General features: G+C 71.0%; 51 protein-coding genes and 10 pseudogenes. 34 read left to right on the plus strand and 27 right to left on the minus strand.

Annotated features, from left to right (window positions below; all coding sequences use genetic code 11):
- Positions 1–205 precede the first annotated feature (205 nt).
- Together ACZ3TS_RS28225 and ACZ3TS_RS28230 are read left to right on the plus strand one after the other, a co-directional pair.
- Positions 206–811: a TetR/AcrR family transcriptional regulator gene (locus ACZ3TS_RS28225; RefSeq protein ID WP_467623292.1), complete on the plus strand. Its 606-nt coding sequence runs from the start codon at positions 206–208 to the stop codon at positions 809–811.
- Positions 778–936 (plus strand): annotated as a pseudogene (locus ACZ3TS_RS28230) (DUF2470 domain-containing protein); the annotation flags it as partial. The gene ACZ3TS_RS28225 and the pseudogene ACZ3TS_RS28230, both read left to right, overlap by 34 nt.
- Here the strand turns inward: ACZ3TS_RS28230 and ACZ3TS_RS28235 are convergent.
- From ACZ3TS_RS28235 to ACZ3TS_RS28255, 5 genes and pseudogenes are all read right to left on the minus strand, one after another.
- Entirely contained in the window at positions 904–2,118 is a 1,215-nt protein-coding gene (locus tag ACZ3TS_RS28235) for a lactonase family protein (RefSeq protein ID WP_467623295.1), read from the minus strand. The pseudogene ACZ3TS_RS28230 and the gene ACZ3TS_RS28235 overlap by 33 nt on opposite strands.
- 108 nt (positions 2,119–2,226) lie before the next feature.
- Positions 2,227–3,278, minus strand: a pseudogene (locus ACZ3TS_RS28240) (hypothetical protein).
- A gap of 34 nt (positions 3,279–3,312) precedes the next feature.
- Positions 3,313–4,590, minus strand: a complete 1,278-nt coding sequence (locus ACZ3TS_RS28245) for an FUSC family protein (protein WP_467623297.1) — start codon at positions 4,588–4,590, stop codon at positions 3,313–3,315.
- Positions 4,574–5,116: a CGNR zinc finger domain-containing protein gene (locus ACZ3TS_RS28250; RefSeq protein WP_467623300.1), complete on the minus strand. Its 543-nt coding sequence runs from the start codon at positions 5,114–5,116 to the stop codon at positions 4,574–4,576. Before ACZ3TS_RS28250 ends, ACZ3TS_RS28245 begins: the two co-directional genes overlap by 17 nt.
- 186 nt (positions 5,117–5,302) lie before the next feature.
- Positions 5,303–5,797 carry an FBP domain-containing protein gene (locus tag ACZ3TS_RS28255; RefSeq protein WP_467623302.1) on the minus strand — a complete coding sequence of 165 codons (495 nt, stop codon included), beginning with the start codon at positions 5,795–5,797 and terminating at the stop codon, positions 5,303–5,305.
- Positions 5,798–5,883: 86 nt separating this feature from the next.
- On the opposite strand from ACZ3TS_RS28255, the gene ACZ3TS_RS28260 reads away from it, so the two are divergent.
- Complete coding sequence (locus tag ACZ3TS_RS28260) at positions 5,884–6,903, plus strand: DUF3626 domain-containing protein (RefSeq protein WP_467623304.1); 1,020 nt, start codon at positions 5,884–5,886, stop codon at positions 6,901–6,903.
- Between the two features lie 46 nt (positions 6,904–6,949).
- Complete coding sequence (locus ACZ3TS_RS28265; RefSeq protein ID WP_467623307.1) at positions 6,950–7,462, plus strand: GNAT family N-acetyltransferase; 513 nt, start codon at positions 6,950–6,952, stop codon at positions 7,460–7,462.
- Positions 7,463–7,496: 34 nt separating this feature from the next.
- Here ACZ3TS_RS28265 and ACZ3TS_RS28270 read toward each other — a convergent pair whose 3' ends face one another.
- Positions 7,497–7,769, minus strand: coding sequence for a hypothetical protein (locus ACZ3TS_RS28270; RefSeq protein WP_467623310.1), 273 nt, complete (start codon positions 7,767–7,769; stop codon positions 7,497–7,499).
- Positions 7,770–8,259: 490 nt separating this feature from the next.
- Between ACZ3TS_RS28270 and ACZ3TS_RS28275 the strand changes: the two genes are divergently transcribed.
- Positions 8,260–9,549 carry an ROK family protein gene (locus ACZ3TS_RS28275; RefSeq protein ID WP_467623313.1) on the plus strand — a complete coding sequence of 430 codons (1,290 nt, stop codon included), beginning with the start codon at positions 8,260–8,262 and terminating at the stop codon, positions 9,547–9,549.
- Between the two features lie 275 nt (positions 9,550–9,824).
- Positions 9,825–10,076 (plus strand): hypothetical protein, encoded by a 252-nt coding sequence (locus tag ACZ3TS_RS28280; protein WP_467623316.1) that lies wholly within the window; start codon positions 9,825–9,827, stop codon positions 10,074–10,076.
- Positions 10,077–10,426: 350 nt separating this feature from the next.
- Here the strand turns inward: ACZ3TS_RS28280 and ACZ3TS_RS28285 are convergent, their stop codons facing one another.
- The 3 genes from ACZ3TS_RS28285 to ACZ3TS_RS28295 form a co-directional block, all read right to left on the minus strand.
- Entirely contained in the window at positions 10,427–11,395 is a 969-nt protein-coding gene (locus ACZ3TS_RS28285; protein ID WP_467623319.1) for an SDR family NAD(P)-dependent oxidoreductase, read from the minus strand.
- A gap of 455 nt (positions 11,396–11,850) precedes the next feature.
- Positions 11,851–12,513, minus strand: coding sequence for an HAD family hydrolase (locus ACZ3TS_RS28290; RefSeq protein ID WP_467623322.1), 663 nt, complete (start codon positions 12,511–12,513; stop codon positions 11,851–11,853).
- 37 nt (positions 12,514–12,550) lie between these two features.
- Positions 12,551–13,588 (minus strand): PHP domain-containing protein, encoded by a 1,038-nt coding sequence (locus ACZ3TS_RS28295; RefSeq protein WP_467623324.1) that lies wholly within the window; start codon positions 13,586–13,588, stop codon positions 12,551–12,553.
- A 180-nt stretch (positions 13,589–13,768) separates the two neighbouring features.
- Here ACZ3TS_RS28295 and ACZ3TS_RS28300 point away from each other — a divergent pair, with 180 nt between their 5' ends.
- The gene (locus ACZ3TS_RS28300; RefSeq protein WP_467623327.1) at positions 13,769–14,005 is read left to right on the plus strand and encodes a hypothetical protein; all 237 of its coding nucleotides are present in this window, start codon (positions 13,769–13,771) and stop codon (positions 14,003–14,005) included.
- Positions 14,006–14,171: 166 nt separating this feature from the next.
- Here the strand turns inward: ACZ3TS_RS28300 and ACZ3TS_RS28305 are convergent, their stop codons facing one another.
- The gene (locus tag ACZ3TS_RS28305) at positions 14,172–15,401 is read right to left on the minus strand and encodes a ricin-type beta-trefoil lectin domain protein (RefSeq protein WP_467623330.1); all 1,230 of its coding nucleotides are present in this window, start codon (positions 15,399–15,401) and stop codon (positions 14,172–14,174) included.
- Between the two features lie 206 nt (positions 15,402–15,607).
- Positions 15,608–16,147 carry a VanZ family protein gene (locus ACZ3TS_RS28310; RefSeq protein ID WP_467623333.1) on the minus strand — a complete coding sequence of 180 codons (540 nt, stop codon included), beginning with the start codon at positions 16,145–16,147 and terminating at the stop codon, positions 15,608–15,610.
- 253 nt (positions 16,148–16,400) lie between these two features.
- Between ACZ3TS_RS28310 and ACZ3TS_RS28315 the strand changes: the two genes are divergently transcribed.
- Genes ACZ3TS_RS28315 through ACZ3TS_RS28340 form a run of 6 tightly spaced genes read left to right on the plus strand, consistent with a single transcriptional unit; the run spans position 16,401 to position 20,132 of the window.
- Positions 16,401–16,583, plus strand: a complete 183-nt coding sequence (locus ACZ3TS_RS28315; protein ID WP_467623334.1) for a hypothetical protein — start codon at positions 16,401–16,403, stop codon at positions 16,581–16,583.
- Positions 16,580–17,032 carry an MrpF/PhaF family protein gene (locus tag ACZ3TS_RS28320; RefSeq protein ID WP_467623490.1) on the plus strand — a complete coding sequence of 151 codons (453 nt, stop codon included), beginning with the start codon at positions 16,580–16,582 and terminating at the stop codon, positions 17,030–17,032. The genes ACZ3TS_RS28315 and ACZ3TS_RS28320 overlap by 4 nt, the downstream gene beginning before the upstream one ends.
- Positions 17,025–17,288, plus strand: a complete 264-nt coding sequence (locus ACZ3TS_RS28325) for a Na(+)/H(+) antiporter subunit B (protein WP_467623337.1) — start codon at positions 17,025–17,027, stop codon at positions 17,286–17,288. The genes ACZ3TS_RS28320 and ACZ3TS_RS28325 overlap by 8 nt, the downstream gene beginning before the upstream one ends.
- Positions 17,285–18,028, plus strand: coding sequence for an MnhB domain-containing protein (locus ACZ3TS_RS28330; protein ID WP_467623339.1), 744 nt, complete (start codon positions 17,285–17,287; stop codon positions 18,026–18,028). Before ACZ3TS_RS28325 ends, ACZ3TS_RS28330 begins: the two co-directional genes overlap by 4 nt.
- Positions 18,025–18,372: a sodium:proton antiporter gene (locus tag ACZ3TS_RS28335; protein WP_467623341.1), complete on the plus strand. Its 348-nt coding sequence runs from the start codon at positions 18,025–18,027 to the stop codon at positions 18,370–18,372. Before ACZ3TS_RS28330 ends, ACZ3TS_RS28335 begins: the two co-directional genes overlap by 4 nt.
- On the plus strand, positions 18,372–20,132 hold the full coding sequence (locus tag ACZ3TS_RS28340) for a complex I subunit 5 family protein (protein WP_467623343.1): 1,761 nt from the start codon (positions 18,372–18,374) through the stop codon (positions 20,130–20,132). Before ACZ3TS_RS28335 ends, ACZ3TS_RS28340 begins: the two co-directional genes overlap by 1 nt.
- A 27-nt stretch (positions 20,133–20,159) precedes the next feature.
- Here ACZ3TS_RS28340 and ACZ3TS_RS28345 read toward each other — a convergent pair whose 3' ends face one another.
- The gene (locus tag ACZ3TS_RS28345) at positions 20,160–20,840 is read right to left on the minus strand and encodes a DUF4230 domain-containing protein (protein WP_467623345.1); all 681 of its coding nucleotides are present in this window, start codon (positions 20,838–20,840) and stop codon (positions 20,160–20,162) included.
- Positions 20,841–21,246: 406 nt separating this feature from the next.
- Here ACZ3TS_RS28345 and ACZ3TS_RS28350 point away from each other — a divergent pair, with 406 nt between their 5' ends.
- Together ACZ3TS_RS28350 and ACZ3TS_RS28355 are read left to right on the plus strand one after the other, a co-directional pair.
- Complete coding sequence (locus tag ACZ3TS_RS28350) at positions 21,247–22,200, plus strand: ribose-phosphate diphosphokinase (RefSeq protein WP_467623348.1); 954 nt, start codon at positions 21,247–21,249, stop codon at positions 22,198–22,200.
- A gap of 204 nt (positions 22,201–22,404) precedes the next feature.
- Positions 22,405–24,507 carry a DUF1996 domain-containing protein gene (locus ACZ3TS_RS28355; RefSeq protein ID WP_467623350.1) on the plus strand — a complete coding sequence of 701 codons (2,103 nt, stop codon included), beginning with the start codon at positions 22,405–22,407 and terminating at the stop codon, positions 24,505–24,507.
- A 108-nt stretch (positions 24,508–24,615) separates the two neighbouring features.
- Here the strand turns inward: ACZ3TS_RS28355 and ACZ3TS_RS28360 are convergent, their stop codons facing one another.
- On the minus strand, positions 24,616–25,002 hold the full coding sequence (locus tag ACZ3TS_RS28360; RefSeq protein WP_467623353.1) for an anti-sigma factor antagonist: 387 nt from the start codon (positions 25,000–25,002) through the stop codon (positions 24,616–24,618).
- 130 nt (positions 25,003–25,132) lie between these two features.
- On the minus strand, positions 25,133–25,561 hold the full coding sequence (locus ACZ3TS_RS28365; protein ID WP_467623357.1) for a MarR family winged helix-turn-helix transcriptional regulator: 429 nt from the start codon (positions 25,559–25,561) through the stop codon (positions 25,133–25,135).
- A gap of 11 nt (positions 25,562–25,572) precedes the next feature.
- Between ACZ3TS_RS28365 and ACZ3TS_RS28370 the strand changes: the two are divergent.
- Positions 25,573–26,410: pseudogene (locus ACZ3TS_RS28370) on the plus strand (aldehyde dehydrogenase family protein); the annotation flags it as partial.
- A gap of 53 nt (positions 26,411–26,463) precedes the next feature.
- Complete coding sequence (locus ACZ3TS_RS28375; RefSeq protein ID WP_467623360.1) at positions 26,464–27,570, plus strand: NAD(P)-dependent alcohol dehydrogenase; 1,107 nt, start codon at positions 26,464–26,466, stop codon at positions 27,568–27,570.
- Between the two features lie 7 nt (positions 27,571–27,577).
- Here ACZ3TS_RS28375 and ACZ3TS_RS28380 read toward each other — a convergent pair whose 3' ends face one another.
- Complete coding sequence (locus ACZ3TS_RS28380; protein ID WP_467623496.1) at positions 27,578–27,700, minus strand: hypothetical protein; 123 nt, start codon at positions 27,698–27,700, stop codon at positions 27,578–27,580.
- On the opposite strand from ACZ3TS_RS28380, the pseudogene ACZ3TS_RS28385 reads away from it, so the two are divergent.
- Positions 27,692–27,942 (plus strand): annotated as a pseudogene (locus ACZ3TS_RS28385) (helix-turn-helix domain-containing protein); the annotation flags it as partial. The gene ACZ3TS_RS28380 and the pseudogene ACZ3TS_RS28385 sit on opposite strands and share 9 nt — an antisense overlap.
- A 10-nt stretch (positions 27,943–27,952) precedes the next feature.
- Here ACZ3TS_RS28385 and ACZ3TS_RS28390 read toward each other — a convergent pair.
- Both ACZ3TS_RS28390 and ACZ3TS_RS28395 read right to left on the minus strand, forming a co-directional pair.
- A pseudogene (locus ACZ3TS_RS28390) lies at positions 27,953–28,464 on the minus strand (TetR/AcrR family transcriptional regulator).
- A 46-nt stretch (positions 28,465–28,510) separates the two neighbouring features.
- Positions 28,511–28,873 (minus strand): annotated as a pseudogene (locus ACZ3TS_RS28395) (DUF1304 domain-containing protein).
- A gap of 204 nt (positions 28,874–29,077) precedes the next feature.
- Here ACZ3TS_RS28395 and ACZ3TS_RS28400 point away from each other — a divergent pair.
- Positions 29,078–30,577, plus strand: coding sequence for a hypothetical protein (locus ACZ3TS_RS28400; protein WP_467623363.1), 1,500 nt, complete (start codon positions 29,078–29,080; stop codon positions 30,575–30,577).
- On the opposite strand, the gene ACZ3TS_RS28405 is transcribed toward ACZ3TS_RS28400, so the two are convergent.
- The gene (locus ACZ3TS_RS28405; RefSeq protein WP_467623366.1) at positions 30,574–30,807 is read right to left on the minus strand and encodes a hypothetical protein; all 234 of its coding nucleotides are present in this window, start codon (positions 30,805–30,807) and stop codon (positions 30,574–30,576) included. The genes ACZ3TS_RS28400 and ACZ3TS_RS28405 overlap by 4 nt on opposite strands.
- A 522-nt stretch (positions 30,808–31,329) precedes the next feature.
- Here ACZ3TS_RS28405 and ACZ3TS_RS28410 point away from each other — a divergent pair.
- The 3 genes from ACZ3TS_RS28410 (at position 31,330) to ACZ3TS_RS28420 (ending at position 33,037) form a co-directional block, all read left to right on the plus strand.
- Complete coding sequence (locus tag ACZ3TS_RS28410; protein WP_467623369.1) at positions 31,330–32,040, plus strand: TetR/AcrR family transcriptional regulator; 711 nt, start codon at positions 31,330–31,332, stop codon at positions 32,038–32,040.
- Positions 32,041–32,107: 67 nt separating this feature from the next.
- The gene (locus ACZ3TS_RS28415; RefSeq protein ID WP_467623372.1) at positions 32,108–32,569 is read left to right on the plus strand and encodes a pyridoxamine 5'-phosphate oxidase family protein; all 462 of its coding nucleotides are present in this window, start codon (positions 32,108–32,110) and stop codon (positions 32,567–32,569) included.
- A 75-nt stretch (positions 32,570–32,644) separates the two neighbouring features.
- A complete protein-coding gene (locus tag ACZ3TS_RS28420; protein WP_467623375.1) occupies positions 32,645–33,037 on the plus strand; it encodes a VOC family protein in 393 nt (130 codons plus the stop codon).
- Positions 33,038–33,177: 140 nt separating this feature from the next.
- Here the strand turns inward: ACZ3TS_RS28420 and ACZ3TS_RS28425 are convergent, their stop codons facing one another.
- Both ACZ3TS_RS28425 and ACZ3TS_RS28430 read right to left on the minus strand, forming a co-directional pair.
- The gene (locus ACZ3TS_RS28425; protein WP_467623378.1) at positions 33,178–33,489 is read right to left on the minus strand and encodes a DUF4235 domain-containing protein; all 312 of its coding nucleotides are present in this window, start codon (positions 33,487–33,489) and stop codon (positions 33,178–33,180) included.
- A gap of 47 nt (positions 33,490–33,536) precedes the next feature.
- On the minus strand, positions 33,537–34,547 hold the full coding sequence (locus ACZ3TS_RS28430; protein WP_467623381.1) for a glutathione S-transferase family protein: 1,011 nt from the start codon (positions 34,545–34,547) through the stop codon (positions 33,537–33,539).
- A gap of 152 nt (positions 34,548–34,699) precedes the next feature.
- Here ACZ3TS_RS28430 and ACZ3TS_RS28435 point away from each other — a divergent pair, with 152 nt between their 5' ends.
- On the plus strand, positions 34,700–35,728 hold the full coding sequence (locus ACZ3TS_RS28435; RefSeq protein ID WP_467623384.1) for a cation diffusion facilitator family transporter: 1,029 nt from the start codon (positions 34,700–34,702) through the stop codon (positions 35,726–35,728).
- A 98-nt stretch (positions 35,729–35,826) separates the two neighbouring features.
- On the opposite strand, the gene ACZ3TS_RS28440 is transcribed toward ACZ3TS_RS28435, so the two are convergent.
- Entirely contained in the window at positions 35,827–36,402 is a 576-nt protein-coding gene (locus tag ACZ3TS_RS28440) for a TetR/AcrR family transcriptional regulator (protein ID WP_467623387.1), read from the minus strand.
- 265 nt (positions 36,403–36,667) lie between these two features.
- On the opposite strand from ACZ3TS_RS28440, the gene ACZ3TS_RS28445 reads away from it, so the two are divergent.
- The gene (locus ACZ3TS_RS28445; protein ID WP_467623390.1) at positions 36,668–39,004 is read left to right on the plus strand and encodes a SpoIIE family protein phosphatase; all 2,337 of its coding nucleotides are present in this window, start codon (positions 36,668–36,670) and stop codon (positions 39,002–39,004) included.
- Between the two features lie 10 nt (positions 39,005–39,014).
- Positions 39,015–39,219 (plus strand): annotated as a pseudogene (locus ACZ3TS_RS28450) (hypothetical protein); the annotation flags it as partial.
- 59 nt (positions 39,220–39,278) lie between these two features.
- Here the strand turns inward: ACZ3TS_RS28450 and ACZ3TS_RS28455 are convergent.
- Together ACZ3TS_RS28455 and ACZ3TS_RS28460 are read right to left on the minus strand one after the other, a co-directional pair.
- A complete protein-coding gene (locus ACZ3TS_RS28455) occupies positions 39,279–39,725 on the minus strand; it encodes a nitroreductase family deazaflavin-dependent oxidoreductase (protein WP_467623393.1) in 447 nt (148 codons plus the stop codon).
- A gap of 199 nt (positions 39,726–39,924) precedes the next feature.
- Positions 39,925–40,557, minus strand: a complete 633-nt coding sequence (locus tag ACZ3TS_RS28460) for a LysE/ArgO family amino acid transporter (protein WP_467623493.1) — start codon at positions 40,555–40,557, stop codon at positions 39,925–39,927.
- A 336-nt stretch (positions 40,558–40,893) separates the two neighbouring features.
- On the opposite strand from ACZ3TS_RS28460, the gene ACZ3TS_RS28465 reads away from it, so the two are divergent.
- Positions 40,894–42,099: a cytochrome P450 gene (locus ACZ3TS_RS28465; RefSeq protein ID WP_467623396.1), complete on the plus strand. Its 1,206-nt coding sequence runs from the start codon at positions 40,894–40,896 to the stop codon at positions 42,097–42,099.
- 12 nt (positions 42,100–42,111) lie between these two features.
- Positions 42,112–42,324, plus strand: a complete 213-nt coding sequence (locus ACZ3TS_RS28470; RefSeq protein ID WP_467623399.1) for a ferredoxin — start codon at positions 42,112–42,114, stop codon at positions 42,322–42,324.
- Between the two features lie 33 nt (positions 42,325–42,357).
- On the opposite strand, the pseudogene ACZ3TS_RS28475 reads toward ACZ3TS_RS28470, so the two are convergent.
- Positions 42,358–42,897 (minus strand): annotated as a pseudogene (locus ACZ3TS_RS28475) (sigma factor-like helix-turn-helix DNA-binding protein); the annotation flags it as partial.
- On the opposite strand from ACZ3TS_RS28475, the gene ACZ3TS_RS28480 reads away from it, so the two are divergent.
- Positions 42,824–43,000 carry a hypothetical protein gene (locus ACZ3TS_RS28480; protein ID WP_467623401.1) on the plus strand — a complete coding sequence of 59 codons (177 nt, stop codon included), beginning with the start codon at positions 42,824–42,826 and terminating at the stop codon, positions 42,998–43,000. The pseudogene ACZ3TS_RS28475 and the gene ACZ3TS_RS28480 sit on opposite strands and share 74 nt — an antisense overlap.
- Here the strand turns inward: ACZ3TS_RS28480 and ACZ3TS_RS28485 are convergent.
- The gene (locus ACZ3TS_RS28485) at positions 42,991–43,545 is read right to left on the minus strand and encodes a TetR/AcrR family transcriptional regulator (RefSeq protein WP_467623404.1); all 555 of its coding nucleotides are present in this window, start codon (positions 43,543–43,545) and stop codon (positions 42,991–42,993) included. The genes ACZ3TS_RS28480 and ACZ3TS_RS28485 overlap by 10 nt on opposite strands.
- A 105-nt stretch (positions 43,546–43,650) precedes the next feature.
- Here ACZ3TS_RS28485 and ACZ3TS_RS28490 point away from each other — a divergent pair, with 105 nt between their 5' ends.
- From ACZ3TS_RS28490 to ACZ3TS_RS28510, 5 genes and pseudogenes are all read left to right on the plus strand, one after another.
- Complete coding sequence (locus ACZ3TS_RS28490) at positions 43,651–44,181, plus strand: flavoprotein (protein WP_467623407.1); 531 nt, start codon at positions 43,651–43,653, stop codon at positions 44,179–44,181.
- Between the two features lie 35 nt (positions 44,182–44,216).
- A complete protein-coding gene (locus tag ACZ3TS_RS28495; protein WP_467623410.1) occupies positions 44,217–45,101 on the plus strand; it encodes an alpha/beta fold hydrolase in 885 nt (294 codons plus the stop codon).
- Positions 45,102–45,131: 30 nt separating this feature from the next.
- Positions 45,132–45,667 (plus strand): annotated as a pseudogene (locus ACZ3TS_RS28500) (helix-turn-helix domain-containing protein); the annotation flags it as partial.
- A 351-nt stretch (positions 45,668–46,018) separates the two neighbouring features.
- Complete coding sequence (locus tag ACZ3TS_RS28505; protein ID WP_467623413.1) at positions 46,019–47,977, plus strand: ricin-type beta-trefoil lectin domain protein; 1,959 nt, start codon at positions 46,019–46,021, stop codon at positions 47,975–47,977.
- Positions 47,978–48,250: 273 nt separating this feature from the next.
- The gene (locus ACZ3TS_RS28510; RefSeq protein ID WP_467623416.1) at positions 48,251–51,343 is read left to right on the plus strand and encodes a glycoside hydrolase family 2 TIM barrel-domain containing protein; all 3,093 of its coding nucleotides are present in this window, start codon (positions 48,251–48,253) and stop codon (positions 51,341–51,343) included.
- On the opposite strand, the gene qcrB is transcribed toward ACZ3TS_RS28510, so the two are convergent.
- Positions 51,254–52,801, minus strand: coding sequence for a cytochrome bc1 complex cytochrome b subunit (qcrB, locus tag ACZ3TS_RS28515; RefSeq protein WP_467623419.1), 1,548 nt, complete (start codon positions 52,799–52,801; stop codon positions 51,254–51,256). The two genes, ACZ3TS_RS28510 and qcrB, sit on opposite strands and share 90 nt — an antisense overlap.
- The gene (sigJ, locus tag ACZ3TS_RS28520) at positions 52,798–53,754 is read right to left on the minus strand and encodes an RNA polymerase sigma factor SigJ (RefSeq protein ID WP_467623422.1); all 957 of its coding nucleotides are present in this window, start codon (positions 53,752–53,754) and stop codon (positions 52,798–52,800) included. Before sigJ ends, qcrB begins: the two co-directional genes overlap by 4 nt.
- 322 nt (positions 53,755–54,076) lie before the next feature.
- Between sigJ and ACZ3TS_RS28525 the strand changes: the two are divergent.
- Positions 54,077–54,209, plus strand: a pseudogene (locus tag ACZ3TS_RS28525) (toxin Doc); the annotation flags it as partial.
- Positions 54,210–54,497: the final 288 nt, after the last annotated feature.

Below are 54,497 nucleotides of genomic sequence, written 5' to 3' on the forward strand. Positions count from 1 at the left end.
GACGAACGTCCTCAACAGGGCCGGGCTGGCCCTCTGCGACGTGGCCTAGCCACCGACACAGGAAGCCCGCGCGTTTACGCGCGGGTGGAGTCACCTCCCTTGATGCAGCGACACGTCGAGCAGTCCCGCGTGCGTGTTGTACGTGGGTTCAATAGTTGGTTCAGTGTCGTCCCGCTGTTGAACCGGCGTCAAGTAAAGTGCCGACATGGCCGCCAACCAGCCGGAGCGCACACGCCGTCGGCTCAGCACCGAGGAGCGCAGGGAGCAGCTCCTCGCGGTCGGGGCGCGGCTGTTCTCGGAGAACCCGTACGACGACGTGTGGATCGAGCAGGTCGCCGAGATCGCCGGCGTCTCGCGTGGACTGCTGTACCACTACTTCCCCACCAAGCGGGACTTCTTCGCCGCGGTCGTGGAGCGGGAGAGCGGGCGGATGCTGCGGATGACGGCGGCCCTCCCCGGGGTTCCGCTGCGCGAGCAGCTCGTCGCGGGCCTCGACACCTTCCTGTCGTATGTCGAGGAACACGCGCACGGCTTCCGTGCCTTCCACCGCGCCGACGCGGCGGGGGACCAGGCCGTGCGGAAGGTCTACCAGCGGTCGCTGGCGGCCCAGGAGCGGCAGATCATGGCGGCGCTCGCGGGGGACCCCGAGTTCGGCCGGTCGCCGGACGAGCGGCCCGACCTGCGGATCGCCGTGCGCGGCTGGCTGGCCTTCACCACCGCTGTCTGTCTCGAATGGCTGCGGGGCGCCGACCTGTCCCGGGAGCAGGTGCGCGACCTGTGCGCCCGCGCGCTGTTGGGTGTCATCTCCTGACGTTCCACCAGCCCGCCGACGGCGTCGCACAGCTGACCGAACGCATGCACGTACTGCTCACGCAGGCCGCCCGGGCCGCCTGCCCCCGCGCCCTACAGCGGCAGCGCACAGACGGCGACCGGTGAGGCGAACGGCTCGCCCGTGAGCCGGAGTTCGCCGCTCGCGCGGTCGACGTGGAAGACGCTGACCGTGCCCGACCGCTGGTTCGCCGCGAACAACAGCCGGCCGTCCGGGGAGAACGCGATATGACGGGGGAAGTCCCCGCCCACCGGCACCGTGTCCAGCAGGCGCAGTCCGGCACCGCCCGCCTCGACCGCGTACCGGGTCAGACTGTTGTGGCCTCGGTTGGCGAGATACGCGTACGCCCCGTCCGCCGTCACCACGAACTGCGCCGGATAGCTCGTGACCTCACCGGTGCCCGTGGACTGCGGCTCGCCCGGGGTCAGGCACCCGCTCACCGGGTCGTAGGCGCAGACGACGGCCGTGTTGTCGACCTCGTTGGCCAGATAGGCGAAGCGGCCGCCCGGGTGGAACGTGAGATGGCGCGGGCCGGCTCCCGGCCGGGTGTGCGCCTGGGACACCTCGGTGAGCGTCCCCCCGGACGGGTCGAGGCGGTAGGTGTAGACGGTGTCCGTGCCCAGGTCCACGGCGAGCACGTGCCCGCCGTCGGGGCTCGTGATGAACTGGTGGGCGTGCGGCCCCTGCTGACCGGGACCGGGCGGCGGGCTGGAGTGCGTGACGAGATCGGTGCGCTCGCCGAGCGCACCCGAGGGCTCGACGGGATGCACGGCCACGCTGCCCGACAGGTAGTTGGCACTGAGCAGCCAGCGGCCGCTCGGGTGCACCGACAGATGACAGGGCCCCGCTCCGCCGGTGCTGCGGGTGCCGAGGATCTCGTGCCCGGGCAGACGTACGGCCGTCACTTGGCCGTCCCGCCGCTCGTCGACGGCGTAGAGCGTGTGTCCGTCCGGATGCACCGCGAGGTACGACGGGTCGGCCACCCCGGTCACCGTCCCGGTGCCGGTGATCCGGCCGGTCCCCGGGTCGTACGTCGCGAGGCCGATGCCCTGGCCGCCGCCCTCGGCGGAGGTGTACGTGCCGAGGTAGAGCGGGCGGGGACCAACGGGGCGGCCCGGCGGTGCGGCAGTTTCGGCCGGCTTCTCCTGCGGTCCGGCCGGCGGCTGGTGGGGAGCGACCGGTGCCGGGATCGTCGCGACCGCGGTGGCGGCCGTCGCGGCGCCGAGGAAACGGCGTCTGCTCCATCCGCCGCCGAGCGAACCCCGCGCCGGTACCGCACCCCTGTCCATCCCGCACCCCGAGAGTCGATGGCCTCAGCTGTGACAGCCACCATGGCGCCTACCGGTCTTCAAGTCCAAAACGAGCAACCTGCGTTGCGCAAAATGCAACGCACTCGATCACCAGTCGCCGTCCTCGACCGGCGTGCCCGGCGCGTCGCCGAGCGGCTTCACCTGGTGCGGGGAGGGCTGCTGCCACGGCTCGTGGTCGTCCCCGAGCCAGTCGCCGACCGGCTTGACCTGGCCGAGCGTATCCGTGGGCGCGAGGTCCTCGCCGTCCTGGTCGTAGTAGTCGAACCAGGGCAGGCCCGCCCGCGTGTACGCCGCACGGTCCACCGGAGACGGCGGGGGAGCCCCGCCTGTGATGTGGCGCCACTCCGGGGGCGTCACGAGATGCACGAACACCCGTCCGGCCGGCTCCTCGGCCCAGCTGCCGACCGGCCAGTCGTCCTCGTAGACCTCCTGCCGCATCGACCGCCGACGCCGAGCCCCATGGCGGGGGCGCTGTGAGGTGCGCCGCCCGGAGCGGCCATGGCGGGAGCCGCGGGCAGGGCGCCCGGGGAGGGCGGAGCCATACCGGAGGCTCCCGTTGCCGCCGACAGGGCGATCCCGGTCCCCCGGGTCCGCTCCCGCTTGCGCCGCTCCTCCGCCCGCCACCGGGCGAGCGGCCCCTCCTGGAGCGGGAAGGTCTGCAGCTGGACACCGCCCCACACCTCCTCGCCGGTGACCTGGCCCTCGACCGTGGCACCGAGACCGAGCGGCACCGCCACGAACTGGCGGACCGTCCCCTTGCCCGAATTGATCCCGTCGAGCCACGGCTGGCGAGGGAGCACCACGTAGTTCTGCGGATCCCGGCTGAGGCGAGGGCTCCAGGGCCTGCCGGAGACCGCGCAGACCTTGCCCACGCCCACCTGCAGCGCGGCCGGTTGCGACGCGCCGAAGCTCAGCCACATGGCCTCGCGCAGATACACGGGCAGCATCACGCCGCCGCGCCCCCGCCACTCGGCGGGCACCGTCTGCGCGTAGTCCTCGACCCGGCGGACGGGGAACTCGCCGAGGCCCGGTGGCAGCGGGTGCGTGCCCGTCTCCGGCAGCCGCAGCGTTCGCATGAAACGGACCTGTACGCCCCCCGGCAGCAGTAAAGAGTTCCCGTCGATCCGCGCCGCGCCCATGCGCCCGCCCCTTTCCCGTCCGAATCGTCCCTCCTCACTTGGAACGCCAGGGCGGGCCCGGACGGTTCCGGCCCGGGAGAAGACCGCGCAGCCGGTCGATGCGGGGGGTGCGCGCACGCTCCCACAGCCTCGTCAGGCGCGGGTTGCGCTCGCGCTGCTCCCGTGTGCCGCGGTCCAGTTCCTCCAGCAGGCGGCGGGTGCGGTGCTCCGTGTCCAGCTCGTCCAGGATGCGGTTGACCTCGGTCAGGACGGCACCGTGGAACTGCCACTGACGAGTGTCCCGCTGTACCTCCTCCAGCAGCAGCTGGGCCAGCTTGTCGCGGGTCGCGCCCGCCGTGATCAGCTCCTCGGCGAGCCGGGCCTCCGCGGACTCGGCGCTGCGGCTCACGTCGGTGGTGACCAGCACGGCGAAGCTGACCACGGCGTCGCCGACCTCCGACAGCAGCCGCTCCAGCGTCTGCCCGATCTCCGTCTCGAACAGCGGCTCGGGCTCCCGTTCCTTCGCCAGGTCGGCGAGGGTACGGGCGATCACCCGCAGGACCACCGTGACGATCTCCAGCGTGTCGAGACCGGTGCGCAACACGATGCGGTGGAGGAGACCCTCGCGGACCCTGGGGTTGAGTTTCAGACTGTCCTCGGCCTGCCGCAGTGCCGCGTCCACCAGCACGATCTCGTGGTCGAGCCGGCGTGCCTCGTAGAGTCGTGCGGTGGCCTGCGCGGCCGGAGTACGGCCCGCGGCCTCCTCCGCGATACGCAGCATCAACTGGCGCACGCGCCGCGCCAGCCCCTCGATGGACTCCCCGGCGGCGCTCACCCACACCGGGGGAGCGAAGAACAGGTTGGTACCGAGGCCCACCACCGCGCCGATCAGTGTCTCCAGGACCCGCGCCCAGGCCGTACTGCCCACCTGGGTCACCCCGAGGACCAGCATGGCGCTGATCGCCACCTCGGGCACATACTCGCTGACCCGTACGAGATGCCCGACGGCCAATGAGGCGAGAATGATCAGGGCCAGGCTCCACCAGGTCAGGCCGACCAGGATGCTGAAGCCGATGGCGATGACGACACCGGCCACCACGGAGTTCACCCGGCGCACACTGTTGGTGATCGTCGCGTAGAGCGTCACCTGGACGACCAGGAGGGCCGTCAGGGGCGCGGTGAGCGGGGCCGGCTCCGGACTCAGGTGAACAGCGACCACGTAGGCGATGGTCGCGGCGGCGGTCGAACGCACCGCCTGGACGACATCGGGATTCTGGCGCAACTTCACGATCCGGGCACTGGTCTTCGCCCAGGCATCACGTACATCTCGCATCCCTAAGGCCCTTCCCGCTCCACACAGGCAACGAACGTATCCGTGCATACGGAGACCGCGTACGCGCCTTGCCCGGGACAACCGCAGCCCCCGGGTGAGCCCCGGTCCGCTTCCACGACCACGTGGTCGCCCCGGTGGTCGACTCGGCCCGGCCGCGGGAGCGGTGGCCGGCGACCTTCGCGAGGTTGCCGCAGCGGTCCATCGAGCACCAGCGGCGACGGCGGGCCTGGGAGTCGTCCGGGAACAGCAGCGAGCAGTCGGGGTTCTCGCACCCCTTGATGACCCCTTCAGCAGGGGGCCGCCTGCCAGGAGAACGGCATCGACGAGGTGCTGCGACTGACGGACGGCGCGCGGCGCCTACGTGGTTCTCGACACCGTCGGCGGTTCTGCCTTCGCCCGCGGCCTTCGCGAGGTCGGACGCGGCTGAAGGGTCGTCGCCCTCGCCCACGTCGCCCTGGAGCCGAGCACGATCGACATGCGCGACGTCTCCATCCTCGGCTTCCAGCTCACCGACCTGCAGATCCACGGTTACGACCCGCGCCCGGACCTCCCTGAGCCGGCCGAGCGGGGGGCGGCGGGCACCTGTCGCGTACCCGTCGAGACGGTGTGCTTCCGCTGGAGCTGGCGCGCGAGGCCCACGAGCGCCTGGAGGGGCGGGACCACCGGGGCAAGACCGTGCTCGCCGCGGACGGCGACTGATCCACCGGAAGCGTCAGGCGTACAGCTTGTCGAGGAAGGAGGACAGGTTGCCCACCGTCCGGGCGATCTGCTCCTGCGTGCTGAGGGTCTCCTCGAAGCGGCCCCCGGCCTCGGGCACCTTCTTGCCGCGTACGTACAGGGAACACGCGAGATCGGTGCACATGTAGATACCCACCGAGTTGCCCTCCCGCCCCGCCGTGCCCGCCTTGCGAGCGGTCATCAGGCAGACGCCGTTGCCCGGGTGGGTGGTCAGACACAGCGAGCACATGCTCCGGTGCAGGAATCCACGCTGCGACGACGGAAAGCGCAGCGTGACACCGACGAGCCGGTCGGCGTGTTCGGTGACCAGATAACTGCGATCGAGTGCCCCGGGGTCGCGCCACCCCAGGAAGTCGAGGTCGTCCCAGGGGCGTTCACCGAGGTCGCGGGGGATCGACAGGCGCTTGGCCTCACCCTTCGAGCAGTTGACAAATGAGTTGCGGATCTCCTGTTCGGTGAGTGATCTCATGAGGAGTCCTCCTGGGGCCGGTACGAAACGAAACCTAGGAGCACTAGGTTTTTGGCTAAGCTATCCAGCCTCATCGGGGAGGGCCAATGGATTTCGCGCGCGACGGCGGAATGCACGTGGCGGCCGGGCATGCCCTGCGCCATGTCGCGCTCCGTTCCTCGGGCCCTGAGGTGAGCCGCAGCCTGCGGCTGACGCTGAACTTCCACCCCGACCGCCTCACGGACGGACGGCCGATCCTTCAGGCACTGGCCGAGGACGGCGCCTACCGGTCGCAGTTCGTCACCGGAACCAGCAACGGCGGTCTGACGGCACACCCGGGCGGCGACCGCTGGCGCTGGGAGAGCCGGATCTTCGGCGGGGCGTACGACAGCGCCCCCGCCCACGAGCGACCGGTGTACGGCGCGCTCAACTTCCGCCGTCAAGTCGTCGGCGCGGCACCGCGGTTCGGCTCCTCCCACTTCCGGCTCACCGCCGCCGCGCTGGAGAGGGCCACGTTCTGCTACCCGGACAGCGCGGCCGAGCCCTCCCACTTCGGGGTGGCCGCCGGAATGAACCTCATCGAACTGGCAGAGGCCGACCACCAGGACGCTCTCAACGACTACATCGAGGCCCAGGTGCACGGCCCCGTCCTCCTGAAGCGGGACATGGAGGCGCTGGTCCTGGACGCGAGCTACCGCGGCACACCGGTCGAGGCTGCCGCCCGCCGACTGCCGTGCCCGGTCGAATGGCACCCCGGTTACCGGCTCTCCGTCGCCGTTTTGCGCCGCCACACGGACTACCGCGGTGCGGAATACGTCGAGTTGGGCGCACGCATCGCGGAGAACGGACACCTCGACCCGCGGATCATCGGTGATGCCGCGCGCACGGGGCGGTACGACATACAGGACCTGAAGATGGTGTGGCACTGCCTGGCACGCTTCGGGGCGCCGGAAGGCGCCGGGACGGCGTGGGGCGCGGGGTCGGCGCAGGCGCCACGGACGGCGGAGTCCGTGGGCGGTGGAGTCGGAAGCGTTACCGACGGCGGACCGGGCCTGCCCGTGCCGTCGGCTCAGCGGTCGGCCGCTTCCGGCGGCAGCACGCCGGGAGCAAGCACGCGCAGGGCATAGGCGCGCGGCCCGGTCGTTGACGGACCCCCGCTCTAGGGTGGGCGCCATGGACACCACGGACGCACGGCAGGTGAGGCTGGAACCCTGGGCGGAAGGCGACTTCTGGTTGCTGCAAAGGACCAACAGCGCCGATATGACCGAGCACTTGGGCGGTCCCGAGACCGAGGAACAGCTCCTGGCACGCCACCGGCGCTATCTCGCCCCGGATGCCGGGCAGATGTACCGGGTCACGCTGGCGGAAACCGGCGAGACGGTGGGCTCCACGGGCTTCTGGGAGCGGGCATGGCGGGACACGACGGTGTGGGAGGCCGGGTGGGGCGTGCTCCCCGAATTCCAGGGACGAAGCCTCGCCGCGCAGGCCGCCCGGGCGGTCGCCGAAGCGGCCAGAACCATCCGGAAGCACCGGTACGTGCACGCGTTTCCCAGCGTGGACAACGGTGCGTCGAACGCGGTCTGCCGGAAGGCCGGATTCGAGCTGCTCGGACCGGTCGCGGTCGAGTACCCCAAGGGGCACTGGATCAGGTCCAACGACTGGCGGATGGACCTCGGCGGTCTGTGACGGAACGGCGCGCCGGGGAACCGGCCGACTACGGTCACTGGGCCGGTTCCTCCGCCCGTGCCCTCACCTCGGCCTCGACCTCGGTCCGCGGCCTGCCGTGCTCCTTCGCGTACTCGGTGATCTCGATCTGAAGGTCGCGGTCGAGGTCCCGCCAGGCGCGCAGGGCGGTCTCGTACAGGTCGGCCTGCTGCTTGGTCCATGTAGTGGCAGTGGGCGGGCCGTATTTCTCGCGCAGCTCGTCGGCCCTCGCCTCCGCATCGTTCGCCGCGCGCTGCATCTCCACGAGTTCTTCAAAGGTCGTCGCCACGGCCGGATATTAGGCGGATGTGCGGGGGGCCGGTTCCACGACCCGCTCGACAGGCGGGGAGATCGACCGGTCGGCCCTGCGGCGAGGGCTTTCGCGGCCATCCGGCGCCCGCGGGACCCTGCGGGCGCTGCACGGTGAGCGCACGCCGGGCGAGGACTCCCAGCGGTGGCTGAACGAGCGGATCGCGCAGGACCATTACGTCGACGACGTCTCCGCGGCGGGATCTCGTGGTCCGCCAGGAAAGGGAGTACGTCGCCAAGGGTTTACCTGGCAGAGTGGGACGTCCGGGTGCGCGAGGCGGCTGCGCCGCGACTCGAAGCCCCCTCGGCGGACTCGCCGGAGGCCCTGTCCGCACCCGCACTCTCCACCCGCACCGAGCACGGCCCGTACTCATGTCTTAAATTAGGGTCTGATTTAAGACTAAGAGGAACGCGCGTCAGGCGGTGGCGCAGCGGTATCGTGCAGGTCGGGCAGGGTCGGAAGGAGCCACATGGCGGGGCGGAACGGGCGCACGGTGCGCGACCTGCGCCGGGGAAATCGCGCCGAGGTGCTGCAGCGGCTGTACTTCGACGGCCCGATGAGCCGCTTCGAGCTGGGCCCGGCGACCGGTCTGAGCTCCGGTTCCATCAGCAACGTGGTCGCCGAGCTGGTTGCCGACGGGCTGGTGGAGGAGGCCGGCAGTGTGGACTCCGACGGCGGTCGGCCGCGCACCCTGCTGCGGGTCGCGCCCACCAGCGGCCACATGATCGGTGTCGACGTGGGCGAGACCCGCGTCCGCGTCGAGCTGTTCGACCTGACCCTCACGGAACTCGCCCGCACCGAACGCCCGCTGGAGCACCAGCGATACGACGTCGAGGTGGTCGTCGGTCACATCCGCGACGGCATCGCGGAAGTCCTGGCCGCGGCGGACATCTCCGCGGAACGGCTTCTCGGCGTGGGCATCGGCGTCCCCGGCATAGTGGCCCGCACGCCGGACCGGGGCGCCGTCGTGCACGGCCAGACCATCGGCTGGGATGCCGTCCCGGTCGAATCCCTGCTCCGTTCCACGTGCCGGCTTCCGGACTCCGTGCCCTACTTCATCGACAACGGAGCCCGGACCCTCGGCCAGGCCGAGATGTGGTTCGGCGCCGGACGCGGCGCCACCAGCGCGGTCGTGATCCTCTTCGGTTCCGGCGTCGGTGCCTGCCTCGTCACCGAGGAGGTGGGCAGCGGCCGGGCCGTGGAGTGGGGCCACCTGACCGTACGGGTCAGGGGGCGTCGGTGCCGCTGCGGCGCGCTCGGCTGCCTGGAGGCGTACGCGGGGGCGGAGGCCCTCCTCGACCGCTGGCGCGAGCAGGGTGGGCTGCCGCCTGAGGACGTCGACGAGGAGACCGCTCTGACGGCACTGCTGGCCGCGGCCTACCCCCCGGAGGCTACCGACGCCGACCCCGTCGCGCTCGCCGTGCTGGAGGAGACCGCCGAGTACCTGGGCGCGGGCTTGTCGGACCTGATCAACCTCTTCCAGCCCGAGCGGATCCTGATCGGCGGCTGGGCGGGTCTTCAGCTCGGCTCCCGGTTCCTGCCCGCGGTGCGCCGGTACGCGACGTCGTACGCCCTGCGCTATCCGGCCGAGCGGGTCTCCATCGACCTCGGCAGGCTCGGTCCGGACGCCGTGACGGTCGGCGCGGCGATCCTGCCGCTCGCCGACTTCTTCGCCCGCGGCGGTCGGCGCGCGGAGCCTGCGAGTGAGGGACGGCCACCGGCATGGCGGACCGCGCTGGAGGACCGGGCGCCGCGCTGATCGGCGGCACGCTCCGCCTGGAGCGCGTACCATCCTGTGCCGCGGCCGACGGCACAGGACCGACCAGACCGGCGCCTTCGCTGAAGCGGAGTGCTGCCCAAGCTGCGCGCCGGTTCCTGGGGTGTATCCCCGCTGAGACCCACCGGCGAGCGCACCGCTGGTCACCTGGCGCCACCGGGTTTCGGCGTTGCACCCCGCGGTACTCGCCGCGTCGCCCGAAAGCGGCCCGCCTCGGTTCGCAGGCCTCTTTCCCCGGCCAGGAAATGGAGTACGCCGTGACCGATCACCGGCAGGGGGGTCCCGGCGAGAACGCCGACCCCGTACCCCGGGACATGCCGGACCAGCAGGCCCGCGAGGGCGAGGACCCGTGGGACGCCCGCCCCGCACGGGATGCCGCCGACGACACCGAGGACGAACACGCCACCGATGTCCCCGACACGGACGAGGCGGGCACGGGACGACAGGGCACCCCGCACTCGGGTGCGGTCCACCCCGAACACCCCGTACCGGACGAGCCCACCGACTGACTCCGCACAGGGTCTGCCCGTGGCCGGCCGGCGAATGTACCCCTTCGACACGCCCGGCGCGACGACCCACGGGGCTGGACAGGCTGACCCGGTGGGATGGTCCTTGGGAGTGCGCGTGAGGCCGGCGGACGCCGACCCGTGCGTACGCATGCCCGTCCGCGGCGCGACGCCGACCCGTGAGTACGTATGCCCGTCCGCCCCGTGCCGGCGCTCCGTGGCCCGAAGGCGGTGGCCCGGTGACGGACTTCGAGGCGCTCGACGCGCTGCTGGCCGGTGCCCGGCAGGAGGTCCCCCTGTCGGTCGCCGAGGAACGGCGCGCGTTGCGCGAGGAGTTGAACCTGTCCGGCGCCTCAGGACCGGGACGCGAACGCGTCGACGCCGGTGAGCTCGGCGGACACCGCCCACAGGCGCGCCGCCTGCTCCGGGTCGATCGCCCAGTCCTTGACCCCGCCGCGCTCGCCGTCCGCGGGAGCCGGTTCCGCGATGTCGCAGTCCTCGCAGTACGCCCCGCCCATGCCCGCGAGCTGCGGAGAGGTCGCGGCCCACACCTGCGTGGCCGCGCCCTGCTCGGGCGTCTTGAAGGCATCGGGGTCCACGAGAGCGCCGGTCTCGTCGATCCAGCCGCGCTCGATCATCTCCTCCTGGGCGAGATGACGCTGCAGTGGGGTGAGGATGCCTCCGGGATGCAGGGAGAAGGCCCGCACGCCGTGCTCCAGGCCGAGCTTGTCGAGGTGCACGGCGAACAGGACGTTGGCGGTCTTCGCCTGCCCGTACGCCTCCCACTTGTCGTATCCCTGCCGCCAGTGCAGGTCGTCCCAGCGGATGCCGGAGCGGTGGTGACCGCCGGACGATACGGACACGACCCGCGCCCCGCCCGGCTCGATGGCCGGCCACAGGCGGTTGACCAGCGCGTAGTGGCCCAGGTGGTTGGTGGCGAACTGCGCCTCCCAGCCGGGCCCCACCCGGGTTTCGGGGCAGGCCATGATCCCGGCGTTGTTGATCACGATGTCGAGGGTACGGCCGGAGGCGAGGAACCGGTCGGCGAAGGCCCGTACGCTCTCGAGGTCACCGAGCTCGAGCTCGTCCACCTCCACCCCGTCGAGGCCCGCCAGGGCCTCCGCGGCGACGGCTGGGCGCCGCGCCGGAACCACGACGCGGGCGCCCGCCTTGGTGAGCGCGCGGGTCGTCTCCAGACCGAGCCCGGAGTATCCGCCCGTCACGACCGCGAGCTTGCCGGAGAGGTCGATTCCCCGAAGAACATCGTCCGCGGTGCTCCTGGCGCCGAAGCCCGATCCGATCTTGTGCTGTGCAGTGCTCATGCCTCGCACGCTACGAATTCGAGAGCACTCGAAGTCAAGCGGACACCGGCCAGTGGGTGTCAGGGCATGGAAGAGCCCCGGCCGCGACGGGGGAATCACGGCCGGGGCAGTCTGTGGTGGGCGCGGACGGCGGTCGCCTCTCGGCGAAAGGCTCCACAGGGCTTCAGCCGAACGATCGTCCCTGTGGGCGAGAGATGAGGCCCGGGGACACTGTCCCGTCCGCTCCCACGGCTGGTTCAACGGGAAACTACCGGCCGGTGTTCCGGAAAGTCGGTCACTCCGCTGTGATCTGTGTCACCGCTCCATGTCCCGGGCGTGAACCGGGTGCGACGGCGAGCTGGTCCCGTCGTCGAACTACCGTCGTCCGCCCGGAGGGCGGGCCCCGCGGGGGCGTGGGGGCATCTCCGGCTCGAGCAAGTGGCGTCGCGGGGCAGGCGGGAGTGTGACGAGAGGGCTCACGTGTCCGGCGCCAGCGGACTGTCCCCCAGCATGGCGAGCAGATGGGCGGGATCCCGATAGACGGCGCGGGCCCCGGCCTCCTGGAGATCCGTGCTCGGTATGCCGCCTGACAGCAGACCGACGCACGTCACCCCGGCCCGGGTCCCCGCCTTCATGTCCCACACCGTGTCGCCGACGAACACCGCCTGCTCGGGCGGTACGCCGACCAGTTCCAGGGCGTGTTCGACGGGCTCGGGTGCGGGCTTGCCGGTCTCCACGTCGTCCGCGCTCGCCGTCGCCGCGATGGCGTCGTCGGCCCCGATCGCCCGGCGCAGCGCCGACAGTTCCCGCCCGCTCGCCGACGTGGCGAGTACGACGTTCCAGCCGTCGTGATCGAGCCGGCGCAGCAGCCGCCCGGCGTCCTTGAGCGGGGGCAGCCGGTCGAAGAACGTTCCGTACAGGGCCGTGTGCGCGGCAACGAGCGTGTCGACCTCGTCCCGGTGCCTGCCGCCGAGCAGGTGGGCGATCAGATCCTCCGAGCCGAGTCCCACCGAGCGGTGGATGGCATGCATCGGCACCTGGTGACCGGCCTGCCGGAACGCCTCCCACCACGTCGTGACATGCAGATGATTGGTGTCGACGAGGGTGCCGTCGACGTCGAACAGGGCCGCCCGTCCCATGTCCAGTCCTCCCTCACGTACGGGGCCGGGTACCACGTCAAGTGCCCGCCACACGCGCGGGTAGGGTCCGCTCGCGCGTCCAGGCCAGCAGTTCGTCCGCGGTCCAGGTTGTGATCACGCGCTCGGGAGGCACCCCGCACTCCTCGGCCCGCGCGCAGCCGTGAATCTGCCAGTCCAGCTGGCCTGGCGCGTGCGCGTCGGTGTCGATCGAGAACAGCACCCCCGCCTCGACCGCCCGCCGCAGGAGCCGCCGCGGCGGGTCCAGCCGCTCGGGTCGGCTGTTGATCTCCACCGCCGTACCGGACTCGGCGCACGCGGCGAACACCGCGTCCGCGTCGAACTCCGACTCGGGGCGCCCGCGCCCGGTGACCAGCCGTCCCGTGCAGTGGCCGAGCACATCGGCGAGCGGACTGCGGACGGCGGCGATCATGCGGCGGGTCATCGACCGCGCGTCCATGCGCAGCTTGGAGTGCACCGACACCACCACGACGTCGAGCCGGTCGAGGAGGTCCGGCTCCTGGTCCAGCGAGCCGTCCTCGAGGATGTCGCACTCGATGCCGGTGAGCAGTCGAAACGGCGCCCACCGCGCGTTGAATCCGGCCACCACCTCCAGCTGCCGGCGCAGCCGCTCGGCGGACAGGCCGCGAGCCACGGTGAGCCGGGGCGAGTGGTCGGTGAGCGCAACCCACTCGTGTCCGAGCCGCGCGGCCGTCCGGCCCATGTCCTCGATCGGGCTGCCGCCGTCCGACCAGTCGGAGTGCAGATGACAGTCGCCGCGCAGCAGCGCCCGCATCCGCTCGCCGCCCTGTGCCAGCGGGGCTCCGCCCTCCCGCTCCAGCTTCGCCAGGTAATCGGGGGTCCGCCCGGCCAGCGCCTCCCGCACCACCTGGGCCGTCTTCGGACCGATGCCCTTGAGGGACTCCAGTTGCCCGCCGACCGCGCGCTCGGCGATCTCACCCTCGGGCAGCGCGGACAGTACGGCGGCAGCGGTGCGGAAGGCCCGTACGCGATACGTCGGGGCCCCGGCCCGCTCCAGCAGGAACGCGATCCGGTCCAGGGCTGCGACGGGATCCATCGGCACCTCCTTCCCCCCAGCCTTGCCCAGGCGTGTCCGGCCCGCACGGCGGGGGCGGGCACCTGACGGCGTCATCCGGGCGAGTCAAGGGGCTGGGAGGGCCGTGGCGTGTGGGTCGGGCATCCCGGCGGGCACCCGAACCCCACCGCTGAGCGGCGCGAGGCGTTCTACGCTCTATGCATGACCGAAATCGCGAGCCCGCACATATGCCATCCACGGATCACCGTTCTCGGGGTCCAGCCCGGCGACCCCCCGTTCCGCATCGTGGAGGTCGACGGTGAGATGGTCGGCCGGGCGAGATCCCTCGTCGACGTGCTGGACGTCGCCTCGGAGGCCGGCGTGCCGGTCCACGACCTCGACGACCCAGAGGTGGTCCGCTGGGTGGGCGGCGACAAGCTGACCTGGCATTTGCACTAGCGGCTCGTCCCGTGCGACGTGCACGGGAGGGCGTCGTGCGTCGCCGGGGCCGGAGCGACACCGGCGACGCTTGTGTGGGTCGGCACACGACGGGTTACCGCGACGACTCCGTCCGCCCGCGCGGGAGCGCGGGCGGACGGATCCCCCTTTTGGACGTGGACGGCCGTCAGCCGACCGTCCACTTCTGGTTGGCGCCACCTGAGCACGACCAGATCTGCAGCCGGGTGCCGTTGGCGGAGTTGTTGTCCGTCACATCCAGGCACTTGTTCGCCTGGGGGTTCACGATGTCGTGGGCCGCGGTGACCGTCCATTTCTGGTTGGGTCCGCCGGTGCAGTCCCACAGCTGGACCTTGGAGCCGTCGGCCGTGCCGTTGTCGACCACGTCCAGGCACTTGCCGAGTGCGCGCAGCGTGCCGTCCGAACCCACCGTCCACTTCTGGGCGGCGGTTCCGTTGCAGTCGTAGAGCTGGACGGGGGTGCCATTGGCGGAGTTCGCCCCGGCCACGTCCGCGCACTTGCCCGCGAGGCCGGTGATCGGGACACCGGTGCCGCCGGAGCTGTCGCTGGTCGTCACCGACACCGAGTCCACGACGAGTTGCTGCGGGAACACGGTGGAGCCGTCGGGGTCGCCCGGCCAGTAGCCGCCGACCGCGAGGTTGAGGATCAGGAAGAACGGCTTGTTGAACACCCAGGTCCTGCCGCCCAGATCGGCCGGAGTGCGCCGTTGGTAGACCGTGCCGTCCACGGACCAGGTGATCGAGTCGGGCGCCCAGTCCACGGCGAAGGTGTGGAAGGCGTCCGCGAAGGCTTGGCCGTTCGGCAACGAGTACGCGGCGCCTATGCCTCCGGAGCCGGAGTAGCCGGGTCCGTGGATGGTGCCGTGGACGGTCGAGGGTTCGTAGCCGACGTTCTCCATGATGTCGATCTCGCCTGAGTCCGGCCAGTTGACCGGTGTGCCCAGCATCCAGAACGCCGGCCACATACCCTGCCCGCGCGGAATCTTCATCCGGGCCTCGACATGGCCGTACTGTGCCGTGAACTTCCCCGAGGTGTTCAGCCGGGCCGAGGTGTACTGGCAGGTGCCGTACCAGCACTGGTAGCCCGCCGGGTTCTCGCGGCGGGCCGTGATCACCAGATGGCCCTGGCCGTCCAGTGCCGCGTTCTTGTTGCCGGATGTGTAGTACTGCCGCTCGTGGTTGTTGACGTTGTCACCGGTCTCGATCTGCCACTTGGCGGAGTCGACGGCCGACCCGGCGGGGCCGTCGAAGGTGTCGGAGAAGACGGTCGCAGCCGCCGCCTCCGGTGCCGCGTGAGCGGGGCCCGTGAAGGCCGACGCGGCGAGCACCGCGGAGAGCGCGGCGAGCAGACATCTGCGAAGCAGACGCGGGGAGTCCATGACGCTCCCTTCCGTGCGGCCGCCCGGGCACGGGCGGGCCGACTGAGGTGGGGGGTGCCGGTGCGGCCGAAAGCGCCGACCGCGCCGGAGGGGTTCCGTGGGGTGTTGATTCGCCTCTTGATTCAAGAGGTGAAATAAGGAAACGTCAAGAAGCTGGTACGGACCAATACTTGAGCTCGCTGTCCGGGCCGGGCAGGACCGTGGTCTCAGCCCTGGCTGCGCTTGCGCGCGTGCACCGCACGCCCGAGCCGCCGCCCCAGGAGCAGGTAACCGAGCAGTGCGCCCGCCGTGTTGAGGATGACGTCGTCGATGTCGAAGGCGCGTCCCGTGACCAGCGCTCCCTGGGCCAGTTCGACCAGCAGCATGACGATCGCGGTCACCAGTCCCACACGCAGGATGCCCCGGGTTCCCGGTGCGAGCACCGGGAGGAGGATCCCGAACGGCACGCCGAGCAGGACGTTGCCGCCGATCTGCTTGACGGCGTCCCGTGTCGCGGGTTGGTGGAGGTAGGCGCGCAGCGAACGGCCCGGATGCAGATTGCTGTGGATCAAAGCCTCGGAAGCGGGCGACGGCTCCAGCGTCATCCGGGCCAGGGCCGCGGCGAAGGCGACCATCGCCGCGAAGGCGAGCGCCATGGCCAGCAGCCGGAGGGGAAGAGGGAGCGGCCGTCGTCGCTCTCCCGGGGCCGACGGCGCCCGGCGGCGAACGGATTTAGCGGTACGGGCGCGCGGCGCTGTACGTGCCATCCAGACCTCCAGGCTTCAACTTCCCTCTGGATAAGAGTGGTTACCCGCGATGCTGGCTCTGATTCCGGACCCCCGGCGGCGGGGGAAGCCTTCGGCCGGTGGTGAGGGCGGAGTGTGGCGCCGGCGGTTTCCGTCCCCGCAGGCGGGGCACTCCGGGCAGCAGCCGCTCGCGCGCCGCCGCTCCGCGCGCCCTGCGCGGTGCTTGGATGGCATACCGGACATTTCGTGGGGCGGCGATGGACGGAGGTGGTGCATGAAGGCGCGTACGACGCTCCGGGCCCTGCTCGAGGTCCTCCTCTGGTGGGCGGGCCTCACCCTGCTCTGGCTCGTCCTCATCAGCACCGTCGACACCCTGGAGTGGGTCGTCGGGGCGTCCGCGGCGTTCGTCGGCGCCGTCGCGGCATGGGCGGCACGACGGGCGGTGGGCGCCCGGTGAACGGCTGGATCCTGACGGCCACGATCGTGCTCGGCGGGGGCGTCGGTGCCACGGTGTGGGGTGTCGCCACCGGGCCGCTGCGCCGCCGCGTCGTCGCCCAGAACCTGTCGAGCGCGGTCGCCTCCCCCGGACTGCTCCTGCTCTCCCAGGGCTTCGCGCGCCCGTCGTACGTCGACCTCGCGCTCCTCCTCGCCCTCCTCGGCCCCGTCGGCACCCTCGTCTTCGCGCGGCTGCTCGCCGACGACCTGGCCGAGGACCCACCGCACGCCTGGGGTGTCACCTTCGCCGTCGCGGGCTACGCAGCCGTGGTCGTCCTGGTCCTGTGTGCCGTCACCGGACCGGGGCGCGCGATGGTCAAACTGCTTGTCGTCGGGGCCCTGCTGGTCGGCGGCAACCTCGTCGCCTCCCGGGCGCTGTCCGGCGGGTTCGCCGGGAGCCGCCGTGGATGACCCGCTGATCGTCGTCGTCCTGCTGCTGGTCGCCGCCTCGGCGACCGCGGCCGTCGCCGTCCGCGACCCCGTCCGCCAGGCCCTCGTCCTGGCCGTACTCGGCCTCGCCCTCGCCCTGCTGTTCACGGTGGCACAGGCACCCGACGTCGGTCTCTCGCAGCTCGCCGTGGGCTCCGCCCTGACCCCGCTCCTCCTGCTGCTGTCGGTGCGCAAGGTCAGACGGAGGGAGAAGGGCGGGAAGGGGAAGCCACGGTGACGCGGCGCGCACGGCTGATCGTCCTGGCCCTCGGCGCCGCCGGTCTTGCGGCCCTGCTCGTCGCCGCCTGCCTCGACCTGCCCGGCTTCGGCGGCAGCCGGCACCCCTACGGCGACCGGGCCGTTCACGCATCCCTGGCGCGGCGCACGGCCAACACCATCGCCTCCGTCAACTTCGACCAGCGCGCCTTCGACACGCTCGGCGAGATGAGCATCCTCTTCGCCTCGGTCCTCGGCACGGTCGTCCTGCTCCGCCAGACCCGTGACGAGAAACGCGCGAAGCCGGAGCCCGAGGAGGTCGCACTCCCCGTCCGCCGGTACGCGCTCGTCGTGCTGCCCGTCGCCGTACTGTCCGGCCTGTACGTGATCGCCCACGGCCAGCTCAGCCCCGGTGGCGGCTTCCAGGGCGGCGTCGTCGTCGCGACCGCCCTGCACCTGCTCTACCTGGGTGCCGACTACCGCGCCCTGGAACGCGTCCGGCCGGTCGGCATGTACGAGGTCGGTGATGCGCTCGCCGCATCCGCGTACCTGGTCACGGGCCTCGCCGGCGTCCTCGCCGGCACGGCATTCCTCGCCAACACCCTCCTGCCCTACGGCACCTTCAACACCCTCTCGTCCGGGGGCACCGTGCCCCTGCTGAACGCGGCCATCGGCCTGGAGGTCGCCTGCGCTGTCGTCGTCCTGCTCGCGCGGTTCCTGGACCAGGCCGTCGAGATCGAGGGGGCGAACGCGAAACGATGACCGTGCTGCCGTACCTCGTGGCCGTGTGGATCTTTCTGACGGGCTGCTACGGACTCGCAACCAGCCGCAATCTGATCCACGCGGTCGGCTGCCTCGCCGTCTGCCAGTCGAGCACCTATGTCCTCCTGCTTGCCGTCGGATACCGCGACGGGGCCACCGCACCCGTCTACTCCGACATCAAGCCCGGCTCGCGGCCCGTCGTGGACCCGGTCGTGCAGGCCCTCACTCTCACCGACGTCGTGGTCGGCGCCACGGTCACCGCTCTGCTGCTCGCCCTCGTGATGCAGGTCTCCAAACGCCACGGCACCGTCGACCCGGACGAACTGCGGGAGTTGCGCGGCTGATGAACCACCTGCTGCCGCTCGTCGTCGCCGTCCCGCTGCTCGGCGCCGCCCTGCTCGTCGCGTGCGGGCGCCGGCTGCCACGGGTCGTCGCCGAGAGCATCGGGTGCGCGGTCTCGGCCGGCACCGCGGGCCTGGCGGTCTGGCTGTGCGTCAACTCCTCGCCGCCTCTCGTCGAATGGGTCGGTGCCTGGACACCCGTGAACGGCGAGAGCGTCGGCATCGTCCTCATCGGCAACGGTCCCGGGCTCGGCATGGCCGCGCTCGCCGCGCTGCTGACCTTGGCGGCCCTCGCGTACTCCTGGCGCTTCTTCGACGTACCGCCACGCCGACACGCCGGCTCCTTCCCCGCCCTCATGCTGCTCTTCCTCGGCGGCATGTGCGGCTTCGCGATCACAGGCGACCTGTTCAACGCGTTCGTCTTCTTCGAGCTGATGGGTGCCGCCGCATACGCCCTGACCGGCCACCGCGTCGAGGAGGCCAAGGCCGTGCAGGGCGCGCTGACCTTCGGAGTGATCAACTCCCTCGGCGCGTACGCCATGCTCATGGGCATCGCCCTGCTCTACGCCCGCACCGGCGAACTCGCCCTGACCCAGATCGGACGTGGGCTCGACGCCCACGGCGGACCCGATGCGCTGACCCTCGCGGCCTTCGTCCTCGTGCTGACCGGCCTGCTGGTCAAGGCCGCTGCCGTGCCCTTCCACTTCTGGCTGCCCGACGCGCACGCCGTCGCACCGACCCCGGTGTGCATGCTGCTGTCCGGTGTGATGGTCGAGACCGGCGTGTACGGGGTCTGGCGTGTGTACGGCACGGTCTTCTCCGGGCCCGGTGGGATCCCGGCGGCCGATCTCGAGCGGGCGCTGTCGGTGCTCGGCGTCCTGACCGGCGTGGCGGGCGCCCTCATGTGCTGGTACCAGCGGCATGTGAAGCGACTGCTCGCCTGCTCGACCGTCGCGCACATGGGGCTCTTCCTCGTCGGCATCGGCACGCTCTCGCCCGAGGCGGACGACGGGGTGGCCCTGTACCTCCTCGGCCACGCCGGCGTGAAGGCCGCCCTGTTCGCCTGTACCGGCGTGCTGCTCGACCGGTTCGGCTCGGTCGACGAGCACGCGCTGCACGGGCGCGCCCGTCAGCTGCGCGGGGTCGCCGTGATGTACGTGGTCGGGGGTCTGGCACTCGCCGGACTGCCGCCGTTCGGTACCTCCTTGGGCAAGGCGGTCATCGAGGAGGCGGTGGGCGCGCCGCTGACCGTGCTGTACGTCGTCGTGTCCGCGGTGACAGCGGGCGCGGTGCTACGGGTCGCCGCGCGCGTGTTCTACGGGCTGGGGCCGCCGCCACGGGTCGGATCCCCGTACGAGACCACCGGGGCCGGAGAAGAGCCCGAGACCCGGCACCGCCTGAGCCGGATCCCGGACACCATGACCGCCGTGCCCGCCCTGCTGCTCGCCGCGGCGCTCGCCGTGGGCGTGGCCCCGGGCTTCGCCGAGGCCGTGGCGCACTCCGTGAACGAGGCCGGCTCCGGCGGGGCGATCGCCTCGCCCCACTGGACCCTGTCCGGCGTCCTGCTGGGGCTGACCTCCACCGCCTTGGCGCTCGGGCTGGCCGCGCTCGCGGTCACCCGCCCCGAAGCGCTCGGTGAACGGCGGTGGACGCTGCCGTTGCGTCACCTGCAGTCCGGGCACATCGGGGACTACGTGGCATGGGTGCTGGCGGGCGCGGCCCTGCTCGGGGTACTCGTCCTGCCGGGAGTTCTGTCCGGATGAAGGCCGGGGGAGGCCGGGGGAGGCAGTTCAGCTGCTGTAGGAGACCTCCACCTCCTTGAAGCCGAGGGACTTGAGCAGTCCGTCGAGCATGCTGGTGGTGTTCGCCTCGGCGCGGGTGGTGAGCTCGCTCTCCTTCGCCGCCTCGCCGATGTGCCGGACCGCCAGTTGCTGCACGGCGCGCTCGCTGTTGGGGTTGTCCGAGAAGAGGTCGCCGATGCGGTCCAGCAGGCCCCGCTGCTTCGAGACGGCGTACGAGCGGTCGGGGTCGAGAGCGGGTTTGCCCAGGGCCGCGTGGGGGAGCCGGAGCGTGGCGGACGTACGGTCGTCGTTGACCGTCACGTCCTGCTTGCCGACCTTGCCGAGGTCGACGTAGGCGTCGACGGTGCCCGCGCCGACATACAGGGTGCGGGTGCCGCGGATCGCCGACGGCAGGAACTTGGAGTCCTTCTCCAGGTCGACGACGACCTGGAAGTTGCCGGAGGCGGCCTCGTAACGGCTCATGTCCTGGATGGACTTCAGGAGCACGGGTCCCGACCGGTCGTATGTGTCCGTGCCGAAAAGGTCGCGCAGCCCCGGCAGCACACTCAGCCGCAGCCCGGCGAACAGCACCGCGAGTACCGCGACCAGGGCGATGACCGCCTTGGTCCAGCCGGGCATGGGCCGTTTCACGGACGTCGATTCGGGCGCCTGCTTCGTGGACGTCGTCATGTCGACAGTCCTCCCTTCTCTGTCCCGGGTGCCCGCCATGTGCCTTGACAGAACGCGGCGTCGGCCGATCGCGGACGCCGATGGGGCTTGGCGGGCGGGTTGCCGCCGCCGGGCATCGGCATAGCGGCTGATCAACCACATGGCGTCGTACGGATGGCCCCCCGCTTCGACGTCGTTCGCTGTATGCCCGGGACACACCGCGTCTGCTGCTCCTACCGAATCTGCTGGATGGCCCCGGGGGTCCGGATCAACCCGTAAGCCGGTGCGGCGCGCGGCGGCCCGTGTGCTCCGGGGCGACCGTGGGGACCCCTCAGTAGCATGGGGCGCGCAACCGTTTTCGATCACGTCAGGACCGGATCATGGCGGGATCGGATCACAAGAAGACTGATCATGCGAGGAGCCGATCGTGCGTGACATCGCCGTCTTCAGCGGGAGCGCCCACCCCCAGCTGGCGGCGGAGGTCTGCGCGCACCTCGGGGTGCCACTCAGCCCGGTCCGGGTCAGCCGGTTCGCCAACGACTGCCTGGAGGTGCAGCTGCAGGCCAACTGCCGCGAGCGGGACGTCTTCCTCGTGCAGCCGCTGGTCGCCCCCGTGCAGGAGCACCTCGTCGAACTGCTGCTGATGTGCGACGCGGCGCGCGGCGCCTCCGCGGGCCGGATCACCGTGGTCATGCCGCACTATTCGTACGCCCGCTCGGACAAGAAGGACGCCCCGCGGATTTCGATCGGCGGGCGTCTGGTGGCCGACCTGCTGGTCGCGGCCGGGGCCGGCCGCGTTCTCGCCATGACGCTCCACTCACCGCAGGTTCATGGGTTCTTCTCGGTGCCGGTCGATCATCTGCACGCCCGGCGCGAGCTGGCCGCACACTTCAGGAAGTACGACCTCTCACAGACCACCGTCGTCTCGCCCGACCTCGGCAACGCCAAGGAGGCAGCGGCCTTCGCACGGATGCTCGGGGCGCAGGTGGCGGCGGGCGCGAAGCAGCGTTACGCCGACGACCGGGTGAGTATCAACGCCGTCATCGGCGACGTCGCCGGACGGGATGTGATCGTGCTGGACGACGAGATCGCCAAGGGCAGCACGGTGCTCGAACTCCTGGAGCGCCTGCGCGAGTTTGGCCCGCGGTCGATCCGGCTCGCCTGCACCCACGGGCTGTTCGCGGCCGGTGCCCTCAAGCGGCTGAGCGAACAGCCCGACGTCCTGGAGATCGTGTGCACGAACACGGTGCCGATTCCGGCCGAGGAGCGGACCGAGAAGCTGCGGGTCCTGTCCATCGCCCCCGCCCTGGCCGAGGCCGTGCGCCGCATTCACAACGGTGAATCCGTCAGCGCACTGTTCGATGAGCCCCGCAGCGAGTAGCCCGAAGGCCGTGCGCCGTTCCGGGAGGGCGGCCGGATGATCGGCGCGAGACAGGTTCCAAGAATCCCGGGGTGGCGTGCGGGAGCCGTTGGACGTGCGGTGATGCCCCGCTGGGCATATGAGGTTGCTGTGAATTGGTGGGGCGTTTGAACACGGCCTGGTTCGTCTCCGTACAGGGAGGGGGTTTTTCATGCCGCTACGGCCATGACGTGTAGGAGTACTCCCTTGAGACGCAACTCGCGCAGACGCCCAACAGGCGCACGGCGCACGACCTTTGCAGCGGTCGCGCTGATTTTGGGCGGAGGGGGGCTGGTAGCGGTGAACGTCTACGCTTCGGCGTCCGAAGGCTGGGGCGGCGCGTCGAGCCAGAGCGGCAGCGGCCAGGCCCCCACGTCGGGAACCGTCACGATCGACTGCCCCGACGTCGGCAGCAGGCTGACGGCGGTGCCGCAGCAGGCGAAGCCGGAGGTCGACAGGCAACTCGCCCTCCTGGACCAGCAGATCACCGAGGCGTACGACCGACTGGCCTCGACGCGACAGGCACAGGCGGATGACGCCGGCTACGTCCAGAACTCGATCCTCGGGCCGCTCAAGGACAAGCGGACCGCGGTGATCGACCGGATCAAGGCCGACTACGACGGGGCGGGTTCCGCCGCCCCGAGCGGGATCGACGGCCTGGCTCCGTGTACCGGAATGAGCGCCGACCAGGCGCAGCCCGGCGCCGGCCAGAACGACCCCGGCCAGCAGAACAACGGCGGTCAGCAGCAGAACGGCAACGGCGGCCAGAACGACGGCCAGCAGCAGGGCAACGGCGGTCAGGCCGCCGGCCCCGTCGCCTCGGACTTCGTGGACATCACGACCGTGCAGCCGAACGTCCAGAAGCCGCAACAGCAGGCCGCCGCGTCGACCGGTGGGTTCGTCACCCAGTGCGGTGTGAACGCGAACGGCGACCACAACACCGACAACGTCATCGTGGCTCCCGGCGTCAAGAACGGCGCGCACCACCTGCACGACTACGTCGGCAACCAGTCGAACGACGCCTTCGCCACCAACGACACGTTCGCGGCGGCCCAGACAAGCTGCCAGAACCAGCAGGACAAGTCGTCGTACTACTGGCCGGTGGTGCGTGTGCAGGACGGCACGCAGGACTTCGACCAGAACGCGGACGGCGGCGGCAAGGAGGGCAACGTCGGCAAGATCCTGGTAGCGAAGCAGGCCGAGATCAAGTTCGTCGGCAGCCCGACCGGCAAAGTCGTCGCGATGCCGCGCTTCCTGCGGATCATCACCGGTGACGCCAAGGCCTTCACCAACGGCCCGGCGAACGCCAACGCGCATTGGAGCTGCACCGGCTTCGAAAACAAGGTGCAGCTGACGGACAAGTACCCGATATGCCCCCAGGGCAGTCAGGTGGTGCGGTCGTTCGCCTTCCAGAGCTGCTGGGACGGCCAGAACATCGACAGCGCCAACCACCGCACGCACGTCGCCTTCGCAGACGCGAGCGGCAACTGCGGCAACGGCTTCAAGGCGATCCCGCAGCTGACGATGCGCCTGGTGTACGACGTTCCGCAGCCGACGATCGACAACGGTCAGGTCAAGAACGCGTACGCGGTCGACGGCTTCCCGGAGCAGCTGCACAAGCCGATCACCGACCACGACGACTTCATCAACGTCATGAGCGACGAACTGATGAACCAGGTGGTCGACTGCATCAACGCGGGTCGGCAGTGCGGGGGCGACTCCGGTGACCAGCCACCGGCCCCGCCGACGCCGTCCTCGGACCCCAGCTCCGGCGGCGATGCCGGCAACACCCCCGGCACCGGCGGCGGGCAGACGACGCAGCCCTCGGCCGGTGCGCCGGGCACCACACCGGTCGGCACGCCGGGCACCGGAGAGACCGGCATGCCGGGCAGCGGGGAGACCGGTGCGCCGGGCACCGGCGGGTCGGGTGGAGGCTCGCACGACAACCACGGCGGTGCTCCGCCCAAGACCTACGCGACGCCCAAGGCCGCCCGGAGCAGTGAATCCGCCGCACCGCAGAGCGGGTCGGACGGCGACCACGCCGGTCAGGCGGCCGGCTCTGTGGAGACGCCGTCCACGGGCGGGGACATCTCGTCGCCTGTGACGCAGACCGAGCCGCAGGCGATCGCCGGCGGTGACACTCCGTCCGCCCCGGTACAGACCGAGCCGCAGGCGGTCACGGGTGGACTGGCCGAGACGGGCGCGCAACTGTGGCCGGCCGCGGTCGGAGGAGTTCTCCTGATCATGGGGCTGCTGCTCCTGCGTCGCATCGGACGCCGCTCCATGTGACGCGGTGCCGGTACGGCACGAGCACAAGCGAAGGCGACGAACCTCGAGGACCGGTTTCGTCGCCTTCGCGCGGTACGAGTGGTGCGCGATCGCCGCGGAGTCACTCGATCAATTGGTCTCGAAGGATCCTGTGGCCTCCGACTGGCTCAGCGCCTCCTCCAGCGACGCAGACGGCGGCAGTTGCTGTGCCAGGCCGGTGATCCGCAGGATGCGCAGCGTCAGCGGATGGGTGCAGACCAGGTGCAGTGTGCCGCCCTGCGCCAGCACACGGCGTCTGGCCCGGTACAGCAGGCGCAGTCCGGAGCAGTCGAAGAACTCGACCGGCCGTAGGTCGATGACGATGCGAGGCGCCGGACGGCCCGTCGCCGAGTCCAGGAAGGGCGTGATCTCGAACGCGGCGAGTACATCGATCTCGCCGTGGAACTCGAGCACCAGATGACCGCGATCCCGGTGGATGCGCAGATGCCGGGTGAGCGGTGCAGGGTCGTGCTGCACGTCGACATCGCCTCCAACCGACTGCTCGCCCCAACGTGCAAGTTACCCTCGATGGAGTGAATTTGAGCATGTTCGATTGACATATGTCTTCGAAATGCGGAGGCGCCCTCCTGTGAAATGCGTGGCGGAACTACGACAGCGCGTGCCACGCCTTGGACAGCGCATGACGGAACTGGTCGGCCTGGTGTGACGTGAGGTCGCGGACCATCCGCTCCTCCAGCTCCCGCACCGGACCGGCGAACCGGGCGAGCAGCTCCCGCCCGGCGTCGGTCAGCAGTATGAGCAGTTCCCGGCGGTTGTGCGGGTTGCGTTCCCGCCGGACGAGTCCGCGGCCCTCCAGGGACCGTACGAGGTCGGCCATCGACTGGGCCGTGACGAACGAGTCGCGGGCCAACTGGGCTGCCGACAGCCCGTCGTGGCGCTCGAGGACGGTGAGGGCCGTGTACTGCAGGGCCGTGATCCCGGCGGGCTTGACCAGCTCGTCCAGGTGCGAGCGCACCACGAGTTCCACCTGCTTGACCATGTAGAGCAGCGAGGGGCGTGTCTTTGTACCGACCATGCGTTCACCCGCTGAACGTCGTCACCGGTACGGGCCCGGTCGCGGGCGAGGCGCTGCTGCGCAACCCCGGTATCGACAAGGTCGCCTTCACCGGTTCCACTGCGGTCGGCCGGCACGTGGCGGGCGTGGCGGGTGAGGGGCTCAAGTCCGTCACGATGGAACTGGGCGGCAACGCGGCGCACATCGTCTTCGAGGACGCGGACGTCGAGAAGGCGGTCGGCGCGGTCATCAAGGCCTTCGTCTTCAACACCGGCCAGTTCTGCATGGCCGGTCCCCGGCTGCTGGTCGCCCGCCCGGTACACGACACCCTGGTCGGCATCCTCGCCGAGGCGGTCGCCGGGGTCCCCGTCGGCGACCCGCGCGATCCGGGCACCGTCGTCGGGCCGATGGCGGGGGAGAAGCACCTCAAGAAGGTCGAGGAGTACGTCGAACTGGCCCGCAAGGAGGGCGGCAGGGTCGTCGTCGGCGGTGAGCGGCTCGACCTGAGCGGCGGCTACTACTACAAGCCGACGGTGATCACCGGCCTCGCCAACGACTCCCGAGTGGTGCAGGAGGAGATCTTCGGACCTGTCCTCACCGTCCAGCCCTTCGACTCCGAGGACGAGGCCGTGCACCTGGCCAACTCCACGCCGTACGGCCTGGCGTCGGGCATCCAGACCGCGAACCTCACCCGTGCCCACCGCGTCGCCGAGCGCCTCCAGGCCGGCATCGTCTGGATCAACGACTGGGCGATGCTCGACCCCGCGGTCCCCTTCGGCGGTGTCAAGGACTCCGGCTTCGGCCGCGAGTACGGACCCGAGGCCCGCCTCCTACACCAAGGTCAAGTCCGTCGTCGTCTCGCTCGACTGACCCGCACCTGCGCGGGACCCCAACTCGACCGTTTTCACAGAGGAGTTCGTACGATGCCCACCACCACTCGTGCCGCCGTGGTCGAGTCAGGGGGAGCGCCCTTCACGCTCGCCGACGTCGAGCTCGAGGCACCCGGTCGGGGCGAGGCCCTCGTCCGCATGGTGGCCACCGGCCTGTGTCACACCGATCTCGGCGTGGCGAGCGGCGGTCTGCCGTTCCCCCTGCCAGGCGTCCTCGGCCACGAGGGAGCCGGAGTCGTCGAGGCCGTCGGACCGGATGTGATGGGCGTGAAGCCCGGCGACCACGTTGTGCTGTCCTTCACCTCCTGCGGCGGCTGCCGCAACTGCCGTGACGGACATCCGGCGTACTGTGCCACCTGGCTCCCGCTGAACCTGATCGGCGGCCGCCGCGCCGACGGCACCAGCACCATCAGCCGCGACGGCACACCGATCGGCGGCCACTTCTTCGGCCAGTCCTCCTTCGCCGAACGGGCGCTCGTGGACCAGCGCAGCCTGGTCAAGGTCGACCCCGACGTGCCGCTGGAGTCCATCGCCCCGCTCGGCTGCGGGGTGCAGACCGGGGTCGGCGCCGTGTGGAACGTCCTCGAGCCGCGCGCGGGGAGCACGCTCGTCGTCCTCGGTGCCGGCGCCGTCGGCCTGTCCGCGGTGATGGCGGCGGCGCTGACCCCGGCGACGGAGATCATCGCCGTGGACCGGTTCGCCGAACGCCTGATCCTGGCCAAGGAGCTGGGGGCCACGCACACGGTCAACGCGGCCGAGGCCGACCTCGGTGAGGCGCTCGCCCTGCTGACCGACGGCCGGGGAGCCGACGGCGTCGTCGAGACCACCGGCAACGTCGGTGTGCTGCGCCAGGGCGCCGACGCGCTCGCCGCCCGCGGCACCCTGGTCGTCGTCGGTGCTCCGCCCTTCGGCACCGAGGTCGCCCTGGACGTCAACGGGCTGCTGCCCGGCAAGCGGATCGTCGGTCTCACCCTCGGCGACAGCGAGACCCAGGCGTTCATCCCCGCCCTCGTCCGGCTGGTCAAGGAGGGGCGACTGCCGCTGCACCGCCTGATCAGCACCTATCCGTTCGCGGACATCGACCAGGCGGTGCGGGACATGAACGCGGGCAAGACGATCAAGCCCGTGCTCACCTTCTGAGTGCCCGTCAGGCCACCAGCAGAACCAGGCTGCCCGTGGTCCGGCCGGTGTCGCCCGACTCGTGCGCCTTGGCGGCATCGGCCGGCGGGAACGGCCCGGCGATCGTGGCACGGAGCTTGCCTCCGGTCACGTCCGGATGAGCCTGCGCACCTTCGCCCGGCGCTTCAACGACGGGGTGGGCATGAGTCCCGGCCGTCGGCTCATCAAGCAGCGCGTCGCCCGAGCCCGCCGTCCGCTGGAGTTCACGGATCTGCCGGTGCACCAGATCGCCGGCCAGGTCGGCTTCGCGACGGGCGTCTCGCTGTGGCAGCACCTGCACGCGGCCATCGGCGTGTCGCCGCAGGATACCGCCGCACGTTCCAGGCGGTCCGACGACGGGGGATCACCGGCTGCGGTGCAGGGCGACCAGCAACTGCCATGAATGGTCGGCGACTTGGTCCGGCGTGGCCTCGATGAGTCCGTGCAGCCAGTCCGCGAGCACGCCCCGAACGTGGCGGCCACGGCGGACGCGACCAGCGGCGCGTCGGCGGCTCCCGCGCGTTCGCGCTCGTCCAGGCTGCGGGCGCGCAGAACCCGGTGCAGGACCCGGCCGAGCGGGCCACCGCCCCCAGGAGTGAGCAGTGTGCGGTAGAGGGCGGCGTGCGGGGCGAGTCCGGCGAAGAAGGCGTGGAGTGCCGGGGGCGCGTGTACCGGGTCGGGACGGCCGCGCCGGGCGTGCAGCGCGTCCACTGCTTCCCGTACGACATCGGCGCAGGCGTCGACCGCCAGCGCCTCCAGGTCCGCGTAGTGCACATAGAACGTGGTGCGCCCGACCCCGGCCCGGCGCACCACGGCCGCCACCCCGACCTTCGCCGGCGGACGCTCGGCACACTCCCGCAGGAGAGCCTCCCGCAGCCGCGCGCGGGTGCGGGCCGCCCGTGGATCTCCGGGGGCACGGCGGTCATCCCGCGACGAGCACGGCGGTCAGGGCGAGCGCGCCGGGCAGCGCCTGGGCGAACAGGATCCGGCGATTGGCGGTTGCCGCCCCGAACACGCCGGCGATCACCACGCACCCCAGGAAGAAGACCCGCACCCGGAAGCCGGTCGGATCACCGGCGATCAGCCCCCATACCAGACCGACCGCCAGAAACCCGTTTCAGAGCCCTTGGTTGGCGGCCATCGGCGCGGTGGCACGCGCCATGTCCGGCCCGAACCCGTGCAGCCCGCGCCCAGGCTTCTTCTCCCACAGGAACATCTCCATGACGAGGATGTACGCGTGCAGGGCGGCCATCAGACCGACCAGCACGTTCGCCAGTATCTCCATCGTCGACAGCCCCCACGGTTCGCTCACTCATGTCCTGGACAGGTGTCCAGGATCGTCGGCGCACGACTGTAGCTGGACGGGTGTCCAGGAAATGCTGTCCGCCTCGTCCCCACACGTGTCCTGGGCCACAGTCGCGATGCCGGTTGCCCGGCGACCCCGATGGGTAGCGATGCCGTGTTTTCCGTCGCCACAAGGGGAGTTGACGTGTCGGGCAGCCTCGCGCCGGTCGGCTGGAGGGAGAGCGAGCGGGGGATGTGGGCGGCCTACCGCCGCGGCGAGTGGTACGCGGACGGCGGCGAGGTCCGGGCCGCTGCCATACGTCGGCTGCTGCTCGCCCCGCCCCAGGCCGAGCCGGGATACCTCGCCCGGCTGCGCCTCGAGGACGTCCACATCACCGGCCGTCTGGACCTGGCCGAGGCGGTCGTCGTGGGAACCCTGCGCCTGAGGAACTGCCGGTTCGAGCAGGCCCCACATCTCGACGGTGCATCACTCGGGGCGCTGGAGCTGCGGGAGTGTGTGCTGCCCGGTCTGTCCGCGGTGGGCGTGACGATCGGCTGGAAGTGGGAGATGACCCGCTGCCGTCTCCACGGGCCACTGGACCTGTACGGCGCCGGCATCGGCGGCACCCTGCAGCTGACGGACAGCGAACTGGACGGCCGCGCCGATCTGCGCGACACCTCCGTGCGCGGCAGCGTCGTCCTGAGGGGAACCACGATCCGCGATCCGCGGGGAACGGCACTCCAGGCCAACCGGCTGCACATCGGAGGGGACCTCGACGGCCGCGGCGGGCTGGTGGCCGAGGGCACGGTCGACCTGTGCGACGCCCGGGTCGGCGGCGGCGTGCTCCTCGAAGGGGCGACGCTCAGCCGCGCCCACGGGCCGGTGCTGCGCGCCCACGGCATAGACGTGGGCGCCGAGTTCAACTGCTGCGCGGGGTTCACCGCGCACGGCCGGATCTCCCTCAGCAACATCTCCGTCCGCAGCCGGGTCTCGTTCGAGGACGCCGTCATCGACGTACCGGCCGGACAGCCCGCCCTGACCTGCCGTCGCTCGACGGCCTCCGAACTCCACCTCGGCACCCGCGAGCCGGTGATCGGCATCGTCGACGTCAGCCACACCCGCGTCACCGTGCTGCGCGGCACACCCGACAGCTGGCCGGGCGCCATACGGCTGGAGGGGGTCGTCTACGACAGCCTGCTGCCCCACCTCCCCGCCGCCGAACGGCTTCCCCTGCTCGCCCGCGACCCCGAGGGCTTCACCCCGCAGCCGTACGAACAACTGGCGGCCGCCTACCGCCAGCACGGCCGGGACGGCGACGCGCGCACGGTCCAGCTCGCCAAACAGCGGCGCCTGCGCTCCACACTGGCCTGGCCGGGCAGGGTGTGGAGCGGCATCCAGGACCTCACCGTCGGTTACGGCTACCGGCCCATGCGCGCCGTGTGGTGGCTCGTCGCCATCATGATCAGCGGCACCCTGCTGTTCACCGTGTGGCCGCCGCAGCCCCTCGACCCGGGCAAGCCGCCGCACTTCCAGCCCGCCGTCTACACCTTCGACCTCCTGCTGCCGCTCGTCGACTTCGGGCAGGAACAGGCGTTCAGCCCCCGCGGGGCCCTGCAATGGGCGGCCGTCCTGCTCGTCTGCCTGGGCTGGCTCCTGGCGACCACGGCCGCGGCCGGCGCCAACCGCATCCTGCGCAGAGCCTAGGAGTCGACAAAACCTGGAGGACTCCAAGAACCGATCAGAAGATCTTTGATGAGGCGACCGCTGAGGGTGAACGGGTAGTACAGGTCGACGACGCCGCCCGGGAAGTTGCCTTCGAGGGGGTGTGTGGTGACGTAGTGGGATGCGTCGACCTTCTGTGCGCCGGTGAGTTCGTCGGTGTAGGTGTACTCGCAGGCGGCGCGGGTCAGCCAGGTCTCGGCCCCCTCCGCCACGAGTACGTCCTGACCGACCTCGGCCGCTCCTTGCGCCCGGTGATCGTCACACGGGCGGCAACGCCGCAAGCCCGGAGTGAGGATGCGGGACACCCAACCGGCCAAGGCCCCGGACGACCACCGGGAGACGCGGTCATGCGCTCCCGGCAGTATCCGTTCGGCGCGCTCCTGCGGTCCGGGGCGACGGCCCGTTCGGGTCCGACCACGCCGGCCGTCACCCCCAGGCCGATGCCGATGCTGGTGGTCGCCGCCGTGCTGGAGGCGGCGTTGGCGACGCCGTCCAGGACGCCGAGGGACTTGCGCAGGGACGGCTGCGCGGGCGGGTCCGCGCCGTACGGGGTCCGTGTCATGACCGGCTCCGATCGCACCGAGGGGCCTGAATCCGGCCCGGTGACCGGAAATGAAACTGCCCGGGGCCTTAACAGGTCAACGCTGTTGACATAAGGTGGCCCGTACCCGACCGGCTGGGCCGTTCGACAGCCTCCCGATCCGTCGGCCGACGTACGCAACAGGGGAGAGCCGATGTCCGACCGAGTCGTCCCGTCCGCCGAGCGTCGGCGCCGACGCCCGACCAAGTCCGGCGTCGTCCTGTCCGAGGAACTGATCATCGAGACCGCGCTGCGGCTGATGAAGGAGCACGGCGCCGACGCTCTCACCGTCCGCCGCCTCGGCCGTGCCCTCGGCGCCGACCCCACCGCCCTGTACCGGTACTTCCGCGACACCGACGAGCTGCTGCTCGCCATCGCCGACGAACTCATCGGCCGGACGCTGCGCATATGGCGCCCCACCGGCGAGTGGCGTGCCGACCTGTGGGAACTGGGGCTGCGCATGCACGCCGGGGCACTCGCCCACCCCCAGGCGTCCGTGCTCAGTTCGTACCGCGTGACCGGCCGTGTGCACGAGATCGAAGCCGTCGAGACGATCCTGGGCGTCCTGCGCGGAGCCGGCTTCCCCGACCCCGAGGCCGTACGGATCTATCATGCGTTCGTCGACCAGGCGCTGGCCTTCGCGGCCCTCGACGCGGCCAACGCGTCCCTCCCGCGAGCCGCGCGCGAGGCGGAGGCGGAGGTGTGGCACACCAGGTACGCCCGACTGCCCTCCGACACGCACCCGCACATCGCGGCCACGGCCCGCCATCTCGTCGCCGACATGCGCCGCAGTTCCTACCCGGTCGCGCTCGACCTGCTGCTGTCCGCGGCGGCCGCGCGGCTGACCGGGACCACCCGTCCGTAGGCCCGTCACACAGGCCGGTTCCCGTACGTCGGACCCGTACCGAACGCCATGAGGAGGCCGCACCGAGATGACCCCGCCCGCCCGCACCGCCAAGCAGCGCAAGCAGGACACCCTGCACCGGTTGGAGCACGACGTCGACGCCTGGATCGCCACCGCGGACGCCGCCGGAGGAAGCCCGTACCTCGTCCCCCTCTCCTACCTCTGGGACGGCACCACGCTGCTGGTCGCCACCCCTGCCGCGAGCCCCACCGGACGCAATCTGCGTGAGACCGGCACCGTGCGCCTGGGTATCGGACCGACCCGGGATGTCGTCCTGATCGAGGGCGGCGTCGAGGCGCTGGACCCCGCTGTGCTGCCGCAGGAGGTCGGCGACGCCTTCGCGGTGAAGACCGGCTTCGACCCGCGTCAACTCACCACCGCCTACCTGTACTTCCGGATCACCCCGCGCCGTGTCCAGGCGTGGCGGGAGGCCAACGAGCTGTCCGGACGCGACCTGATGCGCGACGGCGAGTGGGCGGTGGCCGACTGAATCCGGGGGAGCGGGATACCCGGGGAACGTATGCGGGCGGGGCAGCGCCCGCCCCGGATCCCGTACGGAGGAAGCATGGCACTGGTGATGACGGGCGTCGTGGTCCTGGACTGCGCAGAGCCCGAGCAACTCGCCGTGTTCTACAAGGAACTGCTCGATGCCGAGGAGACCGACGCGACCGCGAACCGGGTGGAGATCCGCGGCGCCGACGGGATGCGGATGGCGTTCCGCCGGGACGTCAACGCCACCCCGCCGAGCTGGCCCCGCCCCGAGAACTCCCTCCAGGCCCACCTCGACTTCCTCGTCGAGGACCTCGACGAGGCCGAGCGCAAGGTGGTCGGCCTGGGCGGCCGCCCGTTGGAGGCCAAGGACGCGGCGGGGCCGTTCGAGGAACGCGGTTACGCCGATCCCGCCGGACACTCCTTCACCCTTCGCTTCACAAGGGCCGTTGCGCCGAAGCAGGGCTGAAGTCCGAGGGCCTGTCCGACCGTCGTGAAGGGTCAGTCGGGCCCTGGGCGGCGCGCACGGGTGTGCGGCAGAGCCGGTGGGTGTTGGTGTGCGGCGGCGTAGCCGTATGGGCGGGGCCGGGCTCGTTCGCGGAGAAGCCTTTAGTCCCGGCCGCCCTTCCCTGCGGCCGGCCACACCCCCGTCGACCGCTCGATCGCCTTCGCCCCCGTGCGGTCCGCCGCGCTGCGGGCGACGGCGAAAAGGGCACCCTGGAGCGCCGCGGCGAGCAGCACCTCGACCCAGCCGCGGTTCTTGTCCAGGGCGTCGGGCGCGTCGTCCTCGTGGCGTATCGCCTTCCAGGTCTTGCGGAAGGCAAGTCCCGCCAGTGCCCCGCTCGCCCAGCCCAGGGCGAATCCGACGGGCCGGTAGACGAGCGGAAGCTTCGCCTTCCTGCCCTGCTTTTCCTTCGCCACGTGCGTCTCCTCTGCTGCCTGTGGTCCTCTGCTGCCGCACCGGTGTCTCAGGGCCGTCCACCGACCGCGACCTCCTCGGCCGCACGCACCGGTTCCGGCGGGGTGCCGTCCCCGAACGGGTGGCCGCCCAACTGCTCCCGGCCGTGCGGCGCTAGCCAGCCGGCGAGGTCAGGGCCGAGCGGCACGATGCCGGTCGGATTGATGCCCGTGTGGACCCGGTAGTAGTGCCGCTTGATGTGGTCGAAGTCGACGGTGTCACCGAAACCGGGCGTCTGGTAGAGGTCTCGGGCGTAGGCCCACAGCACCGGGTCCTCCGCCAGCTTCCGGCGGTTGCACTTGAAGTGGCCGTGATAGACGGCGTCGAAACGCACAAGTGTGGTGAACAGACGGATGTCCGCCTCGGTGATGGTGTCGCCGACGAGGTAGCGCCGCCCGGTCAGGCGCTCCGACAGCCACTCCAGCCGGCGGAACACAGCGGTGCACGCCTCGTCGTACTCCTTCTGGTGCGTGGCGAAACCCGCCCGGTACACCCCGTTGTTCACGTCCTCGTACACGCCCCGCATCACGTCGTCGATCTCGTCCCGCTCCTGCTCCGGGTAGAGGTCGGGCGCCCCCTTCCGGTGCAGGGCCGTCCACTCAGTGGCCAGGTCGAGGGTGATCTGCTGGAAGTCGTTGGTGACCAGCCGGCCCGTGGGCACGTCCACGATCGCCGGTACGCTGACGCCCCCGGGGTAGCCGCTCTCCCGGGCCTCGTAGGCCTCGCTGAGGAAACGGATGCCGAGGACGGGATCGCGGCCGTCGGGGTCGAGCGTGAAGCGCCAACTGCGGTCGTCCTGGATCGGATCCACGACGGCCAGGGACAGCGCGTCCTCCAGGCCGAGCAGCCGCCGCGCGATCACGGCCCGGCTCGCCCAGGGGCAGGCCCGGCTGACCACCAGCCGGTAGCGGCCGGCCGCCACCGGCCAGCCGTCGCGTCCGTCCGCCGTGATGCGGTCGGCGAAGTGGCTCTTGGAGCGCTTGAACGCCTTCTTCCCGTACGCGCTGTTGCCGTCGGCCATGCGACTCCTCCTCACGCAGGCGTTCACCCGCACGCCGGTCGGGTTCCCCGTTTTCCGCCCGCACACCGTGTGAGACGCGCGGACGGGGGCAGTCGGCGGAGGTGAGTGGGACATCCTCGAACGCGGAAAGGGTGGGCGGCACGGCGTCGGCGGTGGCCGAGCCTACGCGCGGCGATGCGCCGGGATCCGGGCCGCCACGGCGCCGCCGGTCCGCGGACCGCAAGACGCATGTGACGGTCCTCGTGGCGCTCGGCGCGAATCTGCTGATCGCCGTCGCCAAGGCCGTGGGCGGCCTCCTTGCGAGCTCGCCCGCGCTGCTGTCGGAAGCGGCGCACTCCGTCGCCGACAGCATGAACGAGATCTTCCTGCTGGCCGCCCTGCGCCGAAGCCGCCGCCCGGCCGACCGGCGCCATCCCTTCGGCTACGGCAAGGAACGGTTCTTCTGGTCGCTGCTCGCGGCCGTCGGGATCTTCGTGATGGGCGGCTGTTTCTCCTTCTTCCAGGGCTTCGAGGCGCTGAAGGGTGGCGCGAAGGAGTCGTACGAGGGCTATGTGGCCGGGCTCGCCGTGCTCGGGGTGGCCCTGGCGTCAGAGGGCGTGTCCTTGCTGCGCGCCCTCCATCAGGTGCACCGGCACCACGCCACGGCCGGGCAGGGGCTGCGGGATCCGGCGCTGCGCACGGTCGTCGCGGAGGACAGCACGGCGGTCCTCGGCGTGCTCCTCGCGATCGTCGGCATGGTGCTGCACATGGTCACCGGGAACGTGGTGTGGGAGGCGTCCGCCTCGCTCGCGATCGGCGCGCTCCTCGTGTACGTCGCCTGTCGCCTCGGTCGCGACGCCCGCGATCAACTGATCGGCCAGGCCGCCGATCCGGAGCTGAGCCGCCCGATCCGTGGGCTGCTGGCGGAGCAGCCGGAGATCGACAGCGTGGAGGAACTGCTCGCCATGCAACTGGGCCTCGAGTCCCTCCTGGTGGCCGCCCGTGTCGACCTGGTTCCCGGACTGGACAGCGAGGAGGTCGAGGAGGCCGCGGTGCGCATCAAGTTCGCGATCATGCACGCCGTTCCGGAGGCCGACCAGATCTTCCTCGACATCACGGACGCCCCGACCCGCGCGGCGGTCCGCCGGATGAACGGCGTCGAAGAGGGCCCCGCCGCGACGGGGGAGCACGGCGGGGCCTGACGGACAGCTGCCCGGTCGGGAACGGATCATGCACGCGGATTTCCAGGAAATGGGGTGGGTCCCTGTAGGCCCGCGCGTTCCATCGGATCCCGCGGCGGTCAGCCGGACGTCGGGGGCGCGGCCCGGAGGCCGTCGACGACGAGGTCGAGGATGCGTGCCGCTCGTGCCTCGCCGCCACGTGCCGGATCGATGTGCCACAGAACACTGAGCTGCAGCAGGACGTCCTCCGGGTCGAGGCCGGGCTTGAGCGATCTCTGGGCGGCCCCGGCGTCGAGCAGTACGGCGATGGCGCCGACGAAGGGAGCGTAGTACTCGTCGTCGAGGCCACCGTCGGTGGCCGCGTGGATGACCTCGGCGACGCCGTACTTGAGCCGTCCGTAGCGGGCGACCTCATCGAACCAGAGCCGGAGAGCCACCAGCGGCGGATGTTCCTGGAGCAGTGCGGGCGCGAGGTCGATCAGGTGCTGGATGTCGTGCCGGTAGAGCTCCAGGACGAGCGATTCCCGGGTGGGGAAGTGGCGGTAGAGCGTGCCGATGCCGACACCGGCCTTCTTCGCGATCCCGGTGAGGGAGGCGGTGCTCGAGGCCGCGAGCGCTTCACGGGCGACGGTCAGGATCCGGGCCCGGTTGTCGAGGGCGTCTTTCCGGGTCGGCTTCGAAGGCAGCGAGTTCACGGGTGTCAGTCGTCCGTCCAGTTCGCATTGCTGCCTGGAGGGGACTCCGGTGCGTCGGTGCCACCGGAGGGGCCTCCGCTTCATTCTGGCACACCTCGACAGCGGCGCGCGCCGGCTCCGCCGCACCCTTCGGCCCCGGCACGGCACGCGGGCGGGGGGCACGTACTGGCACACCGCGTCGACGTCGAACGTTCACCTCGTACCGCCGCTGGCGCCGGGAATCGCCGGGTTGAGCCAACGCACCCGAGGGATCATTCTGGACGACATGGAGCAAGTCGCCGCTGCGGCGATCGTCGATGCCCGGGGCACGGTGACGGGATGGAGCGAGGGCGCCCGGCAGTTGACGGGATACCCGCCCGAGGAGGTCGTGGGCCGCGCGGCGCAGGACCTGCTGGCAGGGGACATGCCACCTCCGGCACTGACCGCCCTCACCGGCACAGTGGTGGTGCGGCACCGTGACGGTCACCCCTTGCCCCTGTGCCTGAGCGCGTACCCGGTGATGGGCGCGGACGCCTCCCCGCAGGGTTTCGTGGTCACCACCGCGCCCGCGTCGGCGGACGCGATCCTGGTGGCCCAGGCCTTCCAGCAGGCACCGATCCCGATGTCGGTGTTCGACATCGGGCAGCGTTACCTCCGGGCCAACGACCAGGCGTGCGAGATGCTGCAGGTCGATGGCGACAGCGTCGTGGGACGGTACTTCCTGGAGACCGCGGACGAGCGCGACGAGTCCGACCTGCGTTTCCACCACCAGCTTCGCCAGGTCACCGAGACCGGGTTCCCCGTGCACTACGAGAATTACACCCGCACCCCGTCGCAGCGCAGGGAGCACGCCTGGACCATCGACATATGGCCGGTGCACACGGTCCCTGACGAGGTGACCGCCGTCGCCGCGTCAGCCGTCGACAACAGCGAGCAGTACTGGTCGCGCCAGCGCCTGATCCTGCTGAACGAGGCCGCGACGGCCATCGGGACCACGCTGGACGTGTTGCGCACGGCCGAGGAACTGCTCGAGGTGGTGATTCCCCGGTTCGCCGACTTCGGAAGCGTGGACCTGCTCGACTGGGTCCTCGGCAAGGATGAACCGTCCGAGGAAGCCGGCGGCGACGTCGTCCTGCGCCGTATCGCCCACCGATCGGTCACCGAGGGCACGCCCGAGGCCGCCGTCAGGCTGGGAGGCACCGACACCTACGCGCCCCATTCCCCGCCCGTCCGGGCCCTGCGGGAGGGCCGGGCCGTGCTGCGTAGGGCCGGTGAACCCGACTTCGACCGCTGGGTGCAGGAGCGCAACGGCCGCGGCGTCGGCGACGCCGCGTACCGCAGGGGAGCCCACTCCCTGGTGACGGTACCGCTGATGGCCCGTGGCACCACGTTGGGCGTGGCGGTGTTCGTCCGTATCACCAACCCGGATCCGTACGCGGCCGACGACACTGTCCTCGCGGAGGAGCTGGCCAGCCGGGCGGCTGTCTGCGTCGACAACGCCCGCCGATTCGAGCGCGAGCGATCGACCGCACTGGCCCTGCAGCACAGCCTCCTGCCGCGCGGGCTGGCCGAGCAGGCCGCACTCGACGTCGCCCACCGCTACCTCCCGTCCGGATCGCTGGCCGGTTTCGGGGGCGACTGGTTCGACGTGATCCCGCTCTCCGGCAGCCGGGTCGCCCTCGTCGTCGGTGACGTGGTCGGGCACGGCATCCGCTCCTCGGCCACCATGGGCCGGCTGCGCACGGCCGTACGGACCCTCGCCGACGTCGACCTGCCGCCCGACGAGCTCCTCACCCACCTGGACGACCTGGTGGCGCACCTGGCGGCGGGCGATGGCGGAGAGGACGTCGGCGAGCTGGGCGCGACCTGTCTGTACGCGGTCTACGACCCCATCTCCCGTCGCCTGGCCCTGGCCGCCGCGGGACATCCGGCCCCCGCCATCCTGCAGCCCGAGGGCGGTGCCCGGCTCGTCCCGATGTCCGCCGGACCGCCGCTGGGCGTCGGTGGACTGCCCTTCGAGGAGACGGAACTGGACCTGCCGGAGGGCTCGCTGATCGCCCTGTACACGAACGGGCTGATCGAGGGCCGCGACCGCGACCTGGACCGAGGCGCCATCGAGCTGTGCCGCGCACTGGAGACCTCGAGCGACTCCCTCGACGATCTCTGCGACAAGGTCGTGAAGTCGGTGCTGTCCGACGAGCCCGGCGACGACGTCGCCCTGCTGCTGGCCCGCACCCGGGCGCTGGGCGCCGACCAGGTGGCCGCCTGGGACGTCCCGCCGGATCCCGCCTACGTCGCCACCGCCCGGCAGCACGCCATCGAGCAGCTGGCCGAGTGGGGTCTGGACGAGATCGCGTTCGTCACCGAGCTGGTCGTCAGCGAACTGGTGACCAACGCGATCCGTTACGGCGGACCGCCCATCCAGTTGCGGCTGATCCGTGACCGCTCGCTGATCTGCGAGGTGTCCGACGGCAGCTCCACCTCACCGCATCTGCGCAGGGCCCACGCCTTCGACGAGGGCGGCCGGGGTCTGCTGCTGGTCGCCCAGCTCACCCAGCGCTGGGGCAGCCGGCAGACCAGCGAGGGGAAGACGATCTGGGCGGAACAGCCGCTGCCTGCCTGACGCCGGGCGCCTGAGCTACTGGCAGCAGGGTGCGCGCCGCCCGCAGTGACCCGAGTTTCTGCGCGCGGTGCGCGCCCTGGAGGAGATCCTCCGGCTACCGGACGAAACGCTGATCCGGCTGCCCGGCCGGGGCCGACCAGCGACCCGTGCCTGACCGTCCCCCGGGCCGTTCGTACCGCTCCCTGGTGGAGGCCTCGGGCCTGCTGGAACGCCTCCCGGTAGACACGTACCGGGCCGCACGACGACAGCCGTGCGGCCCGGTGATCCGGCCCGCTCACTTCCCGGTCGGCTCCAGCACGAAGACGGGGATCTCACGGTCGGTCTTCTTCTGGTAGTCGGCGTACGGCGGATACGCCGCGACCGCCCGCTCCCACCACGTCGCCTTCTCCTCGCCCGTCACCTCACGAGCCGCCATCTCCTGGCGCTCGGGCCCGTCCTGGAGCTCCACCGTGGGATGCTGAGTGAGGTTGTGGTACCAGACGGGATGCTTGGGCGCTCCGCCCTGAGAGGCCACCACCGCGTACCGGCCCTCGTGCTCGACGCGCATCAGCGGAGTCTTGCGGATCTTGCCGCTCTTGGCCCCCAGGGTCGTGAGGATGATCACCGGCAGCCCCGTGTCCATGAGGGTCGTCCCCTTGGTGCCGCCGGAACTCTCGTACAACTCGACCTGCTCGCGCACCCACTGCGCCGGACTCGGCTCGTACTCGCCCTCAAGAGGCATGGCATCCGTCCCATCGTCGCGTACAACTGCTGTCACGTCCGCGGTCCCACGGTGCCGCGGGCCCCCGGACCAGGCGTTGCAGGATTCAACACCAGCCGCCCACGGTTTCATCCGTGGCACGCGCCCGGGAACCCACCCCGGCCGGTCGCCCTGAACAGGGACCGGCCAGAGATCCCTCCATACCGGGGGACGCTTTGCGTCAGTCCGGCCGCACCAGCATCCGCACCGCCAGTGTGACCATCACTGCGCTGGAGAGGCACGCCGTCACCAGCCGCCCGTGCCGCCCGGTCAACGCCCGGCCGAGCAGCGCGCCGCCCCCGGCCAGCGTCAGCTGCCAGCTCGCGGACGCGGCGAAGGCCGCGAGGACAAACACGCCCTGCTCCAGCGGCTGCACCGGGTCCCCGGCGCGGCTGCCGAGCACCAGCGCGGCAAAGTAGATCACGGTGGTCGGGTTGAGCAGCGTGATGCCCAGCAGCCAGAGATAGGCCCGCGCGGGCCCGGGCGGCGCGGTGCGCGCAGCGGTGGTGGTGCCCGCGGTGCGGTACTGACGCAGTGCGGCGACCGTGCCGCGCACGGCGAGGGCGGCCAGCACCAGGGCTGACACCCAGCGCAGTGGGACCAGGACCGGCTGGAGCGCGGCGGCCAAGGCGGTGCCGCCGACGGCCGCCACAAGGGCGTACAGCCCGTCGGCCGTGGCGACGCCCAGGCCGGCGCACGCGCCGGTCCGCAGGGACGTACGGGCGGTGAGAGAGACGAGGTAGGCCGCGACGGCTCCGACGGGCACGGCGATGCCGTAACCCGCGACAAGCCCCGCGACGAGCGCCCCCGTCACGACCGGGGAAGCGAGAGCCTCCGCGGACGGCACGGCTGCTGTCGGCCCCGCACCGGGCAAGCGGCGGCGGAGGTCGGCGGCAGAAGGGCTTCGCATGTCGGCATGCACGGATCCTCGGGGAGCCGCGGATGCGCAGGCAAGCGAATTACGATGGCCACTGCGGGCGCGCGCGACGCGTCCCCGGCGTTGCAGCGGCACGAGCCGCCCGGCCGACGACATGCTTCGGCCATATACGGCAACCGGCGGATCTGGCCGACCTTCGGGTCGCTCCGTAGGTGCCTCGGGCATCTAATGGTGATCGGCAAGAGCGAATCTTCGCGTGCGAGGTCATTCATCATGAAAACCGGTACAACCGTGTCAGAACCCGTTGCGTTCCCCCAGGACCGCACCTGCCCCTACCACCCGCCCACGGCCTACGACCCGTTGCGAGAGCGACGGCCCCTCACCCGGGTCACCCTTTACGACGGGCGTGACGTCTGGGTGGTCACCGGACACTCCACGGCCCGTGAACTGCTCGCCGACCCGCGACTTTCCTCCGACCGCCACCGCGCCGCGTTCCCGGTGACCAACGAGCGCTTCGCCGCCGCCCGTGACCGCAGGCTCACCCTGCTCGGCGTGGACGACCCCGAGCACCACACGCAGCGCCGCATGCTGGTTCCCAGCTTCACCCTGAAACGGGCCACAGCCCTGCGCCCGCGCATCCAGGAAACGGTCGACCGGCTGCTGTCGGCGATGGAGGCGGCGGGGCCGCCGGCCGAGCTGGTCAGCGCCTTCGCGCTGCCCCTGCCGTCCATGGTGATCTGCGCACTGCTGGGCGTCCCCTACGCCGACCACGAATTCTTCGAGGAGCAGTCCCGCCGGCTGCTGCGCGGCCCGTCCACGGCCGACACCCGGGACGCCCGGGACCGGCTGGACGGGTACCTCGAGGAGCTGATCGACCGCAAGCGCGAGAAGCCGGGAGACGGACTGCTCGACGAGCTGATCCAGGAGCAGCTGCGCGACGGCGCGCTGGAGCGGGCCGAGCTGGTCTCCATGGCCACGCTCCTGCTGGTCGCCGGGCACGAGACGACCGCCAACATGATCTCCCTCGGTACCTTCACCCTGCTCCGCCACCCCGAGCAGCTGTCCGAGCTGCGCGCCGATCCGGACCTGATGTCCGCCGCGGTCGAGGAGCTGCTGCGCTTCCTGTCCATCGCCGACGGGCTCGTACGGGTGGCCACCGAGGACATCGAGATCGCCGGCACGACCATCCGGGCCGACGAGGGCGTCCTGTTCTCCACATCCGTCATCAACCGGGACACCGCCGCGTTCCCCGAACCCGACACCCTGGACTGGCACCGCCCGTCCCGCCACCACGTCGCCTTCGGGTTCGGCATCCACCAGTGCCTCGGCCAGAACCTGGCCCGGGCCGAGCTGGAGATCGCCCTGCGCACCCTCTTCGAACGGCTGCCCGGTCTGCGGCTCGCCGCCCCCGCGGAGGAGATCCCCTTCAAGCCGGGCGACACGATCCAGGGGATGCTGGAACTCCCCGTGACCTGGTAGGAGGCTGCGACCATGACCGGCGACATCACCATTTCCATCGACAAGGACGTCTGCATCGGGGCGGGCCAGTGCGCCCTCACCGCGCCCGGCGTCTTCACCCAGGACGACGACGGCTACAGCGAAGTGCTGCCCGGCAAGGCGGACGGCGGCGGCGACCCGCTGGTACGGGAGGCCGCGCGCGCCTGCCCGGTGAGCGCCATCACCGTGTCCGAGAAAGGAGGCTGAGCACGCTCACCGCAATGGTGACAACCCGTCACCTCACCCATCGAGGACGGCGAGGGCGAGCCCCCGCAGCCGTACGGGGTCGGCGATCGCCTCGTACGAGGTGACCCCGCCGTCCTCGACCGTGACCCGCAGCACCAGACGCAGGCGCCCGCGCGGGGCCACCACGACCCCCACCGCCCCGTCCACGAGCGCCACTTCGGCGAATCGGGCCCGCCTGCGCAGCAGCACCGTCTGTTCCGCCACAGCCCGCGCCCCGCGCAGCTCCGGTGCCCCGCCCGGTGGCAACGCCACGGCGTCGGCGCGTCGTACGACATCAGGGGCCAGCACCTCCAGCAGTCCGCCGAGGTCACCGCCGCGCGCCGCCGCCAGGAATGCCTCGACCACCCGACGGTGCCCGTCCAGTTCCTTGGCCGGCAGCACGGGGGCGCCACGCACCTTGTGCCGGGCACGGCTCGCGAGCTTCTTGGTGGCCACGGTCGAGCGGCCCACGACCGCGGCGATGTCCTCGAAGGGCACGGCGAACGAGTCGTGCAACACGAACGCGATCCGCTCGGCGGGGGAGAGCCTGTCGAGTGAACTGGCCCGCTTCCGGGCCCTGGCGGACGCGTCGCTCGCGGCGGCCCGGACCGAGCTGAGCGAACTGGCCTCCCGCCCGCCGGCCCCGCTCTACCGGTAGGCCCCCAGCAGGAGCCGGGCCGCGTGGCCCGCCTGTTCGGCGGGCTCCGCGGTGGCTTCTATGCCTGCGGTGACCATGGCGCCCTCGGCCAGCAGGTACAGCTGCTCGGCGAGGGGCGCGGGCAGTCCGGCGTCGGCCACCAGACCGGCCACGTAGGCTTTGAACGCCTGCTTGTGGGCACGCACCTGGGTCAGCACCCGGGGCGACGTGGCGCCCAGCTCGCCGTAGGAGTTGATCCAGGCGCAGCCGCGGAAGTCGGGCTCGCGGAACCACTCACCCAGCCAGTCGAACACCGCCGTGATCCGCTCCACGGGGTCGGTGTGCCGGTCCACGTGCGCGGCCAGCCGCTGCCGCCAGCGCGCGTCGCGCCGCTCCAGATAGGCCTCCACCAGCTGTTCCTTGGTGGGGAACAGCTGGTACAACCGCTTGAGCGACACCCCGGACGTACCGCGGATGTCGTCCATCCCGACGGTCTGTATGCCACGGCCGTAGAACAGCTTCTCCGCGGCGTCCAGCGCCCTGTCACGTGCGAGTTCACGGTCCATGTGCGGCCTCCTCCCAGGGCGTCCTCGGCTGGAGAACCAGCGTTCTCAACGGTAGCAGCCGCGCGATGCGGAAGGTCGTCCCAGGCCTGCCCCTACAGTGCACGCGTGACCGAGAACGCCTCGAAATCCTTCCTGTACGTCGTCGTCTGCGCCGCGGGCATCGCGCAGGACGTGGGCCAACTGATCACGGCCGCCCAGGAGCGGGACTGGGAGGTGGGCGTCATCGCCACGCCGCTCGCACTGCGGTTCTTCGACACGGCCGCGGTCGAGGAGCGGACGGGCCGCCCGATCCGGTCCGCCTGGCGCGCCCCGGGAGACCCGCGGCCCTTCCCGGACCCGGACGCGGTCGTCGTGGCCCCGGCCACCTTCAACACGGTCAACAAGTGGGCCGCCGGCATATCCGACACCCTCGCGCTGGGCGCCCTGTGCGAGGCGTACGGGCTCGGCGTCCCGATCGCCGTCCTGCCCTGTGTCAGCGAGGCGCTGGCGACCCACCCCGCCTACCGTGCCAGCCTCGAACGGCTGAGCGGGATGGGCGTCCGGTTCGGTGATCCGTACGCCGGAGAGGTGAGCGTGGACGGCCGGCGCCCGGAGTTCGGCTGGGAGCGGGCCCTGAACCTGCTCACCCCCGGTTGACCCTCTGCCCCGCCCCGACGTTCTAGTGTCGTCCCATGACCGGAGACCGTATCCTGCTGGCCGTTCATGACCACGGGGGCGAGGGGCCGCCCCTGCTGCTTCTGCACGGCGCCGGACGCTCGCTCGCCGACTGGGCCGCCGTCGCGCCCCTTCTCGCGGCGCGCCACCGTGTGCTGGCGGTGGACCTGCGCGGCCACGGCCGCTCGCCGTCCGGCCCCTGGAGCCTGCCCGAGGTGCTCGGCGACCTCGAGCAGGTGCTGGCGGCATGCGGGATCCCGGATGCCCTTCCGGTCGGGCACTCCCTCGGCGGAATGCTCGCCGTGCTGTACGCCCTGGAGCACCCGGACGTCACCCCCGCTGCCGTGAACCTCGACGGATTCGGCTGGGGGCGCCCGGACCAGTACGTGGGCCTCGATCGGGACTACGTCACCCGGCACCTGGTGAAAGTGAGGGAGTTGACTGCCGCGAGCCAGGGCAGGGAGCTGTCCGCGGACGGGCTCAAGGAACTCCTCGCCGAGCAGCGCGCGATGTCCGACCGACTGGGCATCCCCTACGAGCTGCTGGAGGCCGGCGTCCTGCGCTCCGTGCACGAGCGGCAGGACGGGGTCCTGGAGGTGCGGCCCGGTCGGCAGGAGGCGCTGCAGATGCTGGCGGCCATGGAATCCCTCGACCTCTTCGCCCTGTTCCGCAGGGTGACCGTGCCATTGCTCCTGGGTCGTGCCCAGCGGGCGGTGCCCGCGGTCCCCGGCCTGGACTGGTTCGAACCGATGATGGCCGCCTACGCCAAGGGGCTGGCGCGCGACCTCGCCGGACTGGTCGAGGAGCGCCCCCAGGTGACCGTTGCCGGGATCGACGCCACGCACGCCATGCTGCTGGAGAACCCCAGGGCGGTTGCGGAGGCGATCCTCGACTTCACCTGATCCCGGCCAGGTCGCCCCGGCGTTCACGGACAGGATCGTATCGAGACGGCTTTCCGGCGCATGCTCGCCGACGCCCGCTGGGCGGGCGACGGCACGCCGCCCGAGCCCGTAGCGCCCGTCGAGGGCGATGTCGGGCCGTCGCGCACGGCGCCGCTGCCCACGAACTGGGCTCTGCGCTGTCTGGAGGAGATCGTGCTGCTGGCCACCGCCCGGGCGCAGCAGTCGGACTCCGGCGTCGACGAGTGGATCCGGCGCGCCGGGGCACTGATCGCGGCGGACCTCGGTGCGCCGCACGGTACGGTCCCTGGCGGAGGGCGTATCACTCTCCCCGTCCCGTTTCGCGCACCTGTTCACCGATCAACTCGGTCACTCGCCCATGGAGGCGTTGCGCGAGGCCCGCTCGGGGCGCGCCGCCCGGCTTTTGGAAGTGACCGAACTACCGGTCGAACGCGTCGGTGCCGCCTCCGGTTTTTCCAGCCCGTTCCACTCCAGTCGTGTCTTCCGCCGGCGGTACGGAACCCCACCCGGGCGCGTACCGGTCCCGGCAGCGCGACGCGGAGAGGTGAATTTCCGGGGGAGCGAGCCGGACGGCCCAGGAATTCTCAGCACCGAACCCAGTTTGACTGACTTTTCGTCAAGTCCCCGCGGCCGACAGGAAAATGAAAGTGAGGAAGTCTCTTGTTCGGGCTCGGCGACCTGTGCAAAAGTGTCACCGTCGGCGCGCAGACCTTTATTTCAACTGCTGCGCATACCGGTGTCGTCGTTCGCCGCCCGCTTCAGAAGAGCTCTCCCGGGCGGGCGTTCGAAATACCGGGTACCTCGTGGACACTCCCTGCGTGCTGTCGGTCGGGCTGTGCCTCCATAGGTATGCACTAAAGGTATGTACTAAAGAACTTCTGCGTGGTCTTTGGAGGACCGTGGACGCGAAAGATGGGGTCCAGCAGAATTCCCCGGACTCCGCTCCGTCGTATGACGCGACGGACGAAGAACTTGCCGCCGAACTGAAGAAGTCCGCCGGGAAGAGGCCCGTGCACCATCCGGTCGGCGAACTGCTCGGCCGGCACTGGGAGGCCGCCTACTCCTACGCCCGGCTGTGCACGGACGGGGCGCATCCCGCCGGAATGCTCACGACGGCGGCATTCACCCGGCTTTTTGAGGATTCCGCGCGGCAGGGCGGACCGACGGCGGCATGGCGTCCCCAATTGCTCGTCACGATTCGTCGCCTGGCCGGTGAGTGGGACGCCGACCACCGGAGCGCGCTTCTGCATCCGGCCCTGCGGTCCGACCCCGGCAGCGGCGAGCGCGCCGCTGCGCGGCTGCTGCCTCCCGAGAACCGGCGGCTCCTGTCCCGCGCCTTCCAGCGGCTCCGCGAACCGGCCCGCTGTCTGCTGTGGCACTTGGAGGTCGAGCGCGAGGAACTCGCAGCGCCTGCCGCCCTGTTGGGGATCGACACCGCCGATGCCGCAGTGAAGCTGGAGCGGGCGCGCGGACTGCTGCGCGAGATCTGTCTGGACGTCCACCGCGAGTCCGCCCCCGATGAGGAGTGCCGCCGCTACGCGCGCCTCCTGGACGTCTCCCTGCGCCGGGACGACAACGTTCTCGATCCTGATCTGCGCCTCTACATGGACGGCTGCGCGCACTGCCACAACGCCGCCGAGCAACTGGACGGTTTCCACAGCCGACTTCCGCTCCTGCTCGCCGAGGGAGTGCTCGGCTGGGCAGCCCAGGCGTACCTCGACACGAAGAGCAAGCAGAGCGAGGCGGCCGAGGCACTGGCGACGCCCGCGCCCCGGCCCGTCGGAGGGGAGCCGCTGGTCGACCCGTCCGAAGCGCGCCAGGAGTTCCCGGTCGTCGAGACCCCGTCGCCCGCCGTGGCGGAACCCGGCGACGGTTCCGGCGAACCCGTGGCACCGGACGCCCCAGGCGACGGACTCCGGCGTTTCACGCACGCCGCCTCGGCCGCTCTCGGCCCGCGCTCCTCCGCCGCGCACAAGGCCCCCCGTCGCTCGCCGCAGCGTCGGCATCTCGCTCTCGCCGTGGCCGCGGTGAGCGCGCTCGTCGTCATACCGCTGGCCGTGTGGTCCGGGGCCCGGTCGGGCGGGCAGAGCACGACAGCCACGGGCACGCCCTCCGCTCGGCCCAGCCCGGGAGCGGCGAGCGGCTCCGGCTCCCCCTCGTGGGTCGGCGCCGCCGCCGACGTGCCCACGGGTGCCTTCGAGGGCCGGCTGCGCAACCAGGACAGCGGTCTGTGCATCGGCCTCGACCAGAAGAAAGCGGTCGTCGGCGCGGAGGCCGTACTCGTCTCGTGCACCTCGTCCGTGACCCAGCAGTGGGCGTACGAGACCGAAGGGCTGCTGCGCAGCGTCGCCGCCCCCGACCTGTGCCTCGACTCCCACCTCGGCTACTCGGTCGAACTCGCCGTGTGCGCGGGGGAGTCACAGCCGGCGGCGAAGAACGTCCGCTACGACTTCACCCTCCAGGGCGCCGTCGTGCCGCGCTGGAACCAGGACCTCGCGCTCACCCCCGCCTCGCCCGAGCCTGACGCGGGACTCGTGCTCAAGCCGCGCACGGAGGACGACACCCAGCGCTGGCTCACCGACGCCTCGAACTCGCTGCGGATGCAGTCGGTCAACTGGGGGACAGCGGCCGAGCCGACGGCCTCCGCCACCGGGAGCGCCGAGCCGTCCCGCACGTCCTCGACGGTGACCGAGAGGGCGCCGAAGTCGGCCACCACCGCAGGGTCCACCCCGTCGACGAGCCGTTCCTCGCAGGGACGGGACTCCTGCTCCTTCCCGTTCTGCGCGCCGAACGGCCAGGAGGGATGGGGCGGTTACAGGGGCTCGGGAACGGGCGGCGGCCAGGGCGGCAGGCGCTGACCATGGCCGGCTGCTGACCGGGGATCGGCCGCGCCGTCACTCCCCCAGCAGACTCAGCTCCGCCCGGATCGTCTTGCCCACGACGCATACCGGGGGCCGCACCCACGGACCGGCACGTGTCGGGCGGAGTCATGTGCGGGGCGGTCGGGCGGAAGTGATGCGGGCGTAGAAGTGAGGGACGGACCCTTGACGCCGCCGTGTGTCTCACCGTCAGAATCTGTTTGTTCACGATCAGTTGTGAGTACTTCTGGGCCCTGATGAGGGAGAGCCGCCATGACGGTCACTCGCAGATCGATTTTGATCGCCGGTACGGCAGCCCCGGCGGCCGGCGCGCTGCTCGGCGCCGGCGGTGCCGAGGTGGCAGCAGCCACGCGCACGCCGGGCCGCCGTACCGTCGCCCTGCGCGACGGCTGGCGCTTCGCGCTGGTCAACCCGGGCGGCATCACCGACCCGACCGGTGGTTTCGCCGACGCCGCCGCTCCCGGCTACGACGACTCGGGGTGGCGCGAGGTCGCCGTCCCGCACGACTGGAGCATCGAGCAGACCCCCACCACGGAGCACGGCACCACGAGCGGCACCGGCTTCTTCCCCGGTGGCCTCGGCTGGTACCGCCTCTCGTTCACCCTGCCGCCAGGTTTCGCCGGCAAACGGATCTCGGCGGAGTTCGACGGCGTCTACATGGACTCCTACGTCTACTGCAACGGTACGGAGATCGGCCGGCACCCCTACGGATACACGGGCTTCGCCTTCGACCTCACCGACCTGCTGCACACCGACGGCACCACCGAGAACGTCATCGCGGTCAAGGTCCAGAACCAGCTCCCCAGCAGCCGCTGGTACTCGGGCAGCGGCATCTACCGCGAGGCCCGCCTCGTGGTCACCGAGCCCGTGCACGTCGCACGCTGGGGAACGTACGTCACGACCCCGGACATCACCGAGGCGCGTGCCGTCGTACGGGTGCGGACCTCCGTGGTCAACCAGTCGGGTGGCGCGGCGGACGTGGAGGTCAGATCGCGGATCACGGACTCCGACGGCCGTACCGTCGCCCGTACGTCCTCCACGGTCACCGTCACGGACACGAAGTCGGAAACCCACGAACTCACCGTCCCCGAGCCCCGGTTGTGGGACTTCGCGACTCCCCACCGCTACACCCTGGAAACCGAACTGCGCGTCGGCGGCGTGAGCGCCGACACGTACCGCACGACCTTCGGCATCCGCTCCTACCGCTTCGATCCGGACGAGGGTTTCCACCTCAACGGCACCCACGCCAAGATCAAGGGTGTCGACCTCCACCACGACCAGGGCGCCCTCGGCGCCGCGATCAGCATCGACGCCGTACGCCGGCAGATGACCATCATGAAGTCGATGGGCGTCAACGCCTTCCGCACCTCCCACAACCCGCCCTCGCCGCAGATGATCCAGGTCTGCGAGGAGTTGGGCATCGTGATGATGGTGGAGGCGTTCGACTGCTGGCACACCGGCAAGACGACCTACGACTACCACCGGTTCTTCGACGACTGGTGCGAGAAGGACACCACCGAGATGGTGCTCGCGGCCCGCAACTCCCCAGCCGTCGTGCTGTGGTCCATCGGCAACGAGATCCCCGACTCCACCTCAACCGCCGGGCTCGCCATGGCCGACCGGATCATCGCCGCCATCAAGGCCGCCGACGACACACGCCCGCTCGTCATCGGCTCGGACAAATACCGCCGCGTCCCGGCCAAGGGCTCGGCGGCCGACCTCATGCTCACGAAGCTCGACGGACTCGGCCTGAACTACAACACCGCCAAGTCCGTGGACGCCCTGCACGCCGCCTATCCGCACCTCTTCCTCTTCGAGTCGGAGTCGTCGTCCGAGACCTCGACCCGTGCCACCTACCAGGAGCCCGAGCACCTCAACACCGGTGAGAACCACACGCCCGGCAGGCGCGCGACCTCCTCCTACGACAACAACCTCGCCTCGTGGACGATGAGTGGCGAGTACGGGCACAAGAAGGACCGGGACCGGAAGTGGTTCGCCGGTCAGTTCCTGTGGTCGGGCATCGACTACATCGGGGAGCCCACGCCGTACGACGTCTTCCCGGTGAAGGCGTCCTTCTTCGGCGCGGTCGACACGGCCGGATTCCCCAAGGACATGTACCACCTCTTCCGGAGCCAGTGGACGACCGAGCCCATGGTCCATCTGGTGCCGATGAGCTGGAACCACGAGGAGGGCGACACGGTCGAGGTCTGGGCCTACGCGAACGTCGCCACCGTCGAGCTGTTCCTCAACGGCACGTCCCTCGGGACGCGGAGGTTCGACGCCAAGACGACCTCGGACGGGCGCACATACCTGGAGACCACCGAGGCGACCGGCGACGACAAGACCTTCACCGACGGCCCCCATCCCGGTAGCTACACGAGCCCCAACGGCAGCGCGGGCAAGCTTCACCTCACCTGGAAAGTGCCGTACGAGCCGGGCGAGTTGAAGGCCGTGGCACGCCGGGACGGCAAGGTCGTCGCCACTGACGTCCTGCGTACCGCCGGCACAGCGCACACCCTCCGCCTCACGACCGACCGCCCGTCCCTTGCCGCCGACGGCCGTTCGCTCGTCTTCGTGACCGCCGAGGTGGTCGACGCCCACGGGGTCGTGGTGCCCGACGCCGAGCACCTGATCACCTTCGACGTGAGGGGCGGCTCCCTGGCGGGGCTCGACAACGGACGGGAGGAGAGCGCCGAACGCTACCAGGCCAGTACCCGAACCGCCTTCAACGGAAAAGCCCTTGCGATCGTGCGGTCCGGTACCGGGGTGGGAAACCTCAAGGTGACGGCTCGCGCGGACGGGCTGCGCACAGGCACCGCGACCGTACGCACCACCAGCGCGCCGTCGAGGGCGACCACTGCGGCGGCCGTGTTCCAGCCCGACCACCCGGCGGCCCCCGCCTATCCCTTCGCCGACGCCAGCTATTCCGGCCGTCCCGACACCCTGCCCGCCGCCATGCTCGACGGCGACCCGGCCACCGGCTGGTCCAACGCCTTCTACAAGTCGGCCACCGCCCTGCTGCCCGCCTTCAGCGGCGCCCGGCCCAAGGACTGGGTCTCGCTCGACTGGGGGCGCGCGCGGACCTTCGACCGCGTCGAGGTCTCCTTCACGGTGGACGCCACCCACACGCTGCCCGCCACGGTCGACGTCTCGGTCTGGGACAGCCACCGGTACGTCCCCGTGACGGGTGCCGCGGTGGATTGGGCCACGGCTTCCGACACACCGACCGTGATCACCTTCGACGCGGTGCGCGGCTCACGGCTCCGTCTCCTCCTGACCAGCGCCCACCCGGGCGGAGCCGACGGCGCGGTCCGCATCAGCCGGCTGGAGGTCCCCTTCGGCTGACGGCAACTCCCGCCGGTGCGCGGTCAGCGTGTACCGCCGGGCGGGTGAGAGCGGCTGCCGCACCTCGACGTACTCGCCGTGCGGAAGCCGCTGGACGATCCCCGTCTCGCGGCCGTGCTCCACCAACTCGCGGTCCCTGAGCTGGAGCCCGAGACAGATGCGCCGGGTCACGACGAAGACCGCGACCGGGACCAGCAGCAGGGCGAACCTGATGGTCCACGTCACCGCGTTGATCGACAGATGCAGGCACGTGGCCACGACGTCGTTGCCGCCGCCCGCCAGCGCGATGAGATAGACGCTGAGCCACGCCGCGCCGAGCGCCGTTCGGACCGGCCGGTTGCGGGGGCGGTCCAGCAGATGGTGCTCACGGCGGTCTTTGGTGATCCACGCCTCCACGAACGGGTAGACACCGATGAGGACCAGGAGGAGCGGGAAGACGACCACCGGGATCAGCACGCCGAGGACCAGCGTGTGCCCCCACAGGCTGATCTCCCAGCCCGGCATGACGCGCACCAGTCCCTCCGCGAAGCCCAGGTACCAGTCCGGCTGGGCGTTCGTCGACACCTGGTCGGCGCGATAGGGCCCGTACGTCCAGACCGGATTGATCGACGCCACCGCGGCGACGAGCGCGATCACCCCGAAGACCACGAAGAAGAAACCGCCCGCCTTCGCCAGGTACACCGTGAAGAACGGAGCGCCCACGACGTTGCGCTCGGTCTTTCCCGGACCCGCGAACTGCGTGTGTTTGTGGTACACGACCAGCAGGACGTGGGTGACGACGAGCGCCGCCATGATCCCCGGGATCAGCAGCACATGCAGGGAGTAGAAGCGGGACACGATCTCATGGCCCGGGTACTGCCCGCCGAACAGGAACATCGACAGATACGTGCCCACGATCGGCACCGACAGCAGCGCGCCGTTCACGAATCGCAGGCCCGTGCCCGACAGCAGGTCGTCCGGCAGCGAGTAGCCGAACAAACCCTCGAAGATGCCGAGGACGAGCAGCAGCCAGCCGAACAGCCAGTTCAGCTCGCGCGGCTTGCGGAACGAGCCCGTGAAGAAGTGCCGCATCATGTGTGTCAGCATCGCCGCGACGAAGATCAGCGCGGCCCAGTGGTGAATCTGCCGGATCAGCAGGCCACCGCGCACGTCGAAGCTGATGTGCAGCGTCGAGGCGTAGGCCTCGGACATCCGGATGCCGTTCAGCGGCACATAACTGCCGTGGTACGTCACCTCGGTCATCGACGGGTGAAAGAAAAGCGTGAGGTAGATGCCGGTCAGCACCAGTACGACGAAGCTGTAGAGGCACACCTCGCCGAGCAGGAACGACCAGTGGTCGGGGAAGACCTTGCGGAGGTACTGCCGGCCCAGGGTCTGGATGCCGAGCCGGCCGTCGAACCAGTCGGCGACGCGCTGCCCGGAGGAAGCCTTCTCGAGCCGTTTCCCGGTCGTCGTCATGCCCGCTCCTCCTCCGCCCCGGCCCGCTCGTACCGAGGTACGTACGCGAGCTTGTCGGGGTTGGTGACAATGTAGACGTCCGACACCCGGTCGCCCTCCGGCGTCAGATCCATGACCATGACCGCGTACGGCGACTCGCCCTCGAACACCACCGCGGAGTCGTCTCCGTTGACCCGCCGGTAGCGGACGTCGAAGTCAGCGCCGCGCCGGGTGGCGTAACCGGCCAGCAGGCGTGCCGCCTTGTCGCGGCCACGTACCGGCCGCAGTCCTGCCGCGGCCTTCCCGCCGCCGTCCGTCCACACCGTCACGTCCGGTGCGAGAATCTCCATCAGCGCGGCGATGTCCCCGCCCAGAGCGGCCCGGACGAACCGCTCGGTCGCCTCCTGCCGCACACGTGGATGAGCGCGATAGAGCGGGCGGCGGGCGTGGACGTGCGCGCGGGCGCGGTGGGCGAGCTGCCGTACGGCCGCGGGGCTGCGGTCCAGTACCTCCGCTATCTCCGTGTGGGCGTATCCGAACACCTCGTTGAGGACGAACACCGCGCGCTCCAGAGGGGTCAGCGACTCCAGCACGACGAGCATCGCCAGGGACACCGACTCGGTGCGCAGCGCGCGCTCGGCCGAGTCGTCGGGAGCCGCCTGGTCGACCAGTGGCTCGGGGAGCCAGGGGCCCACATAGGTTTCCCGGCGGCGGATGATGGCGGCGCGCCGGGCGAGCGCGTGGTTGACCGCGATGCGCACGAGATAGGCGCGCGGGTTGCCGATCCCGTCGCCGCCGCCGCGGCCCGTCCGGCCCGTCCACGACAGCCAGGTGTCCTGCAGGACGTCCTCGGTGTCGGCGACGCTGCCGAGCATGTTGTAGACGATCGCGAAGAGCAGCTCGCGGTGGTCGACGAACACCTGGGTCGCGGTGCCGGTCCCGTCGTCGGCCGCGATGTCGGTCCTTTCGGGCATGCCTGTGCCTCCCTGGGTGCGCTCACTACTGCGAGCCCGGGAGCCGGTCCGAATGTGACATGAGGCGGAGAAAAGTGACGTACGTCTCACCACGTCACGCCATCGGCGGCGGACGCCCCTCTTGGGCGCGAGTCCGTTCGCCGCCACCGGGGGCCGTCCGTCAACCTCCACGCCCTGCCCGTGAATGAGCCCGCACGGGAGGACGCGGCCTCGTGAGTTCCGAGTGACAGGAGATCACCTCGTGACGATCGACTTCACCGTGATGTACGCCGCGCACGACGCTTTCCGCCGCGACCTGGACGCCTGGCCGAGGCCGCCACGGACGGCACCGCCGTACATGTTGGTCAGCGGCGTCGGTATCGATCCGCCGTGCGGCGCCCTGGTGGACCTCGCCCGATCTGATCTCCTGCAGGACCGATGTCCACGGCGCCGTGGAGCGGCTGAGGTCCTGGCAGACATCACGCATCCGTAGCGCCGGGAGCCGCTCGGCCGGCCCCCGGGGCCGCCGACCGAGGGCGGGAGGATCGGGGTCGGCGGCCCGTTTCGCGCGGAAGAGCCGCCGTCCCGCGCGGGGCCCCAGGAAGGGCCGGTTCCCAGTGGACTACGAAGTACCGCGCGCCGGGAGCGTGCGTGGGGTGCCGACGGGAGCGCGTGGTTCACACGGGGCGCTTGGAATTTCGAAAGCCGGTACGAATGCGCACAGTTGACCCGTCGGCCTGACCACATTTCACCTTGGTGCCGAT

The organism is Streptomyces sp. NPDC022910 (assembly GCF_055561075.1).

Coding starts and splice junctions, on each gene's coding strand:
- ACZ3TS_RS28365 (WP_467623357.1), bottom strand. CDS start 25,561: ATGGTCGGTACAAAGACACGCCCCTCGCTGCTCTACATGGTCAAGCAG.
- ACZ3TS_RS28260 (WP_467623304.1), top strand. CDS start 5,884: ATGGATTTCGCGCGCGACGGCGGAATGCACGTGGCGGCCGGGCATGCC.
- ACZ3TS_RS28420 (WP_467623375.1), top strand. CDS start 32,645: ATGGCACTGGTGATGACGGGCGTCGTGGTCCTGGACTGCGCAGAGCCC.
- ACZ3TS_RS28225 (WP_467623292.1), top strand. CDS start 206: ATGGCCGCCAACCAGCCGGAGCGCACACGCCGTCGGCTCAGCACCGAG.
- ACZ3TS_RS28340 (WP_467623343.1), top strand. CDS start 18,372: ATGAACCACCTGCTGCCGCTCGTCGTCGCCGTCCCGCTGCTCGGCGCC.
- ACZ3TS_RS28445 (WP_467623390.1), top strand. CDS start 36,668: ATGGAGCAAGTCGCCGCTGCGGCGATCGTCGATGCCCGGGGCACGGTG.
- ACZ3TS_RS28235 (WP_467623295.1), bottom strand. CDS start 2,118: ATGGACAGGGGTGCGGTACCGGCGCGGGGTTCGCTCGGCGGCGGATGG.
- ACZ3TS_RS28345 (WP_467623345.1), bottom strand. CDS start 20,840: ATGACGACGTCCACGAAGCAGGCGCCCGAATCGACGTCCGTGAAACGG.
- ACZ3TS_RS28480 (WP_467623401.1), top strand. CDS start 42,824: ATGTCCTCGAAGGGCACGGCGAACGAGTCGTGCAACACGAACGCGATC.
- ACZ3TS_RS28285 (WP_467623319.1), bottom strand. CDS start 11,395: ATGAGCACTGCACAGCACAAGATCGGATCGGGCTTCGGCGCCAGGAGC.
- ACZ3TS_RS28375 (WP_467623360.1), top strand. CDS start 26,464: ATGCCCACCACCACTCGTGCCGCCGTGGTCGAGTCAGGGGGAGCGCCC.
- qcrB (WP_467623419.1), bottom strand. CDS start 52,801: ATGACGACGACCGGGAAACGGCTCGAGAAGGCTTCCTCCGGGCAGCGC.
- sigJ (WP_467623422.1), bottom strand. CDS start 53,754: ATGCCCGAAAGGACCGACATCGCGGCCGACGACGGGACCGGCACCGCG.
- ACZ3TS_RS28430 (WP_467623381.1), bottom strand. CDS start 34,547: ATGGCCGACGGCAACAGCGCGTACGGGAAGAAGGCGTTCAAGCGCTCC.
- ACZ3TS_RS28310 (WP_467623333.1), bottom strand. CDS start 16,147: ATGGCACGTACAGCGCCGCGCGCCCGTACCGCTAAATCCGTTCGCCGC.
- ACZ3TS_RS28335 (WP_467623341.1), top strand. CDS start 18,025: ATGACCGTGCTGCCGTACCTCGTGGCCGTGTGGATCTTTCTGACGGGC.
- ACZ3TS_RS28410 (WP_467623369.1), top strand. CDS start 31,330: ATGTCCGACCGAGTCGTCCCGTCCGCCGAGCGTCGGCGCCGACGCCCG.
- ACZ3TS_RS28275 (WP_467623313.1), top strand. CDS start 8,260: ATGGCGGGGCGGAACGGGCGCACGGTGCGCGACCTGCGCCGGGGAAAT.
- ACZ3TS_RS28290 (WP_467623322.1), bottom strand. CDS start 12,513: ATGGGACGGGCGGCCCTGTTCGACGTCGACGGCACCCTCGTCGACACC.
- ACZ3TS_RS28510 (WP_467623416.1), top strand. CDS start 48,251: ATGACGGTCACTCGCAGATCGATTTTGATCGCCGGTACGGCAGCCCCG.
- ACZ3TS_RS28485 (WP_467623404.1), bottom strand. CDS start 43,545: ATGGACCGTGAACTCGCACGTGACAGGGCGCTGGACGCCGCGGAGAAG.
- ACZ3TS_RS28255 (WP_467623302.1), bottom strand. CDS start 5,797: ATGAGATCACTCACCGAACAGGAGATCCGCAACTCATTTGTCAACTGC.
- ACZ3TS_RS28300 (WP_467623327.1), top strand. CDS start 13,769: ATGACCGAAATCGCGAGCCCGCACATATGCCATCCACGGATCACCGTT.
- ACZ3TS_RS28465 (WP_467623396.1), top strand. CDS start 40,894: ATGAAAACCGGTACAACCGTGTCAGAACCCGTTGCGTTCCCCCAGGAC.
- ACZ3TS_RS28415 (WP_467623372.1), top strand. CDS start 32,108: ATGACCCCGCCCGCCCGCACCGCCAAGCAGCGCAAGCAGGACACCCTG.
- ACZ3TS_RS28245 (WP_467623297.1), bottom strand. CDS start 4,590: ATGCGAGATGTACGTGATGCCTGGGCGAAGACCAGTGCCCGGATCGTG.
- ACZ3TS_RS28355 (WP_467623350.1), top strand. CDS start 22,405: ATGACGTGTAGGAGTACTCCCTTGAGACGCAACTCGCGCAGACGCCCA.
- ACZ3TS_RS28495 (WP_467623410.1), top strand. CDS start 44,217: ATGACCGGAGACCGTATCCTGCTGGCCGTTCATGACCACGGGGGCGAG.
- ACZ3TS_RS28470 (WP_467623399.1), top strand. CDS start 42,112: ATGACCGGCGACATCACCATTTCCATCGACAAGGACGTCTGCATCGGG.
- ACZ3TS_RS28315 (WP_467623334.1), top strand. CDS start 16,401: ATGAAGGCGCGTACGACGCTCCGGGCCCTGCTCGAGGTCCTCCTCTGG.
- ACZ3TS_RS28455 (WP_467623393.1), bottom strand. CDS start 39,725: ATGCCTCTTGAGGGCGAGTACGAGCCGAGTCCGGCGCAGTGGGTGCGC.
- ACZ3TS_RS28295 (WP_467623324.1), bottom strand. CDS start 13,588: ATGGATCCCGTCGCAGCCCTGGACCGGATCGCGTTCCTGCTGGAGCGG.
- ACZ3TS_RS28305 (WP_467623330.1), bottom strand. CDS start 15,401: ATGGACTCCCCGCGTCTGCTTCGCAGATGTCTGCTCGCCGCGCTCTCC.
- ACZ3TS_RS28265 (WP_467623307.1), top strand. CDS start 6,950: ATGGACACCACGGACGCACGGCAGGTGAGGCTGGAACCCTGGGCGGAA.